Origin of the sequence: Microcoleus sp. ARI1-B5, from assembly GCF_036705795.1 — a bacterium.
Classification (GTDB): Bacteria; Cyanobacteriota; Cyanobacteriia; order Cyanobacteriales; family Microcoleaceae; genus Microcoleus.
The window spans coordinates 30,666-88,336 of record NZ_JAUBVK010000022.1 but is presented as its reverse complement, the minus strand read 5'-3'; the positions used below and the strand labels follow the sequence as shown (position 1 = coordinate 88,336).

The following is a 57,671-nucleotide window of genomic DNA, read 5'->3' as shown; positions in this document are numbered from 1 at the left end:
AAACTTGGCTGTAACCGGCGCGAATTACTGCTTTCGCATCCTCTTGCGTGCTGTGGGGACGCAGTTCTCGCCGTCCCGCTTCTTCAAATGCTTTTATTCCCAACCGTTCTGCTGCACTCAATCCCCCCCATTTTCGCTTCTTCCTTGTTTGCTTTAAAATTTGACCACTGCTTAAAAAAGTATTTGCAAAACTAGGCTTCGATCGCAGATGCCCGGAACTCTAAACAACCGCTAACACTCAAGCTAACAGTAGCTTAGAATTCCGGGCATCACGCAAATCTAGCTTAGAGCGTTGATTGCGTAGTCGATGTAGGAATTCGCTTCAGTTGCAGCGTCGCCACTGAGACCGTGGTTGCTTTTGATGTACTTGAGGGCTTCAACGTACCAGCTAGGAGACAATTCAAATGTCCGGTTGATTTCGTCAACACCTGCAATCAGGTACTCGTCCATCGGACCGGTGCCGCCTGCAACTAAGCAGTAGGTTACCATCCGCAGGTAGTAGCCGATGTCGCGAGAGCACTTAGCTTTACCGGTTGGGGTAGAAGCGTAGTTGGGGCCTTGCATTTGTTGGGTGTACGGGAATTTGTTGTACACAGCTTGAGCTGCACCGTCGATCAAGCGCTGAGAATTGGCGGTCAACGCTTTGGCTGCTTCCAAACCTGCTGCTGCTTGGCGGAAACGGCCGAAGGCGACTTGCAGTTCAGTGCTGCTCAGGAAACGGCCTTGAGAATCGGCTGCGGTTACTGCTTCAGTCAAAGGGGTTTTCATTGTTCTGGTGTCTCCCTAATGTTGTGTTGTTTTTGTACAAAAATGATTGTTTGCAAAAATGCGATGCTCGCTTCTTTACAAGAAAGGTTCGCTTGGCTATTTTTAGCCGACTGCACTGGCTGCGCGGTCGAAGTAGCTGCCGATTTCAGACATCAGCGAGCTGCAATCACCACGGGTAACGCCGTTGGGGTCGTTAGCGATCGCGATCGCTGCTTCCTTCATTTTTTGCACACCGGCTGCAACCGAGCCACCGGGAACTCCCAGAGCTTGGTAGGTTTCGCGCAGACCGTTCAAACAGCGGTCGTCCAAAACGCTGGCGTCGCCTGCAAATGTTGCGTAGGTCACGTAGCGCAAGATGATTTCCATATCGCGCAAGCACGCTGCCATGCGGCGGTTGGTGTACGCATTGCCACCAGGAGCGATCAGTTGTGGCTGTTCGGCGAACAGGGTGCGAGCTGCATTGGCTACGATGCTGGATGCGTTGCCGGTGATGCGGTTTACTGCGTCAATCCGCTTGTTGGCGTCGGAAACCATGCTGCTGAGAGCATCGAGTTGGCCCTGAGCTAGAAATTCGCCCCGAGCGTCAGATTGGGAAACCACTTTTGTAAATGCGTCAAACATGAAACAACTCTCCTACTTGAGTTAATTGAGTTTGGTTGCGGTATAAAACCGTTAAGTTAAATTTGTTCAGGCTGTTAAGCCTGCAAGGGTTGAAGGTTGACGCCAGCTACTGCGCTGGCCTGCTCGTTCTCTCCCTTTCCGCTACCTGTACTATTGTGACATTGTAACGGACGTTTAAGAAACCTTAGAAAATTTTACACCTTTTATGAGATGCGACAAACTTTGTTAATCAGTGTTTTTGTTAACTTTCGCCTGTCGTTTCAACCCTCTGATAACCTTTATACAATGCTCGCGAGTCTTTGTTTGTTACAAATTATTACAGCAGCTTATCTGTATTAGAGATCCAAGTTGGGGTAACGGGAGACGGTTCGCCTGGAAAAAATGTGTAGTAGGGGTTATGCCCTCGTGCGTGTCTCTTGTGACGGCCAGATCGGGGGAGATTTTTTTTGCCTTCTGCAGAACTCCCTTGTGCCTGCAGACCGATCGCACCTGCCTGATGTCTGGGGTTTGACCGCATTGTTAAAAAAAAATTACGATAATTAAAATTTTGCCAAAAACAGGGTTCCGAAAGCGAGGGAAAGGCTAACAAAGCAGTCCGATCGCCGGTTAGCGTTAGCTTTCGGGATCTGAAGGAAAGCCATCGAAGAAGATCGCCCGCATCCAGAGATTGGCAGGCTAGCACCGATTGTCGATCGCCCTAAAGAGCGTGACAAATATTCGATCGACCAGCGAGAGATTGAGGACTTTGAGTGAAATCATTTGGACTTTGAGTCGGAGACCAGGGGGGAGGGCGATCGCAAGAGCCACTCCCATCACCCTAGTGCATCGCCCTAGGCTGCCTTAACCCGTTCGCACAGCAAATCAACCACAATTTCTGCTGAGCCGAGCGATCCCTCTTGCCAACCCGGTAGGTAGCTGAGATAGTCGCCCGCCAGATAAACATTCAAGTGCGGGTTATATTGCCGGTTCAACTTTTCATAGAACCCGCGGGTCTGGGATTTGCGGCTGGTGTGGCTATCCCAACCCCCCTCAAAGTAGGGCATATCCTGCCAAGAAACAGTGAGCGCCGTTTCCTGCATCACATGGTTGCTATAGCCTGGATGCAGTTTTTCGCCACCCTTGAGAGCCAAGGAGATGCGATCTTCCCGCGACAGTGCGCCAAACACCCGCGCTTCTCGACCGCGATTATAGGCAGCAGTGAGAATTCCCCGTTGGGTGTGGAAGCCACTGGAGGGATACCAAACTTGGGAGATCAAAGTAGACCATTGACGATCGCGCGCGATCGGAGTCGCTTGGGCATACAGTTCCCGGATTTTTTCTGCCGTTAGCGGCGAGCCATTTTTCTCCGCTTGGAACGCCTGTCGCAGGGCATCAGGCCAATCAGTTTTCATCCAGCTAATCCCGCCATAGATCGGCTCATTACCAGGCTGATAGAGGGGGCCATCGCCCACTTCCCAAAACCGAGTCTTGGTTTGCCAGCCCACCTTGGTAGACGGGATATAGTCAAACTTGTTCAGGCATTCGGCACAGGCACGATCCGCTGATTTGAAGACCTTCGCCAACTGTTTGGGGGTCATGGTCGATACGCAGAAGTCTGCCTTCTCACTGCCTCCTTCATAGGCTACCGTCACTCCATTGCCTGTGGATTCAATGGCTTTCACCGGGCGACTGAGTACCACCAAATCGGCAACGGTGCGGTTGCCCGGAACCGATTGCTTCAGGAAAGCCCGCCACAGCATATCCATGCCACCCACTGGTTGAAGCAGCGAATTTTGCCACTCGTAGCGCAGGGGGTTGTTAACTTCCCCGGCCCAGAACATCGATCGCAGCACTTCTTCTAGTTCCAGCACCGGCAAGGGGTTGCCCTCGTTGACCCCAGCCCAAGCGGGCAATTGGTCGCGGAAGCTATAGCCCAAGCGGGAGGAATTTTCCAGGAACGGTTCGCGCAGTTTTGCTAGGGAGGCGGGCTCCTCAGGCAGGGCATTGGTATAATCGCCAAAATGCCCCGCAAAGATGGCTCGCAAAATTTCCCGCCGACGCCCCGGTGACAGTTCAGTGAGGTTATATTCATCGAAGAACATCCGGACGAAATCGTCCTCGGTGAACACGCGATCGAGCGCCCTGTCTAGTGCAGTGCCAGGGGTCTTAGCCAAAACCTCGGCCACCTGATTGTAGAGGCTGCCCTGAAGCTGGCGGAACAGCACAGGTTTCCCCTGGTTGAAGTTGTTGCTCTGGTAATGATTGGCCGTGGAAAGAAAAATGAATGGCTCCAGGGCTACATTGAATTGGCGGCAATATTTCAGCACCGTTTCATGGTGGTGCGGAATTCGCCCAGGGCCAGCGTTGAGGTAGGGATCGGGAGCACCTGCTGTGAAGCCACAGGTTTGCAAGTCACCGCCTGCTTCTCGAAAACTCTCGCCCGGACGCACGGTGAGGGAACGACCGCCGATGCGATTGTTGGCTTCAAACACCCGTACTTCAAAGCCGCGGTTAGCCAACAAGTAAGCGGTACAGAGTCCGGCCACACCCGCCCCAATCACAATTACTTTTTTCCCTTGCCCTATGTTGCCTGCAGGGAAGCGGGGCGTTTGGGCGTTGGCGGCGTAGGGATTGGGAGTTAGACCCAAGCTAGCCAGACTGCGATGAACAGCAGCGGCTCCACCAAAACCTGCCAAGGCATACAGAAAATGGCGGCGAGTAATGGCTTGTCCAGAACTGCTGACTAAATAACGTTTTCGTAACATAAATCCTGCCTCACACTTGATTTCGATCGTCATCTCGAAGAACGCCTAATACTGACAAAATATCATTAATCGATCCAGGTAAAATATTATTAATTTACCAACACCTACCGAAAGTGTGGAAACCCCTTGTGAAGAGCTGGTTTCTTATAGTGTGATTCATCCATTATTTAATGCAACAATAGCGAACAAAACGAGCAGTATGAATCGCCTCACCAAGTGCATCGTGCGGCTGGTGCGTTCCCTCAAGTTTTGCTTCAAATACCAGAAGATTTATGCTCGTGAATGTAGCATGGTTATAGTATAATTTCCCAGCCGTCTTGGAAGTATGAGGCTAGTATGAGGCTTTAGACCTAATTTTTTGGTAAGTTTGGTAAGGTGGATTAGTGCTATCAGCGGTAAATCTAGCAAAAGATCGAGAGAGCTACAGACCCAGAAGTGTCAAGCTTCCTGCTTCTTAACTCTTCCCCATACCCGTTGGCCGCATCCACCGGCCGCAGCCGTCCGGCCGCATCCACCTTTATGCCCCACGCTCGATCGTAATTTATGTCTTCAAATTCTCCCTCTTCTTGGCACACCGTAGCAATTGACAAAACCCTCCAGCAGCTAAGCAGCAACAAAGACGCAGGCTTGAGCGGGCAACAGGTGTCAGAACGCTTGCAGCAATACGGCCCCAACGAACTAGAAGAAACAGGAGGCCGCAGTCCGTGGTCGATATTTGTCGATCAGTTCACCAACATCATGTTGGTAATGCTGATGTTTGTGGCCGTGGTTTCTGCATTCTTAGATATCAAATCGAATACTTTTCCCAAAGATGCGATCGCCATTTTTGCGATCGTCATACTCAACGGCATTCTCGGCTATTTCCAAGAGCAAAGTGCCGAAAAAGCCCTCGCAGCCCTCAAAAACCTCGCTTCCCCCCTAGTTCGAGTCCTGCGAGACGGCAAAACTTCGGAAATAGCAGCCAAGGAACTCGTACCCGGAGACGTAATGCTGTTGGAGGCTGGGGTAAAAATAGCAGCAGACGGACGGCTGATCGAATCGAACAACCTGCAAGTCAGAGAATCTGCTTTGACGGGAGAAGCTCTAGCAGTTACCAAGCAAGCAGAGCTAGAACTTCCCGAAGATGCTTCCTTGGGCGATCGGCTTAACTTGATTTTTCAGGGTACAGAAGTTGTTCAGGGACGGGCCAAGGCGATCGTCACCAACACCGGAATGCAAACTGAACTGGGCAAAATTGCCGCCATGCTTCAGTCAGTAGAAAGCGAACCGACTCCCCTGCAACAGCGGATGGGACAGTTGGGAAATGTTCTAGTCTCCGGCGCCCTAGGCTTAGTCGCAATTGTGGTCATCGGCGGCATGATTACCTTCAACAACGGCAGCATCGGTTTCGATACCAGCAGATTTGAAGAACTGTTAGAAGTTTCTCTCAGCATGGCAGTTGCTGTCGTTCCCGAAGGACTCGCCGCCGTCGTGACAGTTACTTTGGCGCTCGGAACTAGGCGGATGGTGAAGCGAAACGCCTTGATTCGCAAACTTCCGGCTGTAGAAACTTTGGGCTCGGTAACAACCATTTGTTCCGACAAAACAGGTACTCTGACTCAAAATAAAATGGTAGTGCAGCTAGTGTCTACGGGCGACTGCACTGTCGGCGTTGGAGGCTCCGGCTATGCCCCGATCGGAGATTTTACCGATCGCCATACATCGGCCCAAATTAATAATTTAGAAGAATATCCAGAACTCGAATCTTTATTAATTGCCTGTGCAGTTTGCAACGACGCAGTATTGCAGCAAGAACAGCAAGAATGGAAGATTTTGGGCGACCCCACGGAGGGAGCTCTGCTTTCTTTAGCGGGAAAAGCAGGCATTTATAGGGAAAAACAGTCTCAATTGTTGCAGCGCACGGCGGAATTTCCTTTTTCTTCGGAACGCAAGCGGATGAGCGTGATTTGCGAAGTGCCCGGCCGATCGGGACATTCGGGATTTCCCGCAGAAAACGGACAGCAGCCGAATTATTTGATGCTGACCAAAGGTTCTCCCGAGTTGACTTTGGAGCGCTGCAAAGGCATTATAGTCGCCGATCGAGTACAACCTTTAAGCCGGGAAATGCGCGATCGCATCCTCGCCGAAAACAACAACATGGCAAGCGCAGGTTTGCGAGTCCTCGGGTTTGCATACAAAATCTGGGAAAACGTGCCGCCCGAAGGTTCTGAGGAAACCAGCGAACAAGACATGATTTGGCTGGGACTCGTCAGTATGCTGGACGCCCCGCGCCCGGAAGTGCGGGAAGCAGTGGTGAAGTGCCGCGATGCAGGGATTCGGGTGGTGATGATTACAGGAGACCACCAGTTGACAGCAAAAGCGATCGCCTACGATTTAGGTATTGCTAGAGAGGGCGATCGAGTTCTCACCGGTCAAGAATTAGAAAAGCTCAGCCAAGAAGAACTCAAACAGCAAGTCGAACACGTTAGCGTTTACGCCCGCGTTTCCCCAGAACACAAATTGCGAATAGTCCAAGCTTTGCAAAGTTGGGGCAAATTTGTAGCGATGACCGGCGACGGCGTTAACGACGCCCCCGCCTTGAAACAAGCCGATATCGGCATCGCAATGGGGATTACCGGCACCGATGTCAGCAAAGAAGCTAGCGATATGGTGCTCCTCGACGACAACTTCGCAACTATTGTCGCCGCCGCTGAAGAAGGGCGAGTGGTTTATACCAACATTCGCCGCTTTATTAAGTACATTTTGGGCAGCAACATCGGCGAAGTTTTGACAATTGCGGCCGCACCTTTATTGGGTTTGGGAGGAGTGCCGCTGACGCCGCTGCAAATTTTGTGGATGAACTTAGTCACAGACGGGGTTCCCGCTTTGGCCTTGGCCGTGGAACCGGCAGAACCGAACGTGATGAAAAGGCCTCCTTTCAGTCCGCGAGAAAGTATTTTTGCGCGGGGTTTGGGTTCTTACATGATTCGGATCGGGATTATTTTTGCAATTTTGACGATCGCGATGATGTCCTGGGCTTACGGATATACTCACGCTCCCGGACACGGCGATCCAGATGCTTGGAAAACAATGGTGTTTACAACTCTGTGTTTGGCGCAAATGGGTCACGCGATCGCAATTCGGTCTAACACTCAGCTTACTATCGAGTTAAATCCCTTGACTAACGTTTTTGTTTGGGGAGCTGTGATTGTTACTACTGCTTTGCAATTGATGCTAATTTACGTTCCGCCGCTGAGAGCATTTTTCGGCACTCACTATTTGACGCCTTTTGAATTGCTAATTTGCTTCGGTTTCAGCGCCCTGATGTTTGTCTGGATTGAAATGGAAAAGCTGTTTGTACGCTTGTACAAAACTCGGAAATAGTGTTAGTGGCTAACGAATAATGAAGGATATTTCATTATTCGTTAGTTCGTTTATATTTAGCGATATTTAAAATCATAGAATAGACTTGAATTGTATTCATTCGCTCTTAGGTCTTAAAATCATCTGCGTTTATTTGTGTTAATCTGCTTTACATCTGCGGTTTACCGATAGATCAAAGATTTATCTAAGCAGTCTACTATATTGCAGATTACAAATGACCTGTTTGACCAATTACCAATTACCAATTACCAATTACCAGTTACCAATTACCAATTACCAATTACTAATATTATGTATTTGAAAACGCTGCACCTACGGCAGTTTCGGAACTACTTCGATCAAAAGGTAGCCTTTGACGCTCCCAAAACCATTTTAGTAGGAAATAACGCCCAAGGAAAATCTAACCTGTTAGAAGCGGTAGAGTTGCTTTCCACCTTAAAAAGCCACAGGGTATCGCGCGATCGCGATTTAATCCTCGACTCAAAGCCGCTCGCCCAAATTGATGCTACACTAGAACGTCAAACCGGAGCGATCGACTTATCTTTAACACTGCGCCAAGCGGCGCGCCGCAACCTGAAGCTCAACGGCGAACCGCTGCGCCGCCATTTAGACTTCTTGAGCGTCTTAAATGTAGTACAATTTTCTTGTTTGGATTTGGACTTAGTGCGCGGCGGGCCAGAAGGCAGGCGCAATTGGATCGATCGGCTAGTCATCCAACTAGAGCCGATTTACGCTCACATTTTGCACCAGTACAACCAAATTTTGCGCCAGCGAAACGCTCTGTTAAAACGTTCTAAAGAAATCAGAAAAGCGGAATTTTCCGAAAGTTTTGACAAAAACCGATTTCTGCAACCCGAAAATCCCGAACCGGAAAATACAGAAGACTTACCAATTCCCAGCGCCCAATCCCCAATTAAGAGCTCAGAATTAGCTTTGTGGGACGCGCAATTGGCGACAGCGGGGGCTCGCGTGATCCGCAGGCGCGATCGAGTTTTGGAACGATTGATGCCATTAGCTCGAAATTGGCACGGTTCAATTAGCGGTTCAACAGAAATTTTAGATGTCAAATACGATGCTAATATTGAAGTAAGCTCGGAATTAATCGGTAAAGACAATCTCGAAGGAGTGCGGCAAGCATTTTTAGAGAAAATTCAAAAAAGGGCGATCGCAGAACAGTTTCAAGGAACCACCTTAGTCGGCCCGCACCGCGACGACATTACATTTACAATTAACAATACCCCAGCGCGTCAATACGCATCCCAAGGGCAGCAGCGAACTCTCGTACTAGCATTAAAATTAGCCGAATTGCAGCTTATTGAAGAAGTCGTGGGCGAAGCACCTTTACTATTGCTCGACGACGTACTTGCAGAACTGGATTTGAGCCGCCAAAATCAACTTTTAGAAACAATTCAAGAACGATTTCAAACTCTGATTACTACGACTCACCTAGGTGCTTTTGACAGTCAGTGGCTGCGCCAAACCCAAATTCTCTCCGTTGTTTCCGGGAAAATTAATCGATTTTAAATTTGAGAGTTAATATTGATAAATCATATTATGTCCGCTCACTTACCCCTAATAAAAACAGTTTGTAGTGAGGACTTTAGTCCGCATCCATAACTAGGACTAAAGTCCTCACTACAAACCAATTTGATTGTGGCTGTTCGAGCGGATATGATATCAATCTACGTGAGATTGACAAATTTTCTGTTTTATGGTATCGCTGCAAAAATCTTGAAAAATTGACATTATTAGCTCAATTCGAGATAGGATAAAGATTAATTTTGATTGCCGCTTTCGCTTCCATTGTTCTAACCCTTATGAAGCATTACATTTCCCGTCTGTTAGCCCTGGTATTAGTTGTTGTCATCGGCGTAGCAGGCTGTACCAATGTTCCCGCCACTCTCAGCGGAGACTACAGCAAAGACACATTAGCATTAGTCAACAGCTTGAGAACAGCGCTCACATTGCCAGATGGCGCACCGGAAAAAGCAGCCGCTCAAGCCGCTGCTCGCACAAGTATCAATGATTTTTTCGCAGCATACCGCCGCGATCCCGCTCTTACCAAGCTGGCATCTTTCACGACAATGCGCACGGCATTAAACTCTTTGGCTGGACATTACAGTTCCTATCCCAACCGTCCCGTTCCTGAAAAGTTGAAAAAGCGTCTTGAGTCAGAATTTCAGCAGGTAGAATCTGCTCTCAACAGAGGGTCTTAATCTCAAAATTTTGGGAGAAAAGATAAATTTTAAGAATTCATCTTTCATCCTCGACATTTGAGAGTTAACAATTTTTAGTAGAAATATCAACTGCTTTTAGCGCCCAGTGTACCCAGGCGCTTTTTTTACTGGATTTACTGAAAAAATACTGAAACATTGAACTGAATATGATACCAAATCCGGCTTTTTTACTCGTTTACTCTTTAGTCCGCGAAAGCGGACATCGTTTGTATAGCAGCGGTTTCAACCGCGCCCGTCTAATCTTATTTTATCGCACAGACTCTAAATTGCCGCCAGACAGAATTTGCATTGTGCGATCGACTTGTGCCATAACTAGGTCAGTCGATTTTAGATTTGAGATTTGAGATTTTAGATTGACTCCACAGATTAATCTGGGAGATTTAACTTCGGTCTAAAATTTGGGATCTCCACAACTTAATTCGGGGGCTTGTACCCGTTTTTGGGCGGGGTCAATCTAAAAAAAAGTAGAAATTTTGTAGATGTGCGTCTGCGCGATCGCCAATCCGGCGATCGCCACCCAATTTAAACTAGAAAACCCGATTCAATTATCCCATGAAAATTGCACCAACTCGCATCGCGAACTTTCAACACCAGCGACGCTGTTTAAGTGCGGTAACTGCTGTTTTAACCAGTAGCTTCATCAGCCAGCTTGTTTTGCCCTTTATCGAAAATCAACCAGCATTTGCCGAAACATCAGCCTATTGCCAATTATCCAAAGAGCAAGTAAATCAAAAAGAAGACTTGCGCCGCGCCGCCCTGTCAGGAAAACCGGAATCCCAGCAAGCATATTTTGCCGTTTTGAGCAAACACGCCCGGGAAATAGCAGAATGCCGCCAAAAAACTTGGCCCCAAACCCAAGCAGTTTGGCTCCGTTTGTATCCCTGCGATGTCAGGCCAGGAGAAATCGATCGCGTATTAGACAAAGTTGTCAATAAAGGCTACAATCAAGTCTACGTCGAAGTGTTTTATGACGGTCAAGTGCTGCTCCCAGCCGCGGACAATCCAACTGCTTGGCCTTCTGTTTTGAGAAATCCCGGCTACGAGAAATACGACTTGCTGGAAAAGGCGATCGCCAAAGGCAAACAGCGAGGTTTAAAAGTATACGCCTGGTTATTTACCATGAACTTTGGGTATACCTATTCTCAGCGTTCCGACAGACAGCAAACCCTCGCTATAAACGGTAAAAATCAGACAAGTTTAACAGTAATTGAAGACGCAGCAATTAACGAGGACTTCGGAGAAGTTCCGGGCAATCAAGCCTTTATCGATCCGTACAACCCGCAAGCGAGGCAAGACTATACTTTGTTAGTAAATCAAATAGTCAAGCGCAAGCCGCAAGGAATGTTATTCGACTACATTCGCTATCTACGGGGCGTCGGACCCGCTTCAGTTGCTACCAAAGTTCAAGACTTGTGGATTTACGGCCCAGCATCGCAGCAAGTTCTTTTGCAGCGGGCTAACAATCAGCAAGGGCGAGATTTAATTCAGCGATATTTGACTAAAGGATTTATCAATACTAATGACGTTCAAGCCGTAGTCAAACAGTATCCGACCGAGCAAGAACCTCTTTGGCAGGGGCGAATTCCGATCCCTAAACCAATAGCAACTCCAGCTTCTATAAGGCAGAAGGCCGCATCAAAAGCAGCTTCAAACACTCCCGCTACAAAATCGCCAAACCCTGCAACTCCAACGCCCAAACCGACACCAACGCCGCCGCTTCCCGATACTGGCATTCTGCAAAAAGACCTCTGGCAACTGAGCGTTGCTCATGCAGTCCAAGGGATTTTAGATTTTTTAGGGATGGCAACTCAACCAGCTCAAAGGATGGGGATTCCTGTAGGAGCAGTGTTTTTTCCTAATGGGAATCAAAAGATAAATCAAGGGGGATTTGATTCGAGATTGCAGCCTTGGGACAGGTTTCCGGCTGGGGTGGAATTTCACGCGATGTCTTACGGAAATTGCGGGGATGTAAGCTGCATTGTGCCGCAGGTGCAGCGGGTAGTGAGTTTAGCGCCTCCGGGAGCAAAAATCATTCCTGCTATTGCCGGAGATTGGGGGAAATCTCTGAAAAATCGGCCGTCTTTGGAGGTGCAAATGCGGGCAATTCGCTCTGCAACGCCGCAAATTAATGCGGTGAGCCATTTTTCTTTTGGGTGGCAAGAACCGGAGGATGAAAGGGCTCGGCAGACTTGCCGGTTGTAGTGTAATTATTTGTAGGGACGCCGCAAATTGCGTCTCTACAAAACGGGATTTTGGCAAGTGGCTAACTGTTGGACAAACTCTTGATGTGCGTCACTGTTTAATCCGGCTTGAAGAGTTGCGATCGCACTTGGCAAATCTCCATTTATCAGCGCTGAAACTGCCAGCCACAATCCCGGAAAAACAAGGCTGCGGATAATTCCTTCAGCATCGGGTAGCAGAGAAATATATTCTTCTTCTTGCAAGGAAAACCAATCGATCCGGCGATTCATTACTTGCCAAACCAGATATTCTTTGACTCCATTGCGGCGGTAAACTCGCTTTTTGTCGCGCAGATCGATCGTAGCGGTACTTGCAGAAATTTCAGCAACAAATTCGGGTGCGCCTTCGATATATCCGTCATCGCTAAGGCAAGTTTGGCCGCCGCGTTGAGCATCAATTAGCAGTACAGCATCGGGTTGGGGTTCGTTATCTACGTCAAGACGCACGGTGGGATTATCGCCCAGACGCACGCCTGGAGTAGCAATTTTGTAAGTCCACAGCCAGCCCATTAAATCGGCATGAGGTTCGGCGTGGGGTTCAAAGCGTAAGGGTGAAGCCATATAAACAATTCCTTCAATCAATTCTGCTTTTTTGAGTGCTGGCATAGCGGTATAGCGCCGCTCGAATTCGGCACGGGTAAGCAAATCGCCATTTTCTAAAGGGGGGATCGTGATGTGGCTGAGATTTGCCGGAGCAATCATGGCTTTTCTCCTGTTGTGATGCGTCGGTATCTTAGATTTTAACTAATTTTAGGTAAAGTTGTAAGCGATAATTAGATCGTTAACAGCAAATAGTACAGTTAATGAATACCAGATTTACTAAAAGATCGTGGTTTAAAATCGCTATAATTATCGGTTGTATCGCCCTGATTTTACTTTTTCCCCATCGCTTAAAAACTGCGAATTCAAATTCGTTAGCCCAAATCCCCCCTTTTGGCAATCCTCCGCCAAACCTCCTGAAACCGCCCAAACCCCAAATACTTCCTTCTCCCGCCCCAACTCCGTCTCCCAAACCTCTCGTAGAACCTTTAGTATTCGCACCGCCGGCGCAATTTCGCAGCCAAATTGTTTATAAAGCAAGTATCAGCGACTCAAAAGTTATCGCCCTGACTTTTGACGATGGGCCAACTGCGGAAACTTTGCAAATATTAAAAATATTGCAGAAACATAACGCGGTAGCTACATTTTTCTGTTTGGGTGCAAATTTGCGAGAGAATCCAGAAATTGCCAAACAAGTAGTAAAGGCCGGAAATGCGATCGGCAATCATACTTGGCATCACTTTTATCACAATGTTAACGAAAAAACAGCATCGGATGAAATTGATAATACTGGCGTTCATATTTATCGATCGACTGGGGCGAAAAGTTTGTTGTTTCGCCCCCCCGGCGGCCGTTTAAATAACGGTTTCGCGGATTACGCGAAAAAGAAAAATTATGTAGTTGTCATGTGGTCGATCGACCCTAAAGACTTTTTGCAACCTTCGGCGGCTGCGATCGCCCGCAGCGTGCTGTCAAGAGCGACATCGGGGGCGATCGTATTGTTGCACGACGGCGGGGGCGATCGCCAGCAAACAGTCGAGGCCGTGTCGGCAATTATTCCCAAACTCAAACAGCAGGGATACCGTTTTGTAACCGTGCCGCAATTGCTGCAAATGCAAGCATCCCAAAAACAACAAACTGCCGACCAAAAACCTAAATAAATAGCGCTGCACACAACTTATAAAATGTAAAAAATTACCTGTACAAATACCAAAATTCAGAAAAATAGCAGTATAATAGAATTATAGTTATATAAAAATTCAACAAGGACACAAACACTCGCAGCCAAAGATATAAACATTCGCTACTTGATAGACAACTTCGGTCTTCAGCTAGCAGAAGATGAGCAATTTCTCAGAGAATTTCAAGAAGACTTGCCAGAAATCACCGATTTAGAAAAACAATTGCTAGATCGGCTGAAAGCCGGATTTATCAATTTACTTACCTATCCACCTTTACTGGAAAATGTAGTTAAGCTGTCAGTAGTCGGACCGCTGTTGTTTATTGCAGGCTTTTACCTGTCTCCTTTTCAGGTAAAAGCTGAAAAATCCATTCAAATTCAAGAAGAAGATGATGGTGTCATCATCGAAGGCCGACTAGATATTTTACTTTTAAAAGACCAGTTTTGGGTAATGGTAATTGAGTCAAAAAAAGCAGCTTTTTCCATAGAGGAAGGGCTGGGACAACTCCTCGCTTATATGTGGGCTAGTCCTCATCCAGAAAAACCTACTTTTGGCATGATTACTACTGGTGGCAACTTTATTTTTATTAAGTTAGTCAGAGGGGAAACTCCACGTTATGCTTTGTCAGAGCAATTTTCAATTCGCCGACGCGATAATGAACTGTACAGTGTTTTGCAGATATTTAAACGCCTGAGTCAACTCGCTTAAAATAGTAAATCATGGTACAAAAACTTCAAGCAAGAGACATCAACCTCCGCTATTTAATCGATAACTTTGGCTTGCAGCGAGTGCGTCAAGCTGATTTCTTCCCAGAATGGCAAGAAAAGTTGCCCGAAGTAACTCACATAGAAAAACAATTGCTCGATCGCGTTCAAGAAATCTACTACAACTTAGTAGACTCCCCGCCCGTGTTGGAAAATGCAGTCAAGCTGACAATTATCAGCCCCATTCTATTTATTGCTGGTCTGTACGAGTCTCCTTTTCAATTCAAAGCTGAAAAGTCTATCGCGATTGAAGAAGAAGACGAAGGCAGAATCATCGAATGCAGAATAGATATTCTGATTATGAAAGACAACTTTTGGGTGACAGTAATGGAATCCAAACAACTTGCGTTTTCAACTGACGCAGCACTTGCCCAACTCCTGACAGATATGCTGGTAAATCCCCATCCCCAAACTCCGACTTTTGGGATGATTGCCACAGGGGCTAACTTCATTTTTGTCAAGTTAGTCAGAGGGGAAAATCCACAGTATGCCCGATCTGCTGAATTTGTTATTTCCAATTCCGGCAATGAACTGTACCGCGTTTTGCAGATTTTAAAACGGCTGAGTCAATTGCCACACTAGCCATAAAAATTATTTTGAGTTATCATTTAAAAATGACAATATCTCAGATCGTATCAAAAAAAAACAATCAAATTGGTTTGTAGTGAGGACTTTAGTCCTCTGATTATGAGGACTAAAGTCCTCACTACAAACGGTTTTTATGATGGTAATTAACCGGACATGATATAATATCTCAAATTTATAAATTATGCGAGCATGGTAAATTACTGGATCGTCGGCACTGTAGCAATAGCTTCTGTCTTTTGGGCAGAAATCATCCGAGACTTTTATCACGTCGCGTCTCATTATGTGCCGCCCCTGCAAAAGCTGCACAATTGGCATCACCGCGTTTTCCGCCCGAATTTGACCCCCGTCAGCGAGACAATTTACAAGCAAGCACACTGGCGTCACGACGTGCCCGAAGCTGCGGCGATGATGGTTTTGGGCTTGTTGCTGTGGATTTTAGCTTATTTTTGGGTGCCGGAATATCACTGGGGCGCAGCAGCCGGTTGTATTTATACTTTAAGCTTTTTGTTGAGTGCGATCGCCCGCGCGATCGGCATCAAAGGCGCAGACGAGTTAACCGACATCACCCACCAACCCGGAGACTTCCAAACTATCCCCGGCAACTGGTTCGTGAATAAACCTTATCACTGGCGGCACCACTTCGACAATCAAAATGCTTACTATTGCGGTACTTTCACCTTAATAGATAAACTTATGGGTACAGCACTTTCTCTCAAAGGCAAAACTGTCGCCGTCACCGGCGCCTCGGGAACTTTAGGGCGTTTGCTTCTCAAACACCTGCACAAAGCTGGTGCAAAAGTTATCGCCCTCTCCTCTGGAAATGAGGAAATTACTGTGAATGTAGACGGCGAGATTTTGCCTGTAAAAACCGTAACTTGGCAAGCCGGCCAAGAGGCAGATTTAGCCAAATTGTTAGAAAAAATCGATATTCTCGTCATCAATCACGGGATTAACGTACAGAAAGAAAGAACACCAGAGGCGATCGCAAATTCATACGAAATTAACACTTTTTCCGCGTGGCGGCTGATGGAACTGTTTTTCTTAACAGTCCGCACTAACGAAAATATAGCTTGCAAAGAAGTCTGGATCAACACTTCCGAAGCAGAAGTGATTCCCGCTGTCAGTCCCCTGTACGAACTCAGCAAACGCGCCCTGGGAGATTTAGTCACCCTGCGCAGGCTGGATGCACCATGTATCGTGCGCAAACTGATTTTAGGGCCGTTCAAAAGTAACTTAAACCCGATCGGCATTATGTCTCCCGACTGGGTAGCGCAGCAAATTGTCAAACAAGCTAAAGCTGATGTCCGCAATATCATCGTGACAATCAATCCTTTGACTTTGATTGTTTTCCCAGTCAAAGAATTCTTTGTTTCTCTGTATTTCCAACTCTTCAGCCGCAAGACAGTTGCAGAGATTAAAGCAGCGGCGACATCGGAAAAATCCAGCGTTGAAGCCAAGATTAATTGACAAAGAAGAAACGCAGAAGACTGGGCGGTTGGAAAACGCGGCGACACAGGCAAAACCCGCCTCTGCGGGTTGAAGATAGGCGGTTAAATTTACCTTCTTTTCTTCAGTCGGCGTCCGGCGGACTTCCTTTGTGTAAACCTGGTTTCAACCGCCGAGTTTCGACTCTTATCTAATTACTAACCTCAGCCATTTCAATCACGCGGCCGTCATAATCCTTAACCAAAAAATTAAGCGGCTTTTCCCGGCGAATTTTATAACTAATGCCGCGAGTTTGCACCCTCATTAATAGCTGATCCAAACAATCGCGATCGAAACAAACATGACGTTCGCGATTTTTTTCGCCTACGCCAGCGCCGCTAATAATGTGCAGTTGGGTATTTTTCATCAACTGATACCACAAACCCTCGGGACTCCCCATCGTTTGAGAGCTCGTTCCCCTGCCGACATTCGGCGACAAATACAGCGGATCGATACCAGTTGTCCCCAAAGTTTGCTCGTAATTGTAGTAGTAATGCAGCGGCACTTCTGCTACGGGCAGGTTTAGCATACCTTCATAGAACTCCCTGGCTTGTGCGAGATCCGATACCATCACCGTGTGTACCTTCGGAGCACTGGTGAGAAACATCCACATCGCCCCCGCATAGGCGGCCAGCAGCATCACCATGATCCCTTGAGTCGAAAATAGGCCGTCCAGGGAGGGCAAAAAAGAGCTCAAGTACAAAGGCCCAAGTCCAAAAGCAATAAAACTAACTGCTAGAGTCATGAATTATAAGAAAGGGTAAACAACGAAATTTATCAAGATTGCGGTCGCGATCGCCCGCGAGACTTAAACTATTAGGCATCTAATATAGCAAAAACTAGCGGTTAGGCCCGCGCCAGATGAAAGTCTTTGTCTACGGCACTCTCAAACCGGGGGAGTGCAACTATCTGCGCTACTGCGAGGGAAAGGTTGTGGATGCTTTGCCCGCGATCGCCCGCGGTCAACTTTTTGCGCTGCCGATCGGCTATCCTGCAATGGTGGCCGGAGAGGGCATCGTCTGCGGTTTTCTCCTTTGTTTCGCAAATTCCGCTATTTTGGACGATTTAGACCGACTTGAAGACTATCACCCGCTGCGGGAACCGACACAAAACGAATATCAGCGGGAAGAAATCGAAATTTGCGATCGACACCTCAAACCTTTAGGCACGGCTTGGGCTTACTTCATGTTACCCGATCGCGTTCGTTCCCTAGGAGGCATCTGGCTGCCCCACGGCAGGTGGGAAAATAGGTTTTTCACCAAATAAGGTGGTTAATGCCGATGAGCTTAGGAAATTGCCATTGCAGTGGGCGAAGGCGACTCGAACCTGTAACCGTAACCCCGAATAGTTTTAATAAACTGCGATCCCGTAGCATCAACTTGAATCATTTTCTTGCGAATCTGACCGATATGCACGCTAACAACTTGCTTTTCTCCTGTCTCGTCGCACTTCCACCCCCCGATTTTTTCGATTAGCTGTTGGCGACTCCAAGATTGACCGGAATGACTTGCCAAAAAATACAAGATATTAAATTCCCAGGCTGTTAACTTGATAACTGTGTCGTTGAGTGTTGCTTCCCGACGCGCTGGATCGATCGCAAATCGATCGAATACAATCCGAGATGGAGTCACAGGCCTCATGCGTCTCAACACAACTTCGATCCGAATTGCCAACTGGGCCAGACCAAATGGTTTGCAGATATAATCATCAGCACCTGCGGACAGAACTTTCAGGCGATCGGCTTCGTCTGTGCGGCTGCTAACCACGACCACAAAAACATTAGTACGGCGCTGCATTTCCTGACAAAGTTGATACCCAGTAGTATCCGGCAAATTCCAATCGAGAATTACTAGCATCGGCTTGAATTCCTCAAACAATGCTAAAGCAGTCTCGCCATCTGCGGCCGAATGTACTTGATATTTCTGATTCAAAAAGCGATGAATTAGATTGCGGATGGGTGGGTCATCATCCACAACAAGAATCTTGGGAACAGTATTAGCAGTCATCACGAAAAAGTTTATTTGGTGTTGTTAACTTAAGGTGAATTTCACAGTCCGACAGTCCGACAGGGGTTTAAACCCCTGTCTCAAAGCGCAAGTCCTCTGAAGAGGACTAATACAAAATCCGGGTTATTTGCCCTTTTATGAATCCTCGGTTATTGCCAGAACCTATGCGATTGCGAAGCACAGCGAACAATTACAAAAAGAGGTTAGCAAATCCAGATTATATCTAATAATTCTTTAGTCCTCTGAAGAGGACTTTCGCTATGAGGCGGGGGTTTAAACCCCCGCCGGTCTTTCGGGTTAGGGCTAAGTTCATCGATCGCACACTGCAAACTACAGATTATTATCAATTGAAAGCAGGCAATTACAGAACTGCTTTACTCGCTCGCAAATTCCAGAGCTTTCAAACCGAACGGATCTTTTTTTTTCAACTCTTCGTTCAACTTCGCCTTGAAGTTAAAAGGCTTTCCCCAATCCCAAATTTGGATTTCAAGACGTTCGTTAAATACCGCAATCGAAAGATCGATCGAAGTGTCTGATGGCATATTTTTGTGATGGTGAACGGCAAGGATAAACCCTTCGACCACCGCAAGTCTGGAAAGCTGCAAAACTGTTTCGGGAATTGCTAGATTATCTAACTGCTCCACCCACCACAAAACTTGACTAACAGTAGCAACATCACTATTGAGTTGAAGGGTAATTTTTTGCAGTAGCTGGTGAGAATTGCGATCGGATTGGCTAGTCATTTGCTCTTTGGGCCAGTTAAAGATGCTCAAAACATCGCTCGATCGCTTCAAACCACCAGCTTGAGTGCTATGTTGAGGTAGTACAGGCTGAAAATATTTGACAATTGTCAACTTGTTGCGGCGGTCAGAAGTGTAGGTATAACTAAGCTCATCAGCTATTTTCCCAATTAGTTTTATACCTATCCCAAGTGACGGTTCATCAAAAAATCTATCTCTCATTTTTGCTATCCTTATGGCTTGTAGTCTTGTAGTTCAACTCTCCCAACTTTTATCGACTATGTAAAAGATCGCTAAAAAATCACTTGTAAGCAGATCGTTGACAAACTGGAGGATATGTAGTAATGGGTTGGAAAGTGCGATCGGAAGATTGTTTTAATTGATGAAATTTATAAGACTGATACCGATTTACGGAAATTGCTAAATTTGAAACTCTAAAAATGTTTACCGCAGATAGTGCAGGCTTCCAAGAAGCGATCGAGGTGCTGCAATGAGCGAATTTACAGCAACAGGAAATGACTTAAAAGAACAAGAGGCTATTAAGCGCATTCAAGCTTTCAGAAATCGTTTTACTGAAACTCATCTGGAATTCGCTTGTCATGCAGCCTTGACACCTGACTTGCTTTATCGCTTGCGAGATTACCCTTTTAAACCAAAATTACAAGTGCCTTGGATTGCAGTTTCTGATTTGCTATTGTCTGGTTTGTGCAGCCAAGTTGATGAAGAACTATATGAAATGGATAGCACCGTTCGCAAGGTACTTTTAAAACCTTTGAGTCAGCAGCGTTTGCGCGAACTATCGGAATTTTTACTCAAGTATGTCAAGCGCAATTTTCACTCAAAGATTAGCGGGTTAAAACAAGCGCAGTATTGGACAGCTTTAGCCTACGTAGAACCGGGTCAAGCAGCCAAACAATTAACTGAGACTCTGAATCAATTACTGCAACAGCCAAATCTTGCTCAATGGTTGCAGAAGTCATCGCTAGTAGAAACTTTAGCTGAGCCTTTGCGAGCTGATTTTCAACCTTTGTTGACTCTAGCACAGGCAATGAAGCAAACAGCACTAGGCGATCGCATAGCAGCAACTCGGTTGTTTGATAGCTTACCCAAAATAGGAGAATTTGCGATCGTTGCTGGAGTGGAAGTTACTTTACCTTCCCGTCCTATCCCGGCTGAAACTTTCACTTTTGAAACTGTCATGGTTAATCCTCAAGGTAAAATTATCCAACGCGAAACCAAAAATGCTTCTTACTTTACCGAAGACTTAGGCTATGACACCAAGCTAGAAATGGTTTACATCCCTAGGGGTAGATTCATCATGGGGTCGCCTAAAACTGAAGCATACAACTATGAACATGAACAACCTCAACATCAGGTGACAATCAAACCTTTTTTTCCTGGGAAAATACCCGATTACTCAAGCACAGTGGCAAGCAGTAGCTGAATTGCCCAAAATCCACTATAACCTCGACCCCGACCCATCTCGCTTCAATGGTGAAAACCAACCCGTAGAAAACATTTCTTGGTATCATGCCGTCGAATTTTGTGCCAGATTATCTCAAAAAATAGGTAGAAGCTATCGTCTTCCTAGCGAGGCAGAATGGGAATATGCTTGTCGGGCCGGGACAACAACACCTTTTCATTTTGGGGAAACGATTACGACAGATTTAGCAAATTATGACGGTACAGATGATAAAGATAACAAGTGGTCGGGTTCCTACGGTCAAGGGCCTAAAGGAATTTATCGCCAACAAACAACGCCTGTAGGTAGCTTTGGGGCCGCGAATGCCTTTGGACTCTACGATATGCACGCCAACGTCTGGGAGTGGTGTGCTGACCCTTGGCACGATCGCTATCAAGGTGCACCTACTGATGGTACGGTCTGGGATGATAGTTGTCACGATCGTCGTTATCAAAACTGTATTGATTTATTAGTCAATACCAATGACGATAACCAAGCTCGAATGCTGCGCGGGGGTTCGTGGTTCCTCAGTCCGTGGCTTTGTCGCTCTGCTTTTCGCTACTACGATGCGCCCGACATCGACTTCAACGTCCTCGGTTTTCGGGTTGTGTGTGTGGCTGCGTGGACTTAAATAAAAATGTACCGTGAATTTGTGCTAGGATGTTGATGTAAATCATGGCAAAGAGAGGGCGAGTTTATGAGATTGTTTCTGGGTTTGATGGATGTCTGCGAACCCATGTCTGCAATTTACTAATTGCGAATTTAATCAAATTTGTACCGACGTATAGTTCTAACACAATGTTTATTAACAGATAGACCAATACGCTTGATTTAAGACTCTTTCGGACATAAAAGGCTGTGAAAAATAGACACTCTTGTTTGCTTCGTCCCTCACAATGACAACGTTAACTAAACTGTATCGAGCTATAATTATTCAAACAATGCTGAAGCAGTCTCCCCATGTGCATTAGCAGTCATGCGATTTTAGATTTTAGATTTTAGATTTGGGATTGACCCCACAGATGCAATCCGGGGGACGCCAGGATGAGCGTTGAAGATTTGGGATTGATTCCACGGATGCAAGTCCCTGGCGGGTACCACCTTTGAAATTCAAAGGTCATGAGAAAAAACTTTTTTCTGGGTAAATTTAGGACTTAGGCATAGACCAAAGAAACCGGGTTTTTTCCTTACTATGCAGGTTACAAGGCATCTTTTCGTAAAAAACCCGGTTTCTGGTCACCCGTGCGTACAGTCATGTTAGCGAAGAGTAAATCCCAGCTCGTTCCAGCTAAACGGACTTGTTTCTGCCAATTCTCCTTGCAATTTTGCTTCTAAGTCAAAGGGCTTCCCATAATCCCAAATTTTGATTTCTAGGCGAGCTGGAAATACTGTTATTTCTAGCTCGATTGGAGTTGCTAATGGTAGGTCTTTGTGAGCATGGCGAACAGCATTTGTAAATCCTTCTATTGTGGCAAGTCTCCATTGGTGAAAAACTGCTTCTGGAATCGGTAGCTCCTCTAATTGATCCACCCAAGATAAAACTTTAGCAACCGCCTTGATATCAGAATTACTTGTAAGGCTAATTTTTTGAATGGGCTGGTTTGAACTGGCCTCGGATTCGGTATCTCGTTGTTTTTGAAACCATTTATTTAAAACATCTATCGGTCGTTTAACACCACTAGCTTGAGTGCTGTCTTGGGGCTGATAATGTTTCATCAGGAACAAACAGTTTCGACTGTCAGAAGTGGGGGTGTAGCTTAGCTCATCGGCTATTTTGCCAAGGACTTTTATGCCTATCCCACCTGACGGAAGTTCATCCATGTTATCTGTCATTTGGTTGCTATCCTTTGTCATTATTTAATGGGTAATTTTTTAGTTAAAAAAGGAGTGGCTTTCTTTGACTGGAGTGCGAACATCTCGATCCCTGGAAATATAGAGCCAATTGGGCATATACAGGCTTAGCTGTGGGGGACGATCGCACTCAAGCACAAAAAACGAACGGTTTTTACGAAATGGGGATGCTCCCGTTGTTGTCCTTATCATTGTCTCTTGGTCGATCGCGTCTTGACAAACTCAGTTTGCGATCGCTAAACTGAGCGAAAACTGACATTGACAAATAAACAAGTAAATTATACAATCATGACCCTCAGATCCTCTCAGAAGGGACTAATAAAAATTAGGGAAGCTAGAAGAGAGAGGGGATGGACGATAGAAGACCCCAGATGGCTGATAGAAGCTAGTCAAATATTAGAGCCCGATCGCGCATAGGGATAGGGCAGAGGCCGGGCCCTATGCCGACGGCCTCTCGCTGCCAACTTGGAGGCGTTTGCCATCGAGCTTAATTGCGATCGATCGCCCTCCCCTTCACCTTTACACTTGAGAGCCAGTAGAAATGATATAGTGGCCAAAAGTTATTAGAACAGTTCGCGATCGCATTAAGACTCCTCGAAACCGGGTTTTTTACCTAATCTGTAGGCTACAACGAAGGATTTTAGTAAAAAAACCCGGTTTCTGACCACCCGTGCGTCCAGGACTAGAGAAGTAAAGATCCTGCACATTACTCTAAAATCTGACCGCAATCAATTCATTGAAGCGCAAGTCAAAAGCGGCAAATATTCTTCTGTAGATGAGGTAATTGCTGCGGCCTTGGAACTACTGGCAGATAGCAGCCAACACCCACAGAGCGATCGTTATCAAGAATGGGTGGAGAAAACTCGTCCAAAAGTAGCTGCTGGAATAGCTCAGCTTGAACGCGGCGAAGGAATTGATGGGGAGACAGTTATAGCTAGATTGCAGGAAAAATACAGTTAAGCCTGTTTTATGAGGAGATCTTAGCCTTGTGGCGATGAGAATCTTATGCTTAGAAACCGAGAGATTGTCAAAGGATATATCCACTTTAAAAAACTGGGAAACAATGCAAAAAGCCCCCTTTTTCAGGGAGCTTAGTAACTTCGGTTATTGCTCAAAACAGAAATCCTACTGCGCTTTTGGTAATGACTTGTGAGGGGTTGCTACAGCTTTCGGAATATCCATCACCGGTGCATTCACCCCAAGCATCAAATCATTGGGATTAACAATCTCCACCAGAGGCTCGTTCAAAGCCACAATCAAACCGTCAGATTCAGCAGGAACCGGGGATGTAGCAAACTGCGGAGCAAACAATTGGCGGCCGCCAGCTACACCAGCCACTGCCGCAATCAACAAAGCTGCGATCGCACCTCCACCCAAAACCCAAGTCCGTTTCGTCTTGCGTTCCACCCGCTGCAATACCTTCGCCGCCAAATCCTGTGCAGATTGTTCGGCACCAGGCACCGGCATTGACTGAAAACCTTGCTGCATAACCATCAGTCGCGAGTACAAACGCTTCGTAGTGGGGTCATTTGTCAGCCATTCCTCAACTTGCCGGCGTTCTGCTGCCGTCACTTCGCCGTCGATGTAGGCACTCAGCAATTCAAAACGATCGCGCATCATAGTAGTTACATTCCCCAGGGGATAACTGTTGTTAGCTTGAGTTTGGGGCAGCGAATCCCCGAGACCTTGCTGATTCTGATTTTTATCCGATTCAAAGTTATAATTCATATTTCACACCACTTGCTCAAATTAGGGGAAGCACCCGATCGCTATCTGAATGATTTACTGCTTATTTATATTGTAAAATAGAAGTTTTGATGTCACAGCAAACTTCACCAAATCTTCTTAACCACGCCCAACAACGGATACAAGCCCCTGACTTCTGTCGTGGAGAACCCCTAATTTTAGACTTTTGTTCCGGCTCGTAGATTCTCTGCCCTGCAAGTAAATCTCAAATCGAAAAATGGAAAATCTCAAATCAACTGACCCGCCTCAGAAATCACTCTTGCTAATGACCGTCGAGATATTTTTGCAATTGCAACTGCAACCTTTGGCGAGCTCTCGCAATTCTCGACTTGACCGTTCCCAGAGAAACTCCGGTCATTTCCGCTATTTCCTCATATGCTAAACCTTCAATTTCTCTCAACACAATTGTCGTGCGGAATACTTCCGGCAAATCGGCGATCGCCGATCGCAACTGGTCGTAAAATTCTCTAGTCGTCAAATCTTCATCAGGCCCCGGACTGTCGGCCGGAAGTTCCCAATCAATCTCCCCATCCTCCAGAGCACGGGGTACGTCCAGCGACAGCGGAGTTCGCACCCGCTTGCGCTTGCGCAACTCATCGTAAAACAAATTAGTGGCGATGCGGCTCAACCAGCCCCGAAATTTAACAGGCTCTTGCAAGCGGTTAACATTGCGGTAGACTCGAATCCAGACTTCCTGAGCCAAGTCTGCTCGGTCTTGCCAGTCAGGGGCCAAGTGATACAGAACCCTGTCTACGTGCGACTGATACCGCTTCAACAGTTCTGCAAAAGCAGTGCCCTCAGGTCGATTTCCTTCCTGACACCGCAACACCAAGTCATAATTAGAGAGTTTTTCGGCTGGCAATTGCACTCTTTGAACGGTCGCCACAACCGCAGACCAGGACACGGAAATAAATTCGCTCATGGGTGGAATTGGCTCATCGAACATTCCACAGTTGTTGACGCTGGCCGATCGCGATTGGTTCCTGCACTCGGAAACTGCGATCGTAGAGTCAATGACCCCCCCTGAAAACGGATACAAGCCCCCGCAGGGCCTTGAGTGGAGTACCAAAAATTTTAGATTCTTCGACCAGCTTTCCGGGCAACGCCCAAGTTCCTGCTCCTAGATTCATGACGGCGAGTAAATCGAAAAATGGAAAATGTAAAATCGACTGACTAATGCCCGACAACTTCGCACGCTCCAATACTAACCCAACTACTAGAACCGTCGGCCCAATGTTCCTTTTTCCAAATCGGTACATTGTGTTTGAGCGTATCTATGGCGTACTGGCAAGCTGCAAACGCCTCCCCTCGGTGAGGACAGCCAACAGCCACCAATACGCTGATTTCCCCCACCTGCAAGTGTCCGACGCGGTGGTGAATGGCGACCCGATTGACATCGGCCCACTGGCGGCGGATTTCCGTAGCGATTTGCTGGAATACTCGCACGGCCATCGGTTCGTAGGCTTGATATTCTAGGGAAACTACAGCTTGACCGTCTGTTTGGTTGCGGACTGTACCGCTCATCATTACTACGGCTCCGTTCGCGGCATCATCTACCAAAGTATAGATTTCCTCTACAGATAAAGGAGCTAAAGTAATGGCAAAACTGTCTTTAGTATTGCGTTGAGGTATTGTGCCGATCGAAAGTGCAGAAAAAGAGTTCATTGCGAAAGAACAGGTGCTGGAGAACTCGATCGATCTTGACACAAATCAAGTCCTGAGCGATCGATCTTGCATTGTTGTCATGGATACACAAAGGTCAATCTTTAGCAAGATGTCTATCGCCCCGAACGGCTGTAGCAGTGCGAGCGACTAAAATATGTCTCCCACGAACAAAATTAAGACGCTCGTTGAAGATGAGCAGGAGATTTGTGCGATCGAATAAATGTCGATCGGGCTGTAGCAACTCAATCAGTAAGCACACCAAAATAAGCAGTATCATGGCCAACTCGCTGCAAGCCATCTCAAACTCAAAGCGATGACTGCGTTCCCTTTTGAATGACACAGTTAAGTTTAATTCGACCCTCAAGCCGATCGCCGCCGCCCCAATTTTCAGCAGAAAATGTAAACTTTATTTATTTTTTGCTCCAGAAAGCTACTTAAATGACATGATATACCTGTGCAGGATTCAGGCAAAGCAAACGAATACCCAGCAAAAGCAAGACAGTAACGCCCTCTTGTGCCTTTTCTGACACATACGTTAATGGTTTGGGCTGTTAATCGAGGTCTTGACCTGAGTCTGCACCAACAAATGTTAACAACAATCACGAGGAAACTATGGAAGCACTAGCATTGAGCCACTCTTTTGTTGCTTATGAATCTCCAGAGTCCGAACTCCAACTGGAATTGAAAATTCCTAAATCGGCAGTGGTAGGCGTTGCAGGTATGGCAGTAGCGCTGTCTGTTCTGAGTGTCAGTGGCGAAGCGCAGGCAGGTTGCTACAAGAAGCACTGCGGCGGTCACCGCCATCACAGCTACGGCGAAGTTGCCACCAACGGCGGCCGGCTGAATATCCGCCACCGGGCCAGTCGGTGTTCTCATGTCATCGGCAAGTTATACAATGGAGACAATGTGAAATTGAGCGGTCGTTACAGACACGGCTGGGCAGAACTTGCAGACGGCGGCTGGGTTTCAACTGCTTGGATCGACTAATTCTTAACTAGATCAATTTACATTTCTAGCAAGAGTTGTAATCGTTACCAGGCTCAGCTTGGTAACGATTATTTTAAAGAGGCGCCGGATGCTGAAAATCATCGAAAGTCCGAAATTAATAACTCACAGCTAACAACCTAAACTTTACCGCCGCCGATCAGATACAGTAAGGCCATCCGCACCGCCACGCCGCTGGTAACTTGCTGAGAAATCAGGCTAAATTGGGGATCGTCCATCAAATCCGAGCTAATTTCCACGCCGCGGTTAACCGGGCCCGGGTGCAACACCTTCACATCCGGCTTGCAGAGTTTCAGCCGATCGCGCGTCACCCCATACAAAAAATGATACTCTCGTAAACTCGGCAGCAAATGCTGGCTCATCCGTTCCTTTTGCAGCCGCAAAGTCATCACAAAATCAGCATCGGCCAAAGCAGGTTCAAGCTGCCAGTGCAAAAATAACTTACCTTCACGAACATCGCCGCACTCAGCAAACAACAGCGGCAGCAAAGTCGGCGGCCCGGCCAAATGAACCTCAGCCCCGGAAGCCGTTAAACTCCAAATATTAGACCTCGCCACCCGCGAATGCAAGATATCCCCCACCACAGCAATTTTTTTGCCCGCTAACAGAGACAGCCGCGGGCGTTCGGCATCTAACAGAGAACAAATAGTAAATAAGTCTAGCAAACCTTGCGACGGGTGTTCGTGCTGCCCGTCTCCAGCATTGAGAACGCTGACTCTCGAACCCAAGCGATCCATGGACGAAGCAATTGTGCTCGGCACTCCAGCTTGTTCGTGGCGGATCACCATCAAATCGGTTCCCATCGCCAGATAAGTCTTAGCCGTATCCAGAATAGTCTCCCCCTTCGTCAGAGAAGAACTTCCCGGTGTAAAATTTAGGGTATCCGCCGACAGCCGCTTCGCCGCCAACTCAAAACTGTTGCGAGTCCGGGTAGAAGGTTCAAAAAACAAATTCGCGACCACTTGACCCTGCAGGGCGGGCACTTTCTTGGTGCGGCGGCCGAGCACCTCCCGAAAACTGGCAGCAGTTTGCAGCACCGTGTCGTATTCGTCGGAGGTAAAATCAGCCAGAGTGAGAATGTGTCGCCTTGTCCAAGTCATAGAATTTTAGATTTTAGATTTTAGATTTTAGATTTTAGATTTACTGAATCAGAACTGCCGAAAGGTTGGGAACTTGCCTGCGCGGCCGCGTCGGGCCAGGTAGAATGTTCGATCGACAGTCGCGGGGTTGCGATCAACAGTATCCAACAATTTTTGACCACCTTTGCGGTTAGTAAAGCTATAATTAGTTCATGTAACTCAGACCCCACTCTCACAGCTTTCGCCAGCGTCAAAGGTAAAACAGGGGTGGTTTACGCGCCCGAAAGCGGAAATTAAGCTTTCGGCAGCGTTCGAGCAGTAGTTGCAGTTTCTCCCAAACTCAGCCTTGTCAAAAACAAGCCGAACGCATCCCTTGCATCTGCCACTATGATGTTGAAACAATTGAGGCGGCCAAGCTCCCACTGCCGATCGACAGCATATAGCGGGACACTCTAAAGATGATTAATTCTTTGAAGTCCGTGTTGACTCTTCAGTCCTGCTTATAGCCCCTTGTCAAAACGAACTGTGTTAAGATACAAGTTGAATATGTAGCTTCCCGACAAAAATCTACACGTATCTTGGCGAGACTGTTCTTGGCGAAACTGCGGTAAAAAGTGAGAGCTGGGAAGTGGTTATTACACAAGATTTAAACAATTCAAGAGGTATTATGAGCCAGCAGGTTATACAGCCGATGGTTAAGTTCCAGCGTCAGGTGCATTCTCTCGTCACGTCTGACATTATCAAGCCGACAGACAGCATTTGGAAAATTGCTCTGCTTTATGGGGACGAATGGCCTTACTGGAAACAGCAACTCCTAGAGTTTGATTTTTCGATGCAAGACCCCGTGAGCGAGTTGATAGCTGTAGAAGCTTGGGACGAGGAATAACATAGGAGTAGTCAGTAGTCAGCAGTCATTAGTCATTAGTCGTTAGTCAGAAGGAAAAAGTCCGCTGTCATTCGTCATTCGTCATACAATTTTCGATTGGGGATTTTCGATTAAATAATTGGGAATGACTGATGAACTAAGGGTTTGGCACAGGGGCAAAGCAGTTGCATTCTTTTTTTAAAATGGTGTCACTAGGAAGAGGGCCGAGGGAAGAGGAAGAGGGAAGAAGTTAGCCACGGAAAATTTATTTAGAGAATTTAGCCGATCGGCTTTTAATTTCTGCCAGACACCAAAGTCTTCCGTCTGACTACTGACTACTGACTACTGACTACTGACGGCAGGACTAATGACTTCTCTTAAAGACAAGCTGCTAAAGCTCGAGCTAATTGTTGAGCAGTTTGAAAGCGATCCCCTGGTTTAGCTGCTGTGGTGCGCAAAATGGTCTCCCGCAGCTTGGGTGCGATCGTCGGAATATTTTCCAGCTTAAACCCGTAACCGCGAGCGATTTTCCCGTAAAACTTTTGAGGGCTTTGGGCCGTCAGCAAAAAAATCAAAGTCGGCCCAATAGCATATAAATCCGACTGCGCCAGAGGCTGTCCCCGGTCTTGTTCTGGTGCGGTGTAGCCTTCAACCCCGATGCGAGTGCCCGGAGGAGTGCCGATTTCTTTAACGGCGCCAAAATCCAGCACAGTAATGCGATTGTCCCGGTGGCGCACTAGCAAATTAGCAGGTTTAATATCCCGGTGGACGATCGGGGGTTTTTGAGAGTGAATGTAGTCCAAAACCTCGCAGGTTTGGATCATCCACTCGATCGCCTGTTGGGGAGCAACAGGCCCGCGGTTGTAGATGCGTTTTTCTAAATCCTCGCCGTGGAGCATTTCCATCACCAAGTATTTTTTGCCCCCTTCGACAAAAAAGTCAAAAAACTGAGGAATACCCGGATGGTGAAGCGCTTTCAGGGTCTTAGCTTCACGTTCAAACAGTTCTTGAGCTTTGACTATTTGAGCCATGTCAGCATTCATTTCCTTGAGGACTACCAGAGAAGCTGCGGGAGAACTTCCGGGTTTTTGAGCTTTTGCTTTGTCTCGATCCCAGGCTAAAGTCGTTGTCCCCATACCGCCTTGGCCCAAAGTTCGCAGCACTTGGTAGTGACGCACTGTGCGATCGACTTTAATCGGTTCGCCGCAGTGGATGCAGAATAAATTCCCCGGCGGGTTTCCCGCGTGGGTACACCTCGGGACGGCGGGGCTGAAGGTAGGGATCGCCTCAATTTTGCCGCCGAGTTGAATACTGACAACTTGGAACTGCAAAGTTGGGCCGCCCCGCGCCAATTGGATCAGATCACCGTCGGATATCCAACCCTGAGACATGAGAATACCGTTAACAAAAGTGCCATTTGTCCCGGAATTGACTAAGTACCACTGATGGTCAGCACCACTTTTAACTCTTTGCAGTTCCACGTGTTCCCGCGACACTAGAGCATTGGGGATCACAACGTGATTTTCTGGAGAGCGGCCGATGCGGACAATGGACTCGTTCTCGAAACTCCACTGTTGCAGGGGGGTATTTTTTTCTGGATCTAAAAGAGTCAGCAGCATTTTAGATTGATTTGAGGAATCTCCATGATTTGGGAGTGGGGCGGAAAGTGGCAATTACAATTGGTTTTGAAGCGGGGTGCGAGTACAGACAGTCTCATCTCAATTTCAATAGGACTGACGCACTCGGGAGTCTCTTAAACCTGGTTTCTAGTGACAAACCTCAAGGTCAGTCGATTTTAGATTTTAGCTTTTAGATTTTAGATTGACTTGCAGCGCCGTGAATCACCGGAGCTTGAACTTGAGTCGAAAATTTTGGGATAGCCACGACTGAAGTCGGGCACTTGTACCCGTTTTTGGGTGGGTCAAATGAGACAACTGCGTTAAGAAACCCGGTTTCTACGTCCAGGACTGTTCAATAACAAATGCTACAGATAGTCGTTAAGAGTAAGGGTGGGAAAAAGACTGTCTGCATTCTTTTATAACATTAGTTTCATATTGCTTCCGCTGGGATCGGAATCCTAATTTTCCGAGTGCATCGCTCTGGTTTGGCACAGCTCGATCGCGTCAGATGAGCGCGCTCGATATTATTCGGATGCAACGGATTTGATATTAGATGTTGCTAGAGAAGTGCGATCGCACTCCCATAGCATGACCCGTGCTATCTGCTAATAACTATAGAAGTGCGATCGTCCCATTGCGGGCTGGAAAATCGTTGAGCCGAGGGCAAACTGCCATAGCTGGCGGTGGAACGAGTAACTAATAACGATATATGTTGCACCATTTAACCGTAAATTTACGGGAAATCGATCGGTTGCACCAGGGAAAATACATAGGATTTCACTAACTTTAGCTCTGAGGTTCATACAATCTTTATTAAAGCACTTCTTTCGCTCAAAAATTGCATAAAGATGATAGTCATATCTTGTTTTGGGAAAAAGACTTTGGGGAGGATTGCTGATAACTCGATCGCACTTTTGTGGCAAGCACCTACTTAATTAAATCAAAATTTAGGTAAGAGGGCAGAAAGTCAAGCCTGGGAGCGGAAACTGCCGTTGCTGTTGGCGAACCTTTAACAATTGCAGGTTTAAATCTGGCGCTGCTGGCGATCGCCTTTGAAAAAGTTGGCAGCATCCAAATTCTAAAATCGAAATGCGCCTACCTGCGCCCGAATGATAATTGCCGTGATATTGTCGTGACCGTTGCGTTTGTTGCCCAGTTCAATCAACTCAGCAACTCCCTGGTCGAGATTAGCTTGGGGATTGAACAAGGGTTCGAGAGTGCTCTGCCAGTGAGTTTCCAACAAATCATTATCTGTCAGGCCGTCGGAGGCCAAAATCAATAAAGTATCTTCGCACAAGTCTAAAAACTGCACGTCTGGCTTGAGAAAATTACCGTCTCGCGGGCCGATGGCTTGAGTTAGTTGATAGGCATCGGGACGGGAATAAGCAGTTTCCGCGTCAACGCCGCGCTTAATTTCGCGCTGCCCTACTTCGTGGTCTGAGGTGATTTTTTCTAGGGCTTGTCCCTTTCGGAGTCGGTAGAGGCGGCTGTCGCCGACGTGAGCAACGGCGAATTTGGTGTCTTGAACTAAGACGGAGACTAGGGTTGTACCCATGCGGCCGCTGCCGGAGCGGCGGTCCTTTTGATTGATTTCAAAGATGGCTTTGTTGGCTAGGAGCACTCCCTGGCGGATGGTGTCTGCCTCGGGCAGTTGATTTTCCCAACTGGTTTGAAAGAATTCTCTGAGGGTTTCAGCGGCTAATTGACTGGCTACTTCTCCGCTGTCGTGTCCGCCCATGCCGTCGCAGAGAATGTAAAGCCCTTTGGTTTGAAAGATGCGACCGAAGGAGGTTTCGAGTTTGTTGATCTGAGTCCAGATGCTGAAGAAGTCTTCGTTGTGCTCGCGCGATCGACCGACATCGGTGAGGCCTGCGTCTTCTAAACTGTAAATCTGGACTGGCATGGGCTGGGTTAAGACTTCGCCAACAACTTCGGGGGGCGAGTTGTCGGGGATGCCATTTTGGAAGCGGGTGGGGGTTGAGGTTGAGGTTGAGGTTGGTGGAGGTGCGGGTTGGAGTTCGAGGGGAACGGTTTCTAGGCGCGATCGCAATTCTTCTATGGTGCTAATCTCGCCTCTGTACATTTGTTGCAGCAGTTCGAGCAAGGCGCCAAACTGAGTGCGATCGGACTGGTTAAATATCGCCTGCCACAGTTGCCCCAAATCTACCAGTTGCAGGTTTGAGCCGGCGGGTTCGGGATAGAGGTATTGCAGCCGCAAAGAGGCAAAGGAAAAGGAAGACTCGGGGTTGACCCGCAAATTTGTCAGTTCCAACAAGCTTTGCCGGCAGCGCCAGGGTTCCAGGGCGGCCCACAGTTCGGTCATTTCGTGCAGCCAGTAGACAATTTGCTGGATGGAGGTTTCGGGTTGACTCCACCGTTCTACCAGCAGCGGCCATTGGGAGCAGTCTTCTAGCAGCAGCACTGCCTGTTGGTTGTCTGACCAGCTATCGTGAATGACTGGCAGGTTGTGAGAGAATTGCCACCGCAGTGCCAGATAAGGTTCAGCTATGCCTTGGCAAAGCTCTGCTAAGGCCCAATTGGTCGAATTTTCTCCGCTGTTGATGGCTGCGGTGTAGGGGGAGGTGCGTTTGGCGACGCTGGCAGAGTTGGCTGCTAGCATTGCTTTGAGGGGTGACATTTGCAGCGGCTGACAGTCTAATACTGTTACTGCTACTGTGTCGGAGGGTTTTCTCGCGGGCAGGGTTTCTAGGAGCTGGTAACGCTGCTGGCTGTCTAAATAAGCTCCTGCGGGCTGGGAAGAAATTAAATATTCTGAATAGGGGACGGGGATTTCTGGGGATTGGGGAGATGCGCCCTCGGGGCTGTCGGTTTCTGGCTGTGGTGCGGTTGTGAAATTGTTTTCAGATAGGGTTATTTCGCCGTCTGGTGCTGTGTTAGAGCTTTTTTGGTCTGTTTGAAAGGTATGGTGTGCGATCGCCCCCACGCCAACCACACTGTCTATTTCTGGGCTGTTGAATTCGGCGGCATCGGGCTGTGGAGGAGTTGGTGCGGCTGTGGCTGGGAGTGCGTCGGCGGTGATTTCGGTTTTAATGCCGTCTGCGATCGGTTCGGGAGAGTTTTGGGCTGATGCGGTTGCTGGAAAATTGTCGGTTTTTTGTGCAAACTCGGCTGGGGGTATGGTTGACTGGCCTAGCCCGACTGCTGGAAAGTTCGATCGACCGCAGATAACTGCCCGCCACACTTGACCTGTTGTGACTCCGCAATTGTGACATAATGCGGCGCTAACGGCGACTTCGGCGCCGCATTGGTGGCAAGGTTTGTAAATTAGCGAATTTCCGCACTGTTGACAAAACTTGTTTAGATTGGGATTTTCAAATTGGCAGCGGGGACAGAGGAGCATAGGGGTTTTAAATGGGAGATGTGCGATCGAGTGAAAGCGGTGGGGGAGTTTCGGGTTTGGGGTGGTGAGTTATGAGTTATGAGTTTTGGGCGTGACTCGCAACGGATAACTCTCATTGCCCTATGCCCTATTTTATCGGCATCAATTCAGAACTAAGATATTTCTTAGAACTGAGATGTTGCACCGGTTTCAGGAATAGACCCGGAGAGGGGGAGAGGGGGAGAGGGGGAGAGGGGGAGAGGGGATTGAAATATACAATAGACTTGAATTGCCTAAATCTTTGATGCACTTCGAGGAAACCGCTCCTTAACGCGGATTAACGCAGATAATTTCCACAAGAGAGAGCTCCGGCTTGCAATTGGAGTCTAATTTAAATCCAGTACAGCTTAGAAGCCTCCCCCATCTGGGGTTTCGCGTGCTGGCCCCACAATAAAAGTTATCAGATGAGTGGAACAGGCATCTTGCCTGTTGTTAATGATGGTGGCAGATATCAGTTAGAAGGGATTTTCTGTATAATCTTCTTGGAAAACGGTCGATCGGGCGATCGACACAATGGTGGAAATGGGTACTTGACAGAAATATTTCTGCCGAAATTGTTCTTCGGAGACTGCTGCTAGGAATTGGGCTGCAACACGGGCGGCGGTGGGGGAATTTTGCTCCTCGAATTGAGTTGAAGGGCTAGAGAAGAAGGTTTTGGAGATGTGCTCTGGCATTTCTCTGGTTTCTGGTTGTCTGGTGATGTGGAAAGCTCGATCGCGATAATTGACTTTGAAACCGAGATGTTTTAGGGTTGTGAACCCCAGTTGCAGGGATGTGTCGCCGATGCCGAGTTTTTGGCGCAGTTGCTGTCTGGTGACGGGTTTGTTGGTGCGGCTGAGGTATTTGGCGATGCCGATTAGCTGTTGGCAGATTTGCTGCGGCGGTACGAGTGGCGGTAATGTGTAGGCGATCGCGAGTTTTTTCTGAGTGTGCTGTGCTTGGCGAAACCAGACGCGCAATTCGTCCCAGCTTGCGGGGCATTCTTTGAGGACGATCGAGTTTTCGCGATCGACCATTTCTGAATTGTAGACTAGATTGGACGCTGACATTTGAGATTCCAAGTTTGTGCTAACTAGGAACAACTCTTCATCATTATTTCTGTTTCGCAAGTCTACAATCCAATCTATCTTAGTCGGCGAATTTATTTTACCATCTTCCGTGCCCGAATGGACTGCTATCAACCGCACTTCATACTCCGACGTGTAAGTATTGAAATCGAGTTCGACAGTGGCATCGCACCGCCCTTGGGGAACTTCGTCTCGGTAGTGTTCCCACCAGATACCGGGAAATCCTGCATCGCTAGATTCATCGCAAATTTCAAAAGAAGTTTTGATATATTTTACTTCTTTTCCTTTTAAATCTTTAATATTCCGATTGTAGACATTTTTAAACCAGCAATTTTCAATCAGCAATTTGGGTACGGGGTTTCCCATGCCGCAGGGTTCGAGCAATTTTAGTTCTTGAAACAACTCTTTGCCTAATTCGGCGACAGTAATTTTCAAGTCGGCTGGAACGGGGGCTGCTGTCAAACTATCTGTGCTGTATTGTTGTCGCAGTTGCTGATTAACAGCATCGGTAAATAGCGGGATATTTTCAACGGGGAGACTCAATCCGGCTGCGAAGGGATGACCGCCGAATCTGTCCAATAAATGCGCTTGGTCTTTGACTAATTTGTAAAGGTCGATTTGATGGGCGGAACGCGCGGAACCCCTGGCGATTTGGGATTGTGGATTGGGGATTTTAGATTGAGAAAGTGTTTGCGAATCGGGGTTGAAAGAATCGATAAGTTGCGTTTCAGGAAGAGTATCGTTGATTTCTTCGCTTCCTTCGGTGCAGAATAAAATCACCGGGCGGCCGTATTGTTGGGCGATTTGTCCTGCTACTAATCCCAATACTCCTACGGGCCACTGGGGGTCGCTGAGGACAATAACGCTAGTAGTTGAAAGGTCGAGTTTAGCTAATTTGTTGGCGGCCTCTTTTGCAACATCTTTTTGTAAAGATTTGCGCCTGGTATTGGCAATTTCGGTTAAATTTGCTAGTTCTTCGCAGCGTTTTTTGTCGCGGCTGGTGAGGAGTTCTACGCAGAAGCTGGCGGAGCCTTGGATGCGGCTGACGGCGTTGATTCGGGGGCCGATGCCGAAGGAAATGTCGGTTGGGCGATCGCCCGATCTCTTGCACAGTTCGAGCAATTTTGCAACTCCCGGGCGGGTGGGATTTGCGATTTGTTTTTGCAGTTGTTGGATGCCGAGTTGCGCTAGGTAGCGACAGTCTCCTGTAAGTTGGACTAAATCGGCAATTAAGCCGATCGCCACTAACTCCAATAAATCTGCGATCGGGCGCTGCGGAATATCCGGCAACGTGTGATATAATGCTTCGATTAATTTGTAAGCTACGGCGACGCCAGAGAGGTTAAACAGTTGGTGGTTGGGCGAAAAGTAGCGGGGATTGATAATTGCTGTCGCTGGCGGGCGATCGTCCGGCAATGTATGATGGTCGGTGATAATTGTATCTATGCCTAAACTTGTGGCATATTCGATTTCAGCGATGTTTGTACTGCCAGTATCGCAGGTAATAATTAGGCTAATTCCCGATTTTGCTAAAGCGTCTATTCCGGGAATATTTAGTCCGTGAGATTCGGTTAAGCGGTTGGGAATATAATAACTTAGTTGGTCATTTTGAACGAAAAACTCTCCCAATCCGTCCCACAAAACCGAGGTAGAGGTAATCCCGTCCGCGTCGAAATCTCCCCAAATTGCAACTTTTTCGGCGCTGTTTCTTGCTTGCTGAATTCTGGCGATCGCCCAGTTCATTTCTAGTCCGAATTCAAAAGGACTTGCTGGTTGGTAAAGTTTGGGATTTAAGAAACCGGGTATTTGTTCGGGGTTTTGAATTCCTCTATACCAGAGAAGTGCAGCGGCATAGTTTCCCGGGAGTTCGGGCGCGTGGTTTCTGACAGCTTGAAGCAGCCAATCTGGGGGTTGAGGTAAGGGTTGATTTTGCCACTTTCGATCTATTTCTGTCATTCGATTTTAGATTTTAGATTTTAGATTTTAGATTGTTACCACAGATGAATCCGAGGGCTTTTTTGTATGTTAAATAAAACTTAAGCGAGTTACTGGTTCCCCGGCTCTGCCTGGGAACCCATTTCCAGAGGCTCTGCCTCGCTTACGATCTGGAAAATTGGAGGCAGAGCCTCCGTATTGGCGTTACCAGGCAGAGCCTAGTAACGAGTAAAATTGGGGGGGGCTTGTTTATATATTAAATAGATATCTCCTCGATTATAGCAAGATTTGGCAGCCAATTTGCGGGAGTTTCTGCGGGAAGATTGGGTGAGGAAGCTTTGGTATCTTGGGTGCGGTTGCAGCGAGTCGCGAATTGACAGGAATCGCAAAGATTTGAACTAATTTCTACTTGGGGGAAGAATTCACCGCCTTCGGTATAGCGCTGTCGCCAGTCGGTTAGCTGGTGCAATAGGTGGGTTAAATGTTGTTTTGTGCGATCGTGTTTTGTTTGGTTGTAATTAAATGTGAGTTTTTGCGGCGGTTCTTCTCCTTGCAATTGTACGAACCAGTATGTCATGGAAACTTGTTCGGGGGAATAGTCGCTGGTTTCTACTAAGACGTATAAATAGAGGCGAGTTTGCCAACTTTCGGCTATCCATTTTGATTTTTGAGGGCGGGGATAGGTTTTCCAGTCGAGAATTTGGGCTGTATTTGGTTCGGCTATTAATAAGTCGTAGATAACAGTGAATAGGTAGTCTTGAAAAATCAGGAGGCGGGGGTGTTCGGCTTGGCGGAAAATTCGATCGCTATTTTCTGAATTATCGAAAAGTTCGGGTGCGGTATTGATAAATGCTGCCACACAGCGTCCCAGTTCTGGGTCTTGTTGGATGATAAATTCAATGGGAAGCCCGAGTTCTCGCTGCTGCATTAACAGGTGAAAGTGGCTTCCCCATGTGAGTTTTTCTTTGTGTTCTGGGGAGGCGGTGGTGGCGAGTAGTTCGAGGTAGCTGTGTTGGAATTTGCGGGGGCATTCTTCGAGGATTTTGAGTTGGGTTTGGGAGAGTCGGAGCATTTTTTTAGGATTGTAGATTTTATATTTTTTATGATTGTAAGGGGTATCGATCTTTTTTTAACCGCAGATGTCGGCAGATGGACGCAGATAAACGCAGATAAATTAGGGCGAGCGATCGCGTTTTTGGAGGAGAGTGCGTGAAGCGTAGCTATCCCGTAGGGAATCGCACTTTTTTTTCCCATGTGCGAATGCTCATGGATTTGTCTTGAGGTTTTTGTAGTGTAACTCTGCTAACTGTTCGTAAGCTTCTTGTTCCTCAGCTAAATCTGTATCAATCTCTTCTCGATTAGCATGATAATACGTTAAAGCTGCATAAACTTGTGCGATCGATAAGTGAGTCATCAGCCTAGCAATTTCTTCCGCACTGTTACCCTGCTTGTACAAAACGGCGATGCGGCGGACAAAAGTACCAGTTTCAGCAATAATCGGACGACCGCCTCGAAGGTTGGGATCGCGGATAATTAAAGTCCCGATGTCTACTACAGTTGTTGTCATACATTTTCTCAAGTTACTTAACTTGATTATATAGATTTCTTCTGAAAATGTGTAACTGTTTATGCCCCTGATGGTTCTCTTTAAGCAAAAATTGCGTAAAGAATTGAGAAAGATTAAGAGCGATTCCCTACGGGATAGCTACGCTTCACGCACTTTTCCCCACGCCCCTTTACAACTTCCCAATTTGTTGAGCAAACCACATCGCCGCCGTCCCATTTCCCTCACCCAAAAGTTTCAAAGTCTCCGATAGTAAAGCAATTGGCAAGCCCTCAAGGGCACGGGAAATTTCGCATTCCTGATATTTTCCGTTTTCCTGCAAGCGAAATGCCAAAACTCTCTCGCCCTTAATATCTACTACCCAATACTCAGGAATTCCCAAAGCAGCATACAAGCGCTTCTTTTGATCTAAATCGATCGCCAAAGTAGTATCGGCAGTTTCTACCACTAAATCGGGAATTCTCGATTGATTCAGATTGATTCGCCGCGGTTCCCCTTTTTGCCACTGGATGAATTCTCCGCCAATATATAAAATTCTATCCGGCGCACCTCCTCCCACCTTTGGCTTCTCAATTACACATCCACCCAAATCATCGAAAGCTTGTCCTCCTTTGCTGACAAACCAAAATCCAAACACCAGAGTCAAGAGGTTGTTAAATCTGGCGTGCTGAGGCCCTTCATTACCCATGTCTATCCAAAGATATCCTTCATAAAAAAATATTCTCGCTTCTTCCAAAGACGGATCTTCGCAGGCTGCTACATAATCTTCCCATGTCGCGGCTTGCCATTGGGGAATTTCGCCCACTTGAGACACGATGAATTTTGCAGTTGTAGAAGTCATGATTTAAAAGCAAATTGAGGATAAAATTATCCTAACTTAGGTTGATATTTATCTGCTGCGGTAATTGGTAGTTAGTAATTTGTCAATTTTTATAGCCCCCCTTTTTTAAGGGGGGGATCAGATCCTTGTGCTTATCGAATTGCTGTGGGCGCTGCCATTGGTACTTCTAAGTCTGGTTGCAAGTCAAAGACTACCACAAGCGTTGCTTGAGGCATCAGTTGACGCAGACACAGCAAGTGTCCGTCAGCATCCGATCGACTGCGAAATCGCCCCACAATCGCCCGCTGCATACTGGGCATGAGTTTGGCGATCGCCCACGGGTAAAGGCGTTTTTGGTACGCGATCGCCCGAGGATTCGCAGTGAATCCCTGTTGATAACCGTTTTGTGGCATGATGGTTTAGTATCCTCTATGGACTACAGGAAAGGGCGTTAGTAAGTCTCTTGCCGGAAATCGACTAACGCCTCTACTACTATGATTAAACACCAAACTCACCTCATGTGTCAAGACTTGGCGCTAAATATTCACACTTGCTATATTGAAAGGTTTATTCAGCTATGGATTTGAGAGCCTTGAGAGAACGTGCAGGGCTGACAATCTTAGACGTAGCACGGGAACTAGAATGCGCGGAGTCTTCAATTCGCAACTGGGAAAAAAGCCGAACATTGCCAAAAATGGAAGTTTGGCAAGTATTCCGAATGCGAGATTTGTATCGATGTAGCGAAGCAGAGTTGGTGCTAGCTGTCAGAAAGTCAATGCCGACGGAAAAGAAAGAACAGACAAAACTGACGGAGTAACAATACTTATGCAGTCTTGAACTGTTTGTTAAAGTAATAGATTTTATTTTTTCAACCGCAGATGCACGCAGATAAACGCGGATGAAATTGCGATAGCCCTGCACATCAACATCACACAATCACTCTTTTGTCAATACAAAAACACTTCCTTCATTTCCGCGCCCCAGCCGCAAATCCTTATCTAAATAAGTAATATCGAGCCATCCCTGCTGTTCGCGAGTATCGAAGCTGAAATCTACAGCAGCGAACTTTTTACCAGACTCAATCTCATTGATAAACTTGACTGGAGATTCATAGCCAATCAACCTGCTTAAACCCAAAATTGACCGCTCAAACTTCACCTGCACTCGCCGTTCCGAAGTCGCCTCAAATGTCGCCGCCACGCTGACAATTCCTTCCAAATAAGGCAAGCCGTAAAGTTCGGCAATGTTGTAAACTTTAGATTCTTTGACGCGGATAGATTGATAAATTTGACCCAATTTTACCAAGGGAAAACCGTCAAGATTCAGCAGTGCGCGGCTGGTGGTGTACAATAACCGCCAATCACCATTTAAAAGCTCTGCGGCTTCGACAGGGCGTGGTGTGGGGTTGTAATCTTCCAATTGGGCGATCGCACTTAAAATCGCTTGTTTGTCGCTGGGAGTCGCCAGCAAACCGCGATTCTTACCAGCAATTATCTCTAATAGTGCAGATTTTCTAAGCATAGTTTTTTAGAAGTCATTAGTCCTTAGTCATTAGTCATTAGTCATTAGTCATTAGTCCATGAGGTATGCACAGGAACTAAATAGTTTTTTTACCGACGCTTATGATGAGGCTTTTATGTACGCAGTTCGCCCTACATTTACTCTATTCTTCAGTCTCGCGTGGCGCGGACTTCGCTTGTGTAGTAGCGGCTTCAACCGCCGAGTCTTATTATTCTTTTGTCGGCGTCCGGCGGACATCGTTTGTATAGTAGCGGTTTCAACCCCCGAGTATTATTGGATTTAGCATGAACCATTACCAATTACCCATTTCCAATTACCCAGGCCCAATAACTAAGATACCAAATTTCACGAGATAGAGCAGCGTCCGATACAGGTATACTGATTCTTGCTCGTTGTTCGCATAACGCCTGAGAATTTCCCCGACGCTGACAGCACCATTTTGCTCGATCGCATTCAAGATATCCATTTGAATCTTAACAGATATTCTTCTGTCTTGACCGAAGCTGGTAAACCAAATTGTTTGTAAATGTCTTAGAAGTTCCGGAGTCGCGATCGCACCCAGACTCAGCATCATCTCATTGCTTAAAGTTCTAGTCGCATAATGGCCCAACACCCGAAACGGATCGTCGCCCAGCGGATAAGGCGGTTTCCCGGCTTTTAAAGCGGCTGACTCTGGTGCCAAAAGGCGAATTTCTGCTAATTCCCGCCACAACTGTTCGTAAGCAGCAATTACTACTTTCCAATCATAAATCTCCCTCGCCCTTTGTCTGGCACTTTCCCCCATCCGCTTTCTCAATTCCGGGTTTTCAATTAATTGGCACAAAGCGCGGGTGCAGGCATCAATATCAACGGCTGTGGCCAGGGAAGTGTGACCCATGTAAGTCGGCCAATTTAAGTTGCCTTCGAGATAATTTAGGGCTAAATCTAAACAAGCTTCCGGGGGCGGGATGAGTGTGGGAATGCGGAAGCCGTCGATTTCGTGGCGTACTGATTCTTTGTAGCCGTTCCAATCGGAGACTATGGCGGGCACTCCGTTGGCCATCGCTTCAATGGGTGTCAGTCCGAAGGTTTCTTGAATGTTGTCGGAAAGCGAAATAAAAATATCGGCGGCCGACCAAATGTTAACTCTAATTTCCGGATTTCTGCCGTCTAAAAAAATAGCATTTACGGACGGACAAAAGATTTGGGCGCTATTTTTAAAGTCGGGTTCTTCTCTCGGATCTTCGATCCAACCGGCTTGAATTAAGTGGATTTTGGCTTTTGTCTGTTGGGCGGCGCGCTCTAGGGCGATGTACATTGGTACCGGATGGGCTTTGGCAGAGAAAGTCAATCGGCCGACAAATAACACGACTGTATCGCCAGCAGAAATGCCGAGTTCTTGGCGCTGTCGATCGCCCGCACGAACGGCTTCCACACCCTGCGGAAACGCGCTGCAATCCACTCCAAGGGGAATAACGGGCAATTTGACCAAAATTTCCGGTTGACCGCCGTTGCGCTGCGCTAAATATTCAGACCACTCCCTCAGAACTCCTTCTACGGTGTTTTTCACGGCGTTAGAGGTGCAGATCAGGGCGTCCCAAGGTTGAACTGGTGCTGTTACCAAATTGCCGATCGATTCCATGACATACTTAGTGGCGATCGTGTGAGTAACGCCGCAAACGCTGTAAGCCCGCTGATCGACAAATCTGCGCCCCCAAACCATATCTGCAAGGGCGGGATCGGGTCGATAAATTGTACCCGGTTGAGATAGCAAATCTGGTCGATCCGTCGAAATCCAGCGGACTTTCCGAGGTTGTTGCAGCCAAGGTTGGATGCGCGAACAAAACTCCTTAAATGTTGCTGCGCTGTCTGCGAAACAGTAGAGAGAGTCAGCAGTACCGTGTTGGACTAAGCTTTTGAGAAATCCTTCTCCGGCTGAATGACGCCCCAGAAGTCTTTGCCCTGTGGTGTCGTAACCGTCTTTGCTGTATAAAACCGCCGCCGTTGTATCCATCCTGAGATTTATTGCTTGAGAGTTGGCTGAATTCGGCAGAGGGCATTGGCCATCAGGCTTTGACGCAAAAGCAAGAGACTGCTCTGAATCAACCGCTTGCCCGCCATGTGTCCTGCGATATCTTAAAAGACGATCGCCTCAGATTACAATAATTACGGCTAAAGAGGGATTGGCAAGATCGGATTTTAGTGTTATCGTGAGGCCCATGATTGGGGGCGATCGCCCGCATCCGTCTGCCATCCTATCGGGCTCCGGAACCAAAGAGTGCCTGTGGTATAATGCCTTAGCCATACTAAATGCCGGATTTGCTCGCCCTTATCGAAGGAGCAGTCAGCCGGCAAAAAATTACCTCTACTCGATCGCGTCTTTGCCTTTAGAAACCGAGAATCATGTACAACCCATCTCTGCGCCAAATACCTCGCCACTTGCCTGCCGATGTAATTCCATTAAAGCAGCAATCTTCCCTTTTAGACTGGTTGGAATCTAACCATCGCCTGTTAGCAAGGGATGTCCAAGAACCCGACTATCTGCACGAAGAAGAAATTTCTGAACTAATGGCAGTTGACGACAGTCCTTACGATGATTTAGAAGAAGAAGTAGAAGATGATGCGGGTGTAGGGGACGAATAACTGGTAGAAGGGTGAGTCGATTTTAGATTGAAGAATTTTAGATTTTAGATTGAAGAATTTTAGATTCACTCCACTGATGAATCTGGTATCTCGAACAAAAGTCTAAAATTTGGGGAGCATCGACGACTTAAATCGGGGACTTGTACCCGCTTTTTGCGGGTGAAGGAATCAACCGGAAACAGGGAAGAAAAACTAAGAGATTTCCCAATCTCCTGTATCGCACCCTATTCCCCAATTCTCAATTGCTTGCGATCAAATGGTGTGTGTTGAGGAGTGACATGGATAACTTTGTTGATGACAAAATCCCTTTTAGTATGCCTTTCAAACTTACAGGCAGGAATTTATTCCTGCTGCTGGGTTTGGGGCTCGGCATTGTAGCGATCGGTTTAGATGTAGCAGCGGGTAGACTTTTGGATGCGCCTGCATCGCTATTTATGCCGCTAGCTGTTTGTGCAGCAGTGGCATCGGGCTTGGGCTATCTAGTTGTGCCCGTACTCCAGCAACTGAAAGCAGGACAAATAATTCGCGAAGACGGCCCCCAAGCTCACTTAAAAAAAGCGGGAACGCCGACAATGGGAGGCATATTTTTTGTGCCGGCAGGGGTCGCAGTCGCTTTGCTTTGGTCGAGATTTAACTCAGATGTTGTTGCCGTATCGGCTTTAACTTTAGCTTACGGTTTCATCGGCTGGCTCGACGACTGGCAAATTCTCCGCCGCAAGTCGAATAAAGGTATTTCACCTCGGATGAAATTGGCTTTGCAAGTAGGTTTTGCAGCTCTATTTTGTCTGTGGCTGATGTTCCACAATCCAAGTATTTCTACGAACGTTGCTTTGCCTTTCGGTTGGGTATTGCCTTTGGGTTTGTTGTTTTGGCCGCTCGCGGGTTTTGTGTTGGTTGCTGAAAGCAATGCTACTAATCTTACTGACGGCGTTGACGGTTTGATGGGAGGTTTGGGGGCGATCGCACTTTTGGGACTAGGCGCATCTGTAGCCTCAACTTCGCCAGAATTAATGATATTTTGCGCCTGCACCAGCGGCAGTTGTTTAGGTTTCTTAGCCCACAACCGCAATCCTGCCCGAGTGTTTATGGGGGATACAGGTGCGTTGGCTTTGGGCGGTGCGTTGGGTGCGGTAGCTTTATTAACAAATAGCCTTTGGATATTATTAATAATCAGCGGGATTTTCTTTATTGAAACGCTGTCAGTAATTGCTCAAGTAGGTTATTACAAAGCGACAAAAGGCCCGGATGGCATCGGCAAGCGTCTGTTAAGAATGGCTCCGCTACACCACCATCTAGAACTGTGCGGCTGGCTGGAAACTCAGGTTGTTGGTATCTTTTATTTAACTAACGGGGTGTTAGTGTTAATGATTTTGATGTTGACAGGCAACAGTTAACATCGGATTGGTAACAGACTTTACAGCATATGTAGCTGATGTTTTCTGCAATGTTAAAAAACAAATAAGATGCCCGTTCCACAGGAACTCAATGCAGTTGTGGAACGGGCATCTTCCCCGTTTCAGACTCAAAAAACGCTTCTTCATTCAGTTGACAGTTGACCTGTGACAGTTGACAGTTGACTGCTTGAGGGCGACCTCTACCTGGAAGTCCGAGGATTGGAGTAATGAATCGTCTTCTTTTAATTTCTCCAGATCGGGCTTTGGGCTTTAAACCAATTATTTCTGGTAACTACGAACAGGCAAGAGAGGACTGAAGTCCGAACGATCGAACAGGCAAGAGAAGTTAAGGACAAATCATGAACAGTGAGGAGTTTTTACCGATTGTTTCGGTTGTGGTACCTGTTTACAACGGCGAGACGGATTTGCCGGAATTAATTGAGTGTCTGCGATCGCAAACTTATCCGCCACACAGAGTACAATATCTCCTAGTAGACAACAAAAGTACCGATTACACTTCAACTATCCTTCAAGCAGCAGCCAAATCCCCCAGCCAAGAGGGGTTCAATCAAATTACCCTTCGCAATCTCACCGAAAGTACAATTCAAAGTTCCTACGCCGCTAGAAACAAAGGAATTCGCGCCTCAACAGGCGAAATCATCGCATTTACCGATGCCGACTGTCGCCCCGAAACTCAATGGTTGGAAAATTTAGTCAAACCATTGGCTGACTTAGAAATAGGAATTACCGCAGGTGAAATACTCGCCCTCCCCGGTAAAAGTCTCTTAGAAAAACACGCAGCCCGCGAAAATACTTTATCTCAAAAACATACTCTCGCTCACCCTTTTTGTCCCTACGGCCAAACCGCCAACTTAGCTGTACGCCGAGAGATTTTAGCACGAGTCGGTTTATTTCGCCCGTACCTTACGAGCGGCGGCGATGCGGATTTGTGCTGGCGGATTTTGCGGGAAACATCCTATAAAATCTATTTTGCCGAAAATGCGATCGTCCGACACCGCCACCGCTGTACAATAAAACAGTTACAAAGTCAATGGCATCGCTACGGCGAGTCGAATAAATATTTGCACGAACTCCACGGCGTCGATTTGATGCGAGAATTCACCACAGGGGAATATTTGTATCGGCTGAGTAGGTGGTTGTTAAAGGAATTGCCGGTTGCTGCTGCCAAATGCGCGATCGGCAAACTCGATCTGGTAGATTTGTTCAATACGCCGATCGGTCTAGTAAATGTCAGGGCAAGGGCGATCGGACAGCGACAAGCCCAACTTCCTTTAGCAGCTAGGGAAATTGAGCGACTTTAATCCTTAGAAGACGCTCGCCGTTGAAACCGCGTCTATACAGGCTTGCACCCACTAGAGAGCGGGTTGAAGACTTATGTTATTCTCTTGAGTCCGCGGAGGACGTTCGGCGAAGCTCGCTTCGACTTCGCTCAGCGTTGCCCGCTCGCTTGTCGAAGGGTCGAGCCGCGGACATCGTTTGTTTGGCGTGCGGTTTCAACCGTACGTCCGATATTTGCATCCTATAAGTACAGTTTATCTGTAGATAAGTATGCTGAATCAGGGAATATGAAAATTTCCGGCAATCCTTAATATAAAATTAATAAGTCTATTTTGAAGCGCGCGGTTTCAGAACGACCAGAAACTCGCAGTCACCGCCAAAATTTCTTTACTTGTGGCGAATGCCCTCAGCCGAATGGCGATCGAGATTATTCTCAGATTTTTAAAGTTTTGTAACATTTACAGGTAATGCCAATGGCTCAAATCTTACTCCAGACCGTTTGGTTTATACCCTGCTATCCGCTCATCGGCGCATTTCTGTCGATACTGTGGTTTCCGGCAGTAACTCGCCGCACGGGGCCTAGACCATCCGGTTACGTAAACGCCATCTTAACCTTCCTCGCTTTCGCCCACGGTGTCATCGCCCTGACAGCTATCTGGAACCAACCAGCCAGGCCGCAGTTCATTCCCTGGCTCAACGTAGCAGGTTTAGATTTAACCATTCCTGTAGACATCTCTGCTGTCACCATCGGGGCGACAATTTTGATTACCGGACTGAACCTTCTGGCGCAGATTTATGCAGTCGGCTACATGGAGATGGACTGGGGCTGGGCTAGGTTCTTTTCCCTGATGGGGCTGTTTGAAGCGGGGATGTGCGGCTTGGTATTGTCCAACTCTCTGTTTTTCAGCTACATGATTTTGGAAGTCCTGACTCTGGGAACTTACCTCCTCATCGGGCTGTGGTTCAATCAGTCTTTGGTGGTGACAGGCGCCCGCGACGCATTCTTGACGAAGCGGGTGGGAGACTTATTCCTGTTGATGGGAGTAGTCGCAATTCTGCCGCTGGCTGGAACTTGGAATTTTGACGAGTTGGCCGTGTGGGCTAAAACTGCAAACATCGACCCCACAGTGGCGACGCTGTTGAGTTTGGCTTTGATTGCCGGCCCGATGGGCAAGTGCGCCCAGTTTCCCTTGCACCTGTGGCTGGATGAGGCGATGGAAGGCCCCTTGCCGGCGACGATTTTGCGGAACACGGTTGTTGTGGAAACCGGCGCCTGGATTTTGATTAAATTGCAGCCGGTGATTGCTTTGTCGCCCGTGGGGCTGAAGACAACTATTATTGTGGGTGCTGCAACGGCGGTGGGTGCTTCCTTAATTGCGATCGCCCAAATCGACATCAAGCGCACGCTTTCCTATATAGTTAGCTCTTACATGGGCTTAGTATTTATCGCCGTCGGTACCGGACAAACCCAAACAGCTTTGACATTGATCTTTGCCTACAGCTTGGCAATGGGTTTGTTGGTGATGAGCATCGGTTCGGTAGTTTGGAACAGCATCACTCAGGATGTCCGAGCTCTCGGCGGTTTGTGGCCGAAGCGCCCGATATCGGGAATATCGTTTCTTGTCGGCGCCGCTGGAGTTGTGGGACTGCCGCCCTTCGGTTGCTTCTGGGCTTTATCAGAATTAGCAGGCGGGCTTTCGGAAACTCACCCTTCACTGTTAGTAGTAGTGCTGTTTGTCAACGGCGTAACTGCTTTTGGCTTAGTGCGCGTTTTCGGTTTAGTTTTCGGCGGCAAACCGAAGCAAATGACCGAACGTGCGCCCGAAGTTCACTGGCCTTTTATCTTGCCGATGACAGTGTTAATGGGATTTACCTTGCACGTGCCGCACTTGCTCGCAGCGTGGCAATTGCTGCCTTTGGCAACTTTGAATTATACTGCGGCCGGACTGTTAGTTTTGTCAACGGCGATCGGCATCGGTGCCGGAGCATTTATTTACCTCAACGAAAAGTGGGAAAAACCAGTGCGAATCGGTTCTCAAGCCCTGCAAGACTTCTTTGCCTACGACTTTTACACCGCCCAACTTTACCGCGTAACAGTGATATTTGCAGTCGGCCTGGTTTCGCAAATCATATCCTGGTTCGATCGCAATATTGTTGACGGATTCGTAAATTTAGTAGGTTTTGCCACAGTTTTCGGCGGACAGAGCCTCAAATACAACGTTAGCGGTCAAACTCAGTTTTATGCCTTGACAATTCTGTTCGGAGTTGCACTTTTGGGACTGCTAGTAAGCTGGCCTCTGTTGGCTCGCCTCTCGCTGATTGTCGGCGGGTAAAGAGATATAACGTTCAAGATTTGAGGTGACACTTTGAACCTAAAATCTTAAATAAATGAAGTCTTGAACAAAGATTTCAAACTTTCTCGAACAAGGCAGCACACATGAACAACAAGAACAGACAAGTAAATCTTTCCCGGCGCAATTCGCTCAAATTTGTCGCAGGAGCAATAGGTACAGGGATACTAGCAGCACGAGCAGGCGCTGATGTGGCTGCACCCGCACCAGCAATTGCTCAAAATGACATGACTCCCGATGCAGCTTTAAAACAGTTAATGGACGGGAACAAGCGGTTTGTTGACAGAAAACGCATAAGTCCCCACCAAGACTTCCCCCGCATCACCGAAATTGCCAAAACTCAAAAACCCTTTGCTGCTATTCTCGGCTGTGCGGATTCGCGCTTTCCTTCCGAGATTATCTTCGATCAAGGATTTGGAGATTTATTTGTCTGTCGCGTGGCCGGAAATGTAGCTACCCCAGAAGAAATTGGCAGCCTGGAATTTGGCACGCTGGTATTGGGAGCAAAAGTGCTTGTGGTAGTCGGGCATGAAAGGTGCGGTGCGGTAGACGCAACCCTCAAAGGAGCTCAAGTTCCCGGTCAAATTGGCAGTTTGATCGAGGCAATTAAGCCGGCTGTAGAAAGCTCGAAAGACCAAGCGGGCGACAAGCTAGAAAATGCCTGCAAAGCGAATATTAGGTTGCAAGCTAACAGGTTGAAAGCCTCTCCAGTTATCTCTAAGTTAATTCAAGAGAATAAACTGAAAGTTGTTGGTGGATACTACGATTTAGATACGGGGACAGTCACTATTCTTTCTGAGTCGTGAGGGAATTTGGGATTGATAATTGGGGGAAAGTTTAACATATAAACTCTCAACTTATCAAAGACAAGAGCCGACAAAATAGATTCTTTACTCTTCACTCTTCACACATTATGCTTAGTGCCTTGCTCTGGTTGCCCGCGTTGGGCGCTGCGGTAGTCGGGTTCTTGCCCGGAAACATGAATACGATGCGGCTGCGTTCGGTAGCCTCCGCCTTCGCTGCTGCTATTTTCCTGTTAAATATCTGGCTGCTGGCTCAATTTGACACGGCCAATTCAGGACTGCAATTTCAAGAATATTTGCCTTGGATTCCGCAATTAGGTTTGAGCTACAACTTGGGAATTGACGGTTTGTCTTTGCCGCTGTTAGTTTTAACCGCACTGCTGACGCTATTAGTAATCTACGGCACCGGCGAAGGGATAGCTCGCCCCCAACTTTACTACGCTTTGATTTTGCTGATCAATGCGGGTGTTGCCGGAGCTTTGATGTCTCAAAATTTGCTGCTGTTCGTACTTTTTTACGAGCTAGAATTAATTCCTTTTTACCTGTTGATTGCGATTTGGGGCGGCAAGCAGCGGGAATACGCTGCGATGAAGTTTCTGATTTACACGGCAGTTTCGGGACTTTTAGTTTTAGCGGGATTTTTGGGTGTAGCTTGGCTGAGCGGCTCTTTAAACTTCGATTACAGTGCGATTACCACTCAAGAATTATCCTTGAAAACGCAATTAATCCTGCTAACAATTGTGCTAATTGGGTTGGGAATTAAAATTCCTTTAGTGCCCCTGCACACTTGGCTGCCGGATGCCTACGTCGAAGCTTCGCCAGCAACAGCAATTCTGTTGGGAGGCGTTTTGGCGAAGTTGGGAACTTACGGCTTAGTGCGGTTTGGTTTGCAGTTGTTCCCCGAAACTTGGTCGATTGTCGCTCCGGGTTTAGCGATAATCGGTACGGTGAGCGTGATGTACGGTGCTTTGAGCGCGATCGCCCAAAAAGATATCAAGCGCATGGTAGCCTATAGTTCGATCGGGCACATGGGCTACATCCTCGTCGCCTGCGCTGCCGGCACCAAACTCGCCTTAATCGGTGCTGTCGGGCAAATGGTAAGCCACGGATTGATTTTAGCCTTGCTGTTTTATCTCGTAGGCATCATCGAAACCAAAGCAGGCACCCGGGATTTAGACGTACTCAACGGCTTAATGAACCCCATGCGGGGTTTACCCACGGCGAGCTCGCTGTTAGTTTTGGGCGGCATGGCAAGCGCCGGAATTCCCGGTTTAGTCGGTTTTATCGCCGAATTTTTAGTATTTCAAGGCAGTTTCTCAGCATTTCCAATTCCGACTTTACTGTGCATTTTAGCCTCTGGTTTAACAGCAGTTTACTTTGTAATTCTGCTCAACCGCACCTGTTTTGGAAAGTTGGACAACGCCACGGCTTACTACCCTCCAGTTAAGTTTGCCGAAAATATGCCAGCCCTAGTTTTAGCCGCGATCATTTTCTTCTTGGGAGTGCAACCGGTGTGGCTGGTGAAGTGGAGCGAATCTACTACAAATGCGATGGCCGTAACCCTGGCAACTGGCAGATATTCTCAAGTAGCTGTCAGCTATCAGCAGGAGAAATCAGTCATTGATCATTAGTCATTGGTCATTGGTCATTGGTCATTAGTCATTGGTCATTGGTCATTAGTCATTGGTCATTGGTCATTGGTCATCAGTCATTAGTCGCTACCCCCCACCGATGATGAAATTTATTCCTGGTATTCTTGTGGCACTTCGCGCCGCAATCGCGCCATTCCTTCTATGGGATGCTGTGGATGGCACAATCAGCGTTTGGTTCATCATCGGTTACTTAGTTGGGTTTTTCTCAGATATCTTCGATGGCGTTATTGCCAGACGCATCGGCGTCAGTAATGCACAATTACGTCAAGCCGATAGTTGGGCTGATGTCTGCTTCTATATCTGTGTATTTGCTAGTGCGTGGCTGGTGCATAGAGATGTAGTAATAGCCTTTGGAGTCCCGCTGCTGGTTGTTGTTTTTGTACAGTTGGCATGGTGGATTGTTAATTTGCTAAAATATGGTAAACCAGCCAGCTACCACACCTACTCCGCTAAATTTTGGGGACTAACTCTGTTCATTGCTACTCTTGCTCTTTTCGGCTTTAACTATGCAGGAATTCCCCTGTGGCTAGCTATTATTTCTGGCATCATTCATACTGTAGAAGAGATTGCTATGACACGGCTATTGCCAGAGTGGAAGCATGATGTTTTGAGTATCTTTCATGCTCTGCGGTTGCGTCAAAAATTGATTTCTGGTTCCCTCAGTCACGACTAAGGTCGGGTTGAGAACAAAAGGCAGCTTTTACGGGACAGAAAAATAAGAATCCAGGGTTCAAATTGTCCAAATAATATTGCTATTCATTAGGAGAAACAGAAAATGGTACAAACCCCTACTAAACCAGCAACTAAACTGCCTCCTTCCAAGCACGAATTTGCGGAAGTAATTCACAGACTGGAAGCTGGCGGCGCGATGATTCCAGATACGCCGGAAAATTTGATGCAAATCATCGCAATTTGGAAGGCCTACGCGGTACCGATGGATTTCTACTGGCGCGATTTGCTTTACATCGCCGAACGGGTATTTTTACACCCGCTTCCCTTCTTTAAATACTTCTTGCCCCAGGAGTATTTAGACTTGCAAAATCACTATTCGGGCGACGGTGCAGATTTGCGGATTTGGCGGGGGACTGGAAGCGCACACCCGGAACTTTTGGAGTTTATGGAAAAAGGGGAAACTGGGAAACTCCCGCGATTGCTGCACCATTTGTGGCACGATCGCATTAACATGGAATTTGCCGAAGAGTGCATGAGGTCGATGCTGTGGCACCGGGGGATGTACGTACCTGTCAACCAGTTTGACCCCTATCTCGACAGCGACGAATACAAAGCTAATGCCGATCGCGCCATTAAAGCTTACTTCAAAAAAGACCCGTTCATGCTGGCCCTGCACAAAGCATTCCCCGAACTGTTTTTAGAACAGTGCCGCCAGATGTCTTATTACAGCAATCTCGGTTTATTCTGGGAAGTAATGGCACCGGTGTTTTTTGAAGTTTCCGACTTGTACGACGAAGGGAAAGTTACCACAGTCCCGCAGGCGATGGATTTCCTGGTCAACGGCATATTTGCGATCGCAGGTCGTCCGATTTACCACCACGTTCTCATCGACGGCGAAACCTACGAAATCATTCCGAAATCAAAAGGTTTCACTTGGCTGTACGAAGCGGCGCTACCTTACGTTGAATCTGTATTTTACCGCACTTCGCCGTTCCGGGGAACCAAATCTTACAACGCTCAAGCGAGGGAAGTTCCCGACGACCAAAAAGACTTCCACTACGGAGTTTTGTATGCAGACAAATTCCCGGTTGGAACTGCCGGCATCCCGCCGACGTTGCTAGCCCAAGATATGCTGCACTTCCTGCCGCCTTATTTGATGGATTTCTACAAACAGCGGTGCCGCGGCGAAGATGATATCCTCAATCAAATTGGGGTGACGTTCCAGCGATCGATGTACTGCGTTACTTCGGCGGTAATTCAAGCTTTGCGAACGGCGCTGTTGTATCCTTTGGATGACCCAAATCCGAAACATTTGAAGGCGAATCGGGCGTTTTTTGAGTCTCAGATCGATCGCTTCTGCCGCCCGGAATACGGCATGAAATATGCCGCGAAGTTGAAAAATATTCAGACTTCGGATTACAGATAGTCAGTTGACAGTTGACAGTTGACAGTTGACAGTTGACAGTTGACAGTTGTCAGTTGTCAGTTGTCAGTTGTCAGTTGTAGAGTTTTTGCAAAAATTACTATCCAATCTTGAGATAATATGCGCTAAGATGAGTAAATCTGCGGTTGGCAAATTCCTCGAAAATTTATGTAATAAGTCTAAAAACTAATAATTAATAACTAATGACGGCTGACTAATGACTGCTGACCAATGACTAATCACTAATTACCATGAACAGCAAAGACTTAGCCAAATATATTGAAGCAACGGACGGAATTTCCAAACCGTGGCTGTTGGTGCAACTGCGGCTGAAAAAATTGCAAGAAAGGCGATCGGAGATTTCTGCTGAGGAATATATCACAGAACTTACCGACCTCCACCAGGATTTAATGAATCTGGGCGAATGGTGGGTGGGAATCGAAGATGAAGTGTTTTAATTCGTTTTGAGATGGGTGAGATAGTGGGTGAGGAATCAACCTCCTCTGTAAACGTCCTTCCGATGTTGGCATTGCAACAGCAAAATCGTTAGCTTTTCATCTTCTATTTCATAACGAACGCGATAATCACCCATGCGAATACGGTATTCATTTTCCTAACCTTTGAGTTTGATTTCTCCATCTGGGCGCGGGTTTTCGGCAAGTTGCTGGAGTTTGACTGCGATACGGCAGACATCCTCGGGCCAGGCATCTAGCTGCTTTTGCACAGCTTTGGGTGTAATGATTGTATAAGTCATAATGACTTTCTTGCCCGTTGAGTCGTATATTGGTCAAACGTGATGTAGTCACCGGCTTTGTAATCAGCACGGGCGGCCTCAATTTCAGCAATATCTTCGGGAAAATCTTCCTCTTGGGGGAATAATTCAGCTTCCAAAAGTTCCCAAAGCTTCTGTTTTTAGGCAATTTCCAGTGACGAAATTGCTTCTAGCAGTGATTGAAATGAGATGTCTACTTTCACGGTATTCTCAGCCCTTCAAACTTTTCTCCATATTTAGTTTTACATTTTTAATTGTGTCCTTGCCCATTCTCGCAGTTGCTCGTCGGGGCGAATCCGGTCGGGATAGCTGCGCCGCGCGTACTTAAAATTTATCCACCAAATCTTTTTCTGCGGCATCAACATCTCGTAGCTGTTGCAGCGCACAAGCAGCTTGGCAAACGATACTCTTGTCAGTGGCACGGGCAATGATGTATTTGTTTTAGGTTAACACTTCGGATAGTTTTTGATTGCCAACCGTAGAATAAAGGCTTCAGGGCGATCGAGATGCTTTCGGGTAAATCAAAGGTTTCAGACTGCGACCTAAAAGATGTCCGGACTATTGATATATCGTACCCGATAATTTTACCATAATTCCACTGGGGGGTAGGTTCGCGACCGGTTTCCAATATCAGCCTGAAATCGGCGTAAACCGCCACGGGTGAAATATTGCGATCGATGGGGCCTGATATGATTTGTTGTTATTTTCGATTTAACTTCGCGCCTGATTAGCCGCATCAATATCAATTTTTATATGAATAAATTTATTACTCTCACCTCATGCTTGACATTATAAAGTTAATTGAGTAAATTTTAATTAGAGTATATTTTCGTGATGAATTCACAAAAATTATCAGTAGGACTGTATTAAGCTCTTAATCATCTATCCGGCAGTCAGGTAGGGTGCGTCAGCTCGTCACATTTTTTGCCATATTTTAAGCGGATAATCTAACGCACCCTAGGTCTGAACGAAAAGGCAGATTTTAGGTATAAAATGAAAGGCTCTCCTGCTTGAATGTTCGCGCCAGTAAATATATTGAACACAGTTTATCGGTTTTTTATATCAAATTTAGGTGCATCTAGATGGGACAGATAATTATTAACGAATTCCGGCGCGCTACGGGAGACTTTACAGGCAACGAGTATGTAGAGTTACTGCTGACAGAAGATTTAACAGCAACTCAGCTTCAGAGCTACTTTGTAGGCGACTCAACTGCTCTAACAACAGCTAAATATTCGGCTTATCGATTTGCCAACATGGCAAATATTGCTCCCGTATTTAAAGCAGGAACAATAATTGCGATCGGCGGAGCGACCGCCAATCAAGAGATTGCCTACAACCCCATACTGTCGGGAACAGATAACGATTGGAACATTCGATTGAGTCCCGAAGGTGGATTTTTGACAAAGCTGCTCCCAGCGGGAAATTTTGATGGGGATTTCGCGGCTTCAGATGTTGTTTATGTTGACAATACAACTCAAACAAATTTCAATACAGTAGATTCGATCGCCTGGAGGACATCGGGAACGCACGGAGCCTTTGGCAGTGCAGCTAAAGTGCAAATTCCCGCCCCAAGCAACGGGGGTAATGTCGAGTTTTCCAGCGCTCTAGGCGGCGTCAACATCACTGCTAATTATGCTGTAAACAGTCCAGGTTCTATCGGTTTGCCCAACGGCGGAATTAACACTATTTATATTAACCGTCTCCGCAACCCGCCAGTCAACAGCGCTCCGACTTTGGCAAATCCTAACGTTAATAATACGCCGATCGCAATTAATGAAGATACAACCGACGCAGCTAACACTGGCTTTAGTATTTTCAACCTCACTAGCGAGTTCGGCAGTGATGCTAATGGCGATCCTTTGGGTGTCGCAGTCACCGCCGCAGACAATACTAACGGCAACTGGCAATTTTCAACTAACGGCAATACTTGGACAAATTTCGGCACATTGTCGGAAAGCTCAGCAACAATCCTCGGCCCAACTCCTCTTTATAATGGCTTGCTTGGCAACACTCCCAGTTCTCAAAATTGGCTGTCTTTGACTAACTTAAATATTATTTCTCCTACAACTACTGCTTCAGAAATATTGAGCGGTAATGGAGTTAATTTAAACAGCAGTGCTGCCAATAGCATCTATGCTGGCTATACAGTAAATCCTTTAAATCCTTTAACTTCGTCATTTCCTACGCTCGATCGCACTTCAGGATTTAGCTTATCATTTAATCTCCAAATTATCTCGGAAGCCCGCACTAATTCCAATCGAGCGGGTTTTAGCATTATTGCCGTTACCAGCGATCGCAAAGCAATTGAAATTGGTTTCCAGCAGCTATCTGCAACTTCGGGCAATATCTTTGCCCAAGCAGACGGCATTACTCCCAACCCGGGCGGACAACTCAATAGCTTATTTTTGGGCGCCGAAAGTGTTGGTTACAACACCAATCTTGCTACTAACTACACTCTGAGAGTTCAAGGCGACAATTACTTTCTTTCAGATGGCAGCAATATTATACTAACCGGCCCGCTGCGAGATTATGCTGCATTTAGCGGCGCGATCGACCCTTACGAAACTCCTAATTTTCTATTCCTCGGTGACTACACAACCTCAGCTCAATCTAACATCAACCTAACGCGAGTTTCGCTGCAAACGCCTGCGAAAGTCCGCTTTGTACCCAACCCAGACTATTACAGTACCGCGGGAAGCGAACCAACCATTACTGTTCGGGCGTGGGATGGAACTAACGGAGTAGGTAACGGTACTGCGGGCGTTAACGCTTCAGTTACCGGGGGAAAAACGCCTTTAAGCGCTAATTCGATCGCATCGACAATTACCGTTAATCCAGTTAACGATGCACCTGCGTTTGTCAAAGGGGGCGATGCCTTCGGCCGGCTTCGCCAACGCACTGTCAACCGCAACTCGGGCGCGCAAACCATCCCCGGATGGGCGACGGCGATTTCTCCGGGCCCGGCTAACGAATCGGGACAAACCCTTACATTTCAAGTAGTCGGGAATGACAATACTGCTTTGTTTAGCGTACCACCTGCGATCGACTCGGCGGGCACGCTAACCTTTACACCGGCGGCGGGGGCGATCGGCAGTGCTAATATCACTCTCAACCTCAGAGATAATGGGGGTACAGCTAGCGGTGGCGTCGATACTTCCGCCAATCAAACTTTCACTATCAACCTTACCAATCCAGGCACATTCAACTTTAGCAACGCCAACTACAGCGTTAATGAAAACGGTACATTTGCCACAATTACCGTGACTCGCACCGATGCTACTAATGTGGCTGCTGCTGTCAGTTACAGCACAACTAACGGCACGGCTAATGCTGGTAGCGACTATAACCAGACATCGGGAACCTTAAATTTTGGAATTGGCGAAACTTCTCAAATTTTCACTGTGCCAATTATTGACGATTCGGTAATTGAAGGCAAAGAAACTGTTAATTTAATTCTGAATAATCCCACTACTGGAGGAGATTTAGGAACTCTTTTTAGTGCTGTTTTGACTGTGGTAGATACAACTCCGACGCCGACGCCCATTCCAACTGCGACGCCAATTTCAATTCCAATTGCCACACCAATTCCAATTCCCATTCCAATTGCCACACCAATTCCAATTCCAATTGCCACACCAATTCCAATTCCCATTCCGACGCCTGCGGAAACTCCGACTCCGACGCCAATTCCCATTCCGACGCCTGCGGAAACTCCGACTCCGACGCCAATTCCAATTCCCACACCAATTCCAATTCCAATTCCCACACCAATTCCAATTCCAATTCCGACGCCGACGCCAATTC

52 protein-coding genes and 1 pseudogene (1 of these 53 only partly in view) are annotated in these 57,671 nt (G+C 47.1%); 25 read left to right on the top strand and 28 right to left on the bottom strand.

The annotated features are described in order from the left end of the window. From QUB63_RS25565 to QUB63_RS25550, 4 genes and pseudogenes are all read right to left on the bottom strand, one after another. Positions 1-121, bottom strand: a pseudogene (locus QUB63_RS25565) (phycobilisome rod-core linker polypeptide) (it extends 686 nt beyond the left edge of the window). A 158-nt stretch (positions 122-279) separates the two neighbouring features. Continuing rightward, the gene (cpcA, locus tag QUB63_RS25560) at positions 280-768 is read right to left on the bottom strand and encodes a phycocyanin subunit alpha (protein WP_332948148.1); all 489 of its coding nucleotides are present in this window, start codon (positions 766-768) and stop codon (positions 280-282) included. A 102-nt stretch (positions 769-870) separates the two neighbouring features. Next, the gene (locus tag QUB63_RS25555) at positions 871-1,389 is read right to left on the bottom strand and encodes a phycocyanin subunit beta (RefSeq protein ID WP_332948147.1); all 519 of its coding nucleotides are present in this window, start codon (positions 1,387-1,389) and stop codon (positions 871-873) included. An 830-nt stretch (positions 1,390-2,219) separates the two neighbouring features. Continuing rightward, complete coding sequence (locus tag QUB63_RS25550) at positions 2,220-4,133, bottom strand: flavin monoamine oxidase family protein (protein ID WP_332948145.1); 1,914 nt, start codon at positions 4,131-4,133, stop codon at positions 2,220-2,222. A gap of 543 nt (positions 4,134-4,676) precedes the next feature. Here QUB63_RS25550 and QUB63_RS25545 point away from each other — a divergent pair. The 4 genes from QUB63_RS25545 (at position 4,677) to QUB63_RS25530 (ending at position 11,935) form a co-directional block, all read left to right on the top strand. Beyond that, entirely contained in the window at positions 4,677-7,496 is a 2,820-nt protein-coding gene (locus QUB63_RS25545; RefSeq protein ID WP_332948144.1) for a cation-translocating P-type ATPase, read from the top strand. Positions 7,497-7,787: 291 nt separating this feature from the next. Further along, positions 7,788-9,020 carry a DNA replication/repair protein RecF gene (locus QUB63_RS25540; protein ID WP_332948188.1) on the top strand — a complete coding sequence of 411 codons (1,233 nt, stop codon included), beginning with the start codon at positions 7,788-7,790 and terminating at the stop codon, positions 9,018-9,020. A gap of 257 nt (positions 9,021-9,277) precedes the next feature. After that, a complete protein-coding gene (gene psb27, locus QUB63_RS25535; protein WP_332948143.1) occupies positions 9,278-9,712 on the top strand; it encodes a photosystem II protein Psb27 in 435 nt (144 codons plus the stop codon). A 573-nt stretch (positions 9,713-10,285) separates the two neighbouring features. Then, positions 10,286-11,935: a family 10 glycosylhydrolase gene (locus QUB63_RS25530; protein ID WP_332948142.1), complete on the top strand. Its 1,650-nt coding sequence runs from the start codon at positions 10,286-10,288 to the stop codon at positions 11,933-11,935. Positions 11,936-11,970: 35 nt separating this feature from the next. Here QUB63_RS25530 and QUB63_RS25525 read toward each other — a convergent pair whose 3' ends face one another. Beyond that, positions 11,971-12,675, bottom strand: coding sequence for a Uma2 family endonuclease (locus QUB63_RS25525; RefSeq protein WP_332948141.1), 705 nt, complete (start codon positions 12,673-12,675; stop codon positions 11,971-11,973). A gap of 101 nt (positions 12,676-12,776) precedes the next feature. Here QUB63_RS25525 and QUB63_RS25520 point away from each other — a divergent pair, with 101 nt between their 5' ends. The 4 genes from QUB63_RS25520 to QUB63_RS25505 all read left to right on the top strand — a co-directional run bounded on the left by QUB63_RS25520 (position 12,777) and on the right by QUB63_RS25505 (position 16,513). After that, entirely contained in the window at positions 12,777-13,673 is an 897-nt protein-coding gene (locus QUB63_RS25520) for a polysaccharide deacetylase family protein (protein WP_332948139.1), read from the top strand. A 147-nt stretch (positions 13,674-13,820) separates the two neighbouring features. Next, a complete protein-coding gene (locus tag QUB63_RS25515; RefSeq protein WP_332948138.1) occupies positions 13,821-14,402 on the top strand; it encodes a restriction endonuclease subunit R in 582 nt (193 codons plus the stop codon). A gap of 11 nt (positions 14,403-14,413) precedes the next feature. After that, entirely contained in the window at positions 14,414-15,040 is a 627-nt protein-coding gene (locus tag QUB63_RS25510) for a restriction endonuclease subunit R (RefSeq protein ID WP_332948137.1), read from the top strand. Between the two features lie 195 nt (positions 15,041-15,235). Further along, positions 15,236-16,513, top strand: a complete 1,278-nt coding sequence (locus QUB63_RS25505; RefSeq protein ID WP_332948136.1) for a bifunctional sterol desaturase/short chain dehydrogenase — start codon at positions 15,236-15,238, stop codon at positions 16,511-16,513. A gap of 169 nt (positions 16,514-16,682) precedes the next feature. Here QUB63_RS25505 and QUB63_RS25500 read toward each other — a convergent pair whose 3' ends face one another. Then, a complete protein-coding gene (locus tag QUB63_RS25500; RefSeq protein WP_332948135.1) occupies positions 16,683-17,276 on the bottom strand; it encodes a glyoxalase-like domain protein in 594 nt (197 codons plus the stop codon). Between the two features lie 116 nt (positions 17,277-17,392). On the opposite strand from QUB63_RS25500, the gene QUB63_RS25495 reads away from it, so the two are divergent. Next, a complete protein-coding gene (locus tag QUB63_RS25495) occupies positions 17,393-17,797 on the top strand; it encodes a gamma-glutamylcyclotransferase family protein (protein WP_332948134.1) in 405 nt (134 codons plus the stop codon). Positions 17,798-17,817: 20 nt separating this feature from the next. Here QUB63_RS25495 and QUB63_RS25490 read toward each other — a convergent pair whose 3' ends face one another. Both QUB63_RS25490 and QUB63_RS25485 read right to left on the bottom strand, forming a co-directional pair. After that, positions 17,818-18,537 (bottom strand): response regulator transcription factor, encoded by a 720-nt coding sequence (locus QUB63_RS25490; protein ID WP_332948132.1) that lies wholly within the window; start codon positions 18,535-18,537, stop codon positions 17,818-17,820. Positions 18,538-18,911: 374 nt separating this feature from the next. Further along, positions 18,912-19,499, bottom strand: coding sequence for an ATP-binding protein (locus QUB63_RS25485; protein ID WP_332948131.1), 588 nt, complete (start codon positions 19,497-19,499; stop codon positions 18,912-18,914). A gap of 268 nt (positions 19,500-19,767) precedes the next feature. Between QUB63_RS25485 and QUB63_RS35160 the strand changes: the two genes are divergently transcribed. Both QUB63_RS35160 and QUB63_RS25480 read left to right on the top strand, forming a co-directional pair. Then, a complete protein-coding gene (locus QUB63_RS35160) occupies positions 19,768-20,721 on the top strand; it encodes a hypothetical protein (RefSeq protein ID WP_442921857.1) in 954 nt (317 codons plus the stop codon). 1 nt (position 20,722) lies between these two features. After that, positions 20,723-21,370, top strand: coding sequence for a formylglycine-generating enzyme family protein (locus QUB63_RS25480; RefSeq protein ID WP_442921858.1), 648 nt, complete (start codon positions 20,723-20,725; stop codon positions 21,368-21,370). A 626-nt stretch (positions 21,371-21,996) separates the two neighbouring features. On the opposite strand, the gene QUB63_RS25475 is transcribed toward QUB63_RS25480, so the two are convergent. Continuing rightward, positions 21,997-22,572: an ATP-binding protein gene (locus tag QUB63_RS25475; protein WP_332948130.1), complete on the bottom strand. Its 576-nt coding sequence runs from the start codon at positions 22,570-22,572 to the stop codon at positions 21,997-21,999. A gap of 678 nt (positions 22,573-23,250) precedes the next feature. Here QUB63_RS25475 and QUB63_RS25470 point away from each other — a divergent pair. Further along, positions 23,251-23,550: a ribbon-helix-helix domain-containing protein gene (locus QUB63_RS25470; protein ID WP_332948187.1), complete on the top strand. Its 300-nt coding sequence runs from the start codon at positions 23,251-23,253 to the stop codon at positions 23,548-23,550. A gap of 165 nt (positions 23,551-23,715) precedes the next feature. Here QUB63_RS25470 and QUB63_RS25465 read toward each other — a convergent pair whose 3' ends face one another. The 4 genes from QUB63_RS25465 to QUB63_RS25450 form a co-directional block, all read right to left on the bottom strand. Continuing rightward, the gene (locus QUB63_RS25465; protein WP_332948129.1) at positions 23,716-24,318 is read right to left on the bottom strand and encodes an anti-sigma factor family protein; all 603 of its coding nucleotides are present in this window, start codon (positions 24,316-24,318) and stop codon (positions 23,716-23,718) included. A gap of 280 nt (positions 24,319-24,598) precedes the next feature. Next, the gene (locus tag QUB63_RS25460; RefSeq protein ID WP_332948186.1) at positions 24,599-25,258 is read right to left on the bottom strand and encodes a sigma-70 family RNA polymerase sigma factor; all 660 of its coding nucleotides are present in this window, start codon (positions 25,256-25,258) and stop codon (positions 24,599-24,601) included. Positions 25,259-25,509: 251 nt separating this feature from the next. Continuing rightward, positions 25,510-26,001, bottom strand: a complete 492-nt coding sequence (locus QUB63_RS25455; RefSeq protein WP_332948128.1) for a molybdenum cofactor biosynthesis protein MoaE — start codon at positions 25,999-26,001, stop codon at positions 25,510-25,512. A gap of 94 nt (positions 26,002-26,095) precedes the next feature. After that, complete coding sequence (locus QUB63_RS25450) at positions 26,096-26,278, bottom strand: hypothetical protein (RefSeq protein ID WP_332948127.1); 183 nt, start codon at positions 26,276-26,278, stop codon at positions 26,096-26,098. A gap of 335 nt (positions 26,279-26,613) precedes the next feature. Here QUB63_RS25450 and QUB63_RS25445 point away from each other — a divergent pair, with 335 nt between their 5' ends. Next, positions 26,614-26,988: an SH3 domain-containing protein gene (locus tag QUB63_RS25445; RefSeq protein ID WP_332948125.1), complete on the top strand. Its 375-nt coding sequence runs from the start codon at positions 26,614-26,616 to the stop codon at positions 26,986-26,988. Between the two features lie 137 nt (positions 26,989-27,125). Here the strand turns inward: QUB63_RS25445 and QUB63_RS25440 are convergent, their stop codons facing one another. Next, positions 27,126-28,106 (bottom strand): aspartate carbamoyltransferase catalytic subunit, encoded by a 981-nt coding sequence (locus QUB63_RS25440; protein WP_332948123.1) that lies wholly within the window; start codon positions 28,104-28,106, stop codon positions 27,126-27,128. A 646-nt stretch (positions 28,107-28,752) separates the two neighbouring features. Between QUB63_RS25440 and QUB63_RS25435 the strand changes: the two genes are divergently transcribed. Continuing rightward, positions 28,753-28,971 carry a DUF4327 family protein gene (locus tag QUB63_RS25435; RefSeq protein WP_006631282.1) on the top strand — a complete coding sequence of 73 codons (219 nt, stop codon included), beginning with the start codon at positions 28,753-28,755 and terminating at the stop codon, positions 28,969-28,971. 356 nt (positions 28,972-29,327) lie between these two features. Here the strand turns inward: QUB63_RS25435 and QUB63_RS25430 are convergent, their stop codons facing one another. The 8 genes from QUB63_RS25430 to QUB63_RS25395 all read right to left on the bottom strand — a co-directional run bounded on the left by QUB63_RS25430 (position 29,328) and on the right by QUB63_RS25395 (position 39,768). Beyond that, entirely contained in the window at positions 29,328-30,569 is a 1,242-nt protein-coding gene (locus tag QUB63_RS25430; protein ID WP_332948120.1) for a protein kinase domain-containing protein, read from the bottom strand. A gap of 927 nt (positions 30,570-31,496) precedes the next feature. Further along, on the bottom strand, positions 31,497-31,640 hold the full coding sequence (locus tag QUB63_RS25425) for a hypothetical protein (protein ID WP_332948119.1): 144 nt from the start codon (positions 31,638-31,640) through the stop codon (positions 31,497-31,499). A gap of 7 nt (positions 31,641-31,647) precedes the next feature. Next, positions 31,648-33,930, bottom strand: coding sequence for a serine/threonine phosphatase (locus tag QUB63_RS25420; protein ID WP_332948118.1), 2,283 nt, complete (start codon positions 33,928-33,930; stop codon positions 31,648-31,650). A 494-nt stretch (positions 33,931-34,424) separates the two neighbouring features. Beyond that, on the bottom strand, positions 34,425-36,992 hold the full coding sequence (locus QUB63_RS25415) for a single-stranded-DNA-specific exonuclease RecJ (protein ID WP_332948116.1): 2,568 nt from the start codon (positions 36,990-36,992) through the stop codon (positions 34,425-34,427). Positions 36,993-37,227: 235 nt separating this feature from the next. Further along, a complete protein-coding gene (locus QUB63_RS25410) occupies positions 37,228-38,043 on the bottom strand; it encodes a PD-(D/E)XK nuclease family protein (protein WP_332948115.1) in 816 nt (271 codons plus the stop codon). Between the two features lie 192 nt (positions 38,044-38,235). Continuing rightward, positions 38,236-38,538: a DUF433 domain-containing protein gene (locus QUB63_RS25405; protein WP_332948114.1), complete on the bottom strand. Its 303-nt coding sequence runs from the start codon at positions 38,536-38,538 to the stop codon at positions 38,236-38,238. 169 nt (positions 38,539-38,707) lie between these two features. Next, positions 38,708-39,376: a Uma2 family endonuclease gene (locus QUB63_RS25400; protein WP_332948113.1), complete on the bottom strand. Its 669-nt coding sequence runs from the start codon at positions 39,374-39,376 to the stop codon at positions 38,708-38,710. Between the two features lie 131 nt (positions 39,377-39,507). Beyond that, complete coding sequence (locus QUB63_RS25395; protein ID WP_332948112.1) at positions 39,508-39,768, bottom strand: hypothetical protein; 261 nt, start codon at positions 39,766-39,768, stop codon at positions 39,508-39,510. Positions 39,769-39,932: 164 nt separating this feature from the next. Between QUB63_RS25395 and QUB63_RS25390 the strand changes: the two genes are divergently transcribed. Continuing rightward, entirely contained in the window at positions 39,933-40,172 is a 240-nt protein-coding gene (locus QUB63_RS25390; RefSeq protein ID WP_006631291.1) for a helix-turn-helix domain-containing protein, read from the top strand. 119 nt (positions 40,173-40,291) lie between these two features. On the opposite strand, the gene QUB63_RS25385 is transcribed toward QUB63_RS25390, so the two are convergent. Together QUB63_RS25385 and QUB63_RS25380 are read right to left on the bottom strand one after the other, a co-directional pair. Beyond that, on the bottom strand, positions 40,292-40,876 hold the full coding sequence (locus QUB63_RS25385; RefSeq protein ID WP_332948111.1) for a PAP/fibrillin family protein: 585 nt from the start codon (positions 40,874-40,876) through the stop codon (positions 40,292-40,294). A gap of 313 nt (positions 40,877-41,189) precedes the next feature. Continuing rightward, positions 41,190-42,869: a glycosyltransferase family 4 protein gene (locus tag QUB63_RS25380; protein WP_332948110.1), complete on the bottom strand. Its 1,680-nt coding sequence runs from the start codon at positions 42,867-42,869 to the stop codon at positions 41,190-41,192. 389 nt (positions 42,870-43,258) lie between these two features. Here QUB63_RS25380 and QUB63_RS25375 point away from each other — a divergent pair, with 389 nt between their 5' ends. From QUB63_RS25375 to QUB63_RS25335, 9 genes are all read left to right on the top strand, one after another. Next, positions 43,259-43,498, top strand: a complete 240-nt coding sequence (locus tag QUB63_RS25375) for a DUF3134 domain-containing protein (RefSeq protein WP_332948109.1) — start codon at positions 43,259-43,261, stop codon at positions 43,496-43,498. Positions 43,499-43,776: 278 nt separating this feature from the next. Beyond that, positions 43,777-44,892 (top strand): phospho-N-acetylmuramoyl-pentapeptide-transferase, encoded by a 1,116-nt coding sequence (gene mraY / locus QUB63_RS25370; protein WP_332948108.1) that lies wholly within the window; start codon positions 43,777-43,779, stop codon positions 44,890-44,892. A 359-nt stretch (positions 44,893-45,251) separates the two neighbouring features. Beyond that, a complete protein-coding gene (locus QUB63_RS25365; RefSeq protein WP_332948107.1) occupies positions 45,252-46,214 on the top strand; it encodes a glycosyltransferase in 963 nt (320 codons plus the stop codon). Positions 46,215-46,664: 450 nt separating this feature from the next. Next, positions 46,665-48,524: an NAD(P)H-quinone oxidoreductase subunit F gene (locus tag QUB63_RS25360; protein ID WP_332948106.1), complete on the top strand. Its 1,860-nt coding sequence runs from the start codon at positions 46,665-46,667 to the stop codon at positions 48,522-48,524. Positions 48,525-48,628: 104 nt separating this feature from the next. Next, entirely contained in the window at positions 48,629-49,348 is a 720-nt protein-coding gene (locus tag QUB63_RS25355) for a carbonic anhydrase (protein WP_332948105.1), read from the top strand. A gap of 107 nt (positions 49,349-49,455) precedes the next feature. After that, positions 49,456-50,976: an NADH-quinone oxidoreductase subunit M gene (locus tag QUB63_RS25350; protein WP_332948104.1), complete on the top strand. Its 1,521-nt coding sequence runs from the start codon at positions 49,456-49,458 to the stop codon at positions 50,974-50,976. A 100-nt stretch (positions 50,977-51,076) separates the two neighbouring features. Next, positions 51,077-51,670, top strand: a complete 594-nt coding sequence (locus QUB63_RS25345; protein WP_332948103.1) for a CDP-alcohol phosphatidyltransferase family protein — start codon at positions 51,077-51,079, stop codon at positions 51,668-51,670. A gap of 102 nt (positions 51,671-51,772) precedes the next feature. Next, positions 51,773-53,095: a CO2 hydration protein gene (locus tag QUB63_RS25340; protein WP_332948102.1), complete on the top strand. Its 1,323-nt coding sequence runs from the start codon at positions 51,773-51,775 to the stop codon at positions 53,093-53,095. A 248-nt stretch (positions 53,096-53,343) separates the two neighbouring features. Next, positions 53,344-53,550, top strand: coding sequence for a hypothetical protein (locus tag QUB63_RS25335; RefSeq protein ID WP_332948101.1), 207 nt, complete (start codon positions 53,344-53,346; stop codon positions 53,548-53,550). Positions 53,551-53,585: 35 nt separating this feature from the next. Here QUB63_RS25335 and QUB63_RS25330 read toward each other — a convergent pair whose 3' ends face one another. The 4 genes from QUB63_RS25330 to QUB63_RS25315 form a co-directional block, all read right to left on the bottom strand. Further along, positions 53,586-53,690 carry a type II toxin-antitoxin system RelE family toxin gene (locus QUB63_RS25330; RefSeq protein ID WP_332948185.1) on the bottom strand — a complete coding sequence of 35 codons (105 nt, stop codon included), beginning with the start codon at positions 53,688-53,690 and terminating at the stop codon, positions 53,586-53,588. Between the two features lie 15 nt (positions 53,691-53,705). Next, complete coding sequence (locus QUB63_RS25325) at positions 53,706-53,846, bottom strand: type II toxin-antitoxin system RelE family toxin (RefSeq protein WP_332948100.1); 141 nt, start codon at positions 53,844-53,846, stop codon at positions 53,706-53,708. Then, on the bottom strand, positions 53,843-53,983 hold the full coding sequence (locus tag QUB63_RS25320) for a hypothetical protein (protein WP_332948099.1): 141 nt from the start codon (positions 53,981-53,983) through the stop codon (positions 53,843-53,845). Before QUB63_RS25320 ends, QUB63_RS25325 begins: the two co-directional genes overlap by 4 nt. Positions 53,984-54,106: 123 nt before the next feature. After that, positions 54,107-54,286 carry a hypothetical protein gene (locus QUB63_RS25315; RefSeq protein WP_332948098.1) on the bottom strand — a complete coding sequence of 60 codons (180 nt, stop codon included), beginning with the start codon at positions 54,284-54,286 and terminating at the stop codon, positions 54,107-54,109. A 660-nt stretch (positions 54,287-54,946) separates the two neighbouring features. On the opposite strand from QUB63_RS25315, the gene QUB63_RS25310 reads away from it, so the two are divergent. Then, positions 54,947-57,671 (top strand): choice-of-anchor Y domain-containing protein (locus QUB63_RS25310; RefSeq protein ID WP_332948097.1); only part of this gene is annotated, 2,725 nt, incomplete at its 3' end.

Excerpts from the sequence above, each read along its gene's own strand:
- cpcA (WP_332948148.1), bottom strand. The coding sequence starts at position 768 with ATGAAAACCCCTTTGACTGAAGCAGTAACCGCAGCCGATTCTCAAGGC.
- QUB63_RS25555 (WP_332948147.1), bottom strand. The coding sequence starts at position 1,389 with ATGTTTGACGCATTTACAAAAGTGGTTTCCCAATCTGACGCTCGGGGC.
- QUB63_RS25550 (WP_332948145.1), bottom strand. The coding sequence starts at position 4,133 with ATGTTACGAAAACGTTATTTAGTCAGCAGTTCTGGACAAGCCATTACT.
- QUB63_RS25545 (WP_332948144.1), top strand. The coding sequence starts at position 4,677 with ATGTCTTCAAATTCTCCCTCTTCTTGGCACACCGTAGCAATTGACAAA.
- QUB63_RS25540 (WP_332948188.1), top strand. The coding sequence starts at position 7,788 with ATGTATTTGAAAACGCTGCACCTACGGCAGTTTCGGAACTACTTCGAT.
- QUB63_RS25530 (WP_332948142.1), top strand. The coding sequence starts at position 10,286 with ATGAAAATTGCACCAACTCGCATCGCGAACTTTCAACACCAGCGACGC.
- QUB63_RS25525 (WP_332948141.1), bottom strand. The coding sequence starts at position 12,675 with ATGATTGCTCCGGCAAATCTCAGCCACATCACGATCCCCCCTTTAGAA.
- QUB63_RS25520 (WP_332948139.1), top strand. The coding sequence starts at position 12,777 with ATGAATACCAGATTTACTAAAAGATCGTGGTTTAAAATCGCTATAATT.
- QUB63_RS25510 (WP_332948137.1), top strand. The coding sequence starts at position 14,414 with ATGGTACAAAAACTTCAAGCAAGAGACATCAACCTCCGCTATTTAATC.
- QUB63_RS25505 (WP_332948136.1), top strand. The coding sequence starts at position 15,236 with ATGGTAAATTACTGGATCGTCGGCACTGTAGCAATAGCTTCTGTCTTT.
- QUB63_RS25500 (WP_332948135.1), bottom strand. The coding sequence starts at position 17,276 with ATGACTCTAGCAGTTAGTTTTATTGCTTTTGGACTTGGGCCTTTGTAC.
- QUB63_RS25495 (WP_332948134.1), top strand. The coding sequence starts at position 17,393 with ATGAAAGTCTTTGTCTACGGCACTCTCAAACCGGGGGAGTGCAACTAT.
- QUB63_RS25490 (WP_332948132.1), bottom strand. The coding sequence starts at position 18,537 with ATGACTGCTAATACTGTTCCCAAGATTCTTGTTGTGGATGATGACCCA.
- QUB63_RS25485 (WP_332948131.1), bottom strand. The coding sequence starts at position 19,499 with ATGAGAGATAGATTTTTTGATGAACCGTCACTTGGGATAGGTATAAAA.
- QUB63_RS35160 (WP_442921857.1), top strand. The coding sequence starts at position 19,768 with ATGAGCGAATTTACAGCAACAGGAAATGACTTAAAAGAACAAGAGGCT.
- QUB63_RS25475 (WP_332948130.1), bottom strand. The coding sequence starts at position 22,572 with ATGACAGATAACATGGATGAACTTCCGTCAGGTGGGATAGGCATAAAA.
- QUB63_RS25465 (WP_332948129.1), bottom strand. The coding sequence starts at position 24,318 with ATGAATTATAACTTTGAATCGGATAAAAATCAGAATCAGCAAGGTCTC.
- QUB63_RS25460 (WP_332948186.1), bottom strand. The coding sequence starts at position 25,258 with ATGAGCGAATTTATTTCCGTGTCCTGGTCTGCGGTTGTGGCGACCGTT.
- QUB63_RS25455 (WP_332948128.1), bottom strand. The coding sequence starts at position 26,001 with ATGAACTCTTTTTCTGCACTTTCGATCGGCACAATACCTCAACGCAAT.
- QUB63_RS25450 (WP_332948127.1), bottom strand. The coding sequence starts at position 26,278 with ATGATACTGCTTATTTTGGTGTGCTTACTGATTGAGTTGCTACAGCCC.
- QUB63_RS25445 (WP_332948125.1), top strand. The coding sequence starts at position 26,614 with ATGGAAGCACTAGCATTGAGCCACTCTTTTGTTGCTTATGAATCTCCA.
- QUB63_RS25440 (WP_332948123.1), bottom strand. The coding sequence starts at position 28,106 with ATGACTTGGACAAGGCGACACATTCTCACTCTGGCTGATTTTACCTCC.
- QUB63_RS25435 (WP_006631282.1), top strand. The coding sequence starts at position 28,753 with ATGAGCCAGCAGGTTATACAGCCGATGGTTAAGTTCCAGCGTCAGGTG.
- QUB63_RS25430 (WP_332948120.1), bottom strand. The coding sequence starts at position 30,569 with ATGCTGCTGACTCTTTTAGATCCAGAAAAAAATACCCCCCTGCAACAG.
- QUB63_RS25425 (WP_332948119.1), bottom strand. The coding sequence starts at position 31,640 with ATGCTGCCAACTTTTTCAAAGGCGATCGCCAGCAGCGCCAGATTTAAA.
- QUB63_RS25420 (WP_332948118.1), bottom strand. The coding sequence starts at position 33,930 with ATGCTCCTCTGTCCCCGCTGCCAATTTGAAAATCCCAATCTAAACAAG.
- QUB63_RS25415 (WP_332948116.1), bottom strand. The coding sequence starts at position 36,992 with ATGACAGAAATAGATCGAAAGTGGCAAAATCAACCCTTACCTCAACCC.
- QUB63_RS25410 (WP_332948115.1), bottom strand. The coding sequence starts at position 38,043 with ATGCTCCGACTCTCCCAAACCCAACTCAAAATCCTCGAAGAATGCCCC.
- QUB63_RS25405 (WP_332948114.1), bottom strand. The coding sequence starts at position 38,538 with ATGACAACAACTGTAGTAGACATCGGGACTTTAATTATCCGCGATCCC.
- QUB63_RS25400 (WP_332948113.1), bottom strand. The coding sequence starts at position 39,376 with ATGACTTCTACAACTGCAAAATTCATCGTGTCTCAAGTGGGCGAAATT.
- QUB63_RS25395 (WP_332948112.1), bottom strand. The coding sequence starts at position 39,768 with ATGCCACAAAACGGTTATCAACAGGGATTCACTGCGAATCCTCGGGCG.
- QUB63_RS25390 (WP_006631291.1), top strand. The coding sequence starts at position 39,933 with ATGGATTTGAGAGCCTTGAGAGAACGTGCAGGGCTGACAATCTTAGAC.
- QUB63_RS25385 (WP_332948111.1), bottom strand. The coding sequence starts at position 40,876 with ATGCTTAGAAAATCTGCACTATTAGAGATAATTGCTGGTAAGAATCGC.
- QUB63_RS25380 (WP_332948110.1), bottom strand. The coding sequence starts at position 42,869 with ATGGATACAACGGCGGCGGTTTTATACAGCAAAGACGGTTACGACACC.
- QUB63_RS25375 (WP_332948109.1), top strand. The coding sequence starts at position 43,259 with ATGTACAACCCATCTCTGCGCCAAATACCTCGCCACTTGCCTGCCGAT.
- mraY (WP_332948108.1), top strand. The coding sequence starts at position 43,777 with ATGGATAACTTTGTTGATGACAAAATCCCTTTTAGTATGCCTTTCAAA.
- QUB63_RS25365 (WP_332948107.1), top strand. The coding sequence starts at position 45,252 with ATGAACAGTGAGGAGTTTTTACCGATTGTTTCGGTTGTGGTACCTGTT.
- QUB63_RS25360 (WP_332948106.1), top strand. The coding sequence starts at position 46,665 with ATGGCTCAAATCTTACTCCAGACCGTTTGGTTTATACCCTGCTATCCG.
- QUB63_RS25355 (WP_332948105.1), top strand. The coding sequence starts at position 48,629 with ATGAACAACAAGAACAGACAAGTAAATCTTTCCCGGCGCAATTCGCTC.
- QUB63_RS25350 (WP_332948104.1), top strand. The coding sequence starts at position 49,456 with ATGCTTAGTGCCTTGCTCTGGTTGCCCGCGTTGGGCGCTGCGGTAGTC.
- QUB63_RS25345 (WP_332948103.1), top strand. The coding sequence starts at position 51,077 with ATGATGAAATTTATTCCTGGTATTCTTGTGGCACTTCGCGCCGCAATC.
- QUB63_RS25340 (WP_332948102.1), top strand. The coding sequence starts at position 51,773 with ATGGTACAAACCCCTACTAAACCAGCAACTAAACTGCCTCCTTCCAAG.
- QUB63_RS25335 (WP_332948101.1), top strand. The coding sequence starts at position 53,344 with ATGAACAGCAAAGACTTAGCCAAATATATTGAAGCAACGGACGGAATT.
- QUB63_RS25325 (WP_332948100.1), bottom strand. The coding sequence starts at position 53,846 with ATGACTTATACAATCATTACACCCAAAGCTGTGCAAAAGCAGCTAGAT.